The sequence below is a fragment of the Bradyrhizobium sp. Kon69 genome (genome assembly GCF_055807515.1).
The window spans coordinates 55,467-111,695 of the sequence record NZ_JBVVOS010000027.1 but is presented as its reverse complement, the minus strand read 5'-3'; the positions used below and the strand labels follow the sequence as shown (position 1 = coordinate 111,695).

At 63.8% G+C, this 56,229-nt stretch carries 50 protein-coding genes, 1 tRNA gene and 1 pseudogene (2 of these 52 running past the window's edge); 24 read left to right on the top strand and 28 right to left on the bottom strand.

Features of this window, described 5'->3' with window-relative positions:
• A protein-coding gene (locus AC0L3U_RS30375; protein WP_473364275.1) for an ABC transporter substrate-binding protein crosses the window boundary here: on the bottom strand, positions 1-1,209 show its 5' portion. The gene continues 387 nt to the left of window position 1, outside the view; 1,209 of the gene's 1,596 nt are visible here — the first part of the coding sequence; its start codon is at positions 1,207-1,209; its stop codon lies off the left edge, out of view.
• Between the two features lie 210 nt (positions 1,210-1,419).
• On the opposite strand from AC0L3U_RS30375, the gene AC0L3U_RS30370 reads away from it, so the two are divergent.
• The 12 genes from AC0L3U_RS30370 (at position 1,420) to AC0L3U_RS30315 (ending at position 14,480) form a co-directional block, all read left to right on the top strand.
• The gene (locus AC0L3U_RS30370; protein ID WP_473364274.1) at positions 1,420-3,078 is read left to right on the top strand and encodes an ABC transporter substrate-binding protein; all 1,659 of its coding nucleotides are present in this window, start codon (positions 1,420-1,422) and stop codon (positions 3,076-3,078) included.
• A 191-nt stretch (positions 3,079-3,269) separates the two neighbouring features.
• A complete protein-coding gene (locus AC0L3U_RS30365; RefSeq protein WP_007599552.1) occupies positions 3,270-4,223 on the top strand; it encodes an ABC transporter permease in 954 nt (317 codons plus the stop codon).
• Positions 4,224-4,226: 3 nt separating this feature from the next.
• Entirely contained in the window at positions 4,227-5,129 is a 903-nt protein-coding gene (locus tag AC0L3U_RS30360; protein WP_473364273.1) for an ABC transporter permease, read from the top strand.
• A 2-nt stretch (positions 5,130-5,131) separates the two neighbouring features.
• Complete coding sequence (locus AC0L3U_RS30355) at positions 5,132-6,193, top strand: ABC transporter ATP-binding protein (protein ID WP_473364272.1); 1,062 nt, start codon at positions 5,132-5,134, stop codon at positions 6,191-6,193.
• The gene (locus tag AC0L3U_RS30350; RefSeq protein WP_473290130.1) at positions 6,190-6,387 is read left to right on the top strand and encodes a hypothetical protein; all 198 of its coding nucleotides are present in this window, start codon (positions 6,190-6,192) and stop codon (positions 6,385-6,387) included. Before AC0L3U_RS30355 ends, AC0L3U_RS30350 begins: the two co-directional genes overlap by 4 nt.
• The gene (locus AC0L3U_RS30345) at positions 6,384-7,799 is read left to right on the top strand and encodes an amidase (protein ID WP_473364271.1); all 1,416 of its coding nucleotides are present in this window, start codon (positions 6,384-6,386) and stop codon (positions 7,797-7,799) included. The genes AC0L3U_RS30350 and AC0L3U_RS30345 overlap by 4 nt, the downstream gene beginning before the upstream one ends.
• On the top strand, positions 7,796-8,773 hold the full coding sequence (locus AC0L3U_RS30340; protein ID WP_456766420.1) for an ABC transporter ATP-binding protein: 978 nt from the start codon (positions 7,796-7,798) through the stop codon (positions 8,771-8,773). Before AC0L3U_RS30345 ends, AC0L3U_RS30340 begins: the two co-directional genes overlap by 4 nt.
• Before the next feature lie 93 nt (positions 8,774-8,866).
• Positions 8,867-9,136, top strand: coding sequence for a GlsB/YeaQ/YmgE family stress response membrane protein (locus tag AC0L3U_RS30335; RefSeq protein WP_007605178.1), 270 nt, complete (start codon positions 8,867-8,869; stop codon positions 9,134-9,136).
• A gap of 260 nt (positions 9,137-9,396) precedes the next feature.
• Positions 9,397-11,142 carry a type I secretion system permease/ATPase gene (locus AC0L3U_RS30330; protein ID WP_473364270.1) on the top strand — a complete coding sequence of 582 codons (1,746 nt, stop codon included), beginning with the start codon at positions 9,397-9,399 and terminating at the stop codon, positions 11,140-11,142.
• Positions 11,139-12,473: an HlyD family type I secretion periplasmic adaptor subunit gene (locus AC0L3U_RS30325; protein ID WP_473364269.1), complete on the top strand. Its 1,335-nt coding sequence runs from the start codon at positions 11,139-11,141 to the stop codon at positions 12,471-12,473. Before AC0L3U_RS30330 ends, AC0L3U_RS30325 begins: the two co-directional genes overlap by 4 nt.
• Before the next feature lie 178 nt (positions 12,474-12,651).
• The gene (locus AC0L3U_RS30320) at positions 12,652-14,130 is read left to right on the top strand and encodes an AMP nucleosidase (RefSeq protein WP_473364268.1); all 1,479 of its coding nucleotides are present in this window, start codon (positions 12,652-12,654) and stop codon (positions 14,128-14,130) included.
• Between the two features lie 77 nt (positions 14,131-14,207).
• Positions 14,208-14,480 carry a DUF1488 family protein gene (locus AC0L3U_RS30315; protein ID WP_456766416.1) on the top strand — a complete coding sequence of 91 codons (273 nt, stop codon included), beginning with the start codon at positions 14,208-14,210 and terminating at the stop codon, positions 14,478-14,480.
• Between the two features lie 31 nt (positions 14,481-14,511).
• On the opposite strand, the gene AC0L3U_RS30310 is transcribed toward AC0L3U_RS30315, so the two are convergent.
• The 5 genes and pseudogenes from AC0L3U_RS30310 to AC0L3U_RS30290 all read right to left on the bottom strand — a co-directional run bounded on the left by AC0L3U_RS30310 (position 14,512) and on the right by AC0L3U_RS30290 (position 20,421).
• Positions 14,512-15,627, bottom strand: coding sequence for an acyltransferase family protein (locus tag AC0L3U_RS30310; protein ID WP_473364267.1), 1,116 nt, complete (start codon positions 15,625-15,627; stop codon positions 14,512-14,514).
• Positions 15,628-15,747: 120 nt separating this feature from the next.
• Positions 15,748-16,881, bottom strand: a complete 1,134-nt coding sequence (locus AC0L3U_RS30305) for an acyltransferase family protein (RefSeq protein WP_473364266.1) — start codon at positions 16,879-16,881, stop codon at positions 15,748-15,750.
• 369 nt (positions 16,882-17,250) lie between these two features.
• Positions 17,251-17,336, bottom strand: a pseudogene (locus AC0L3U_RS30300) (IS5/IS1182 family transposase); the annotation flags it as partial.
• 167 nt (positions 17,337-17,503) lie between these two features.
• Positions 17,504-18,592 carry a Zn-dependent alcohol dehydrogenase gene (locus AC0L3U_RS30295; RefSeq protein WP_473364265.1) on the bottom strand — a complete coding sequence of 363 codons (1,089 nt, stop codon included), beginning with the start codon at positions 18,590-18,592 and terminating at the stop codon, positions 17,504-17,506.
• 44 nt (positions 18,593-18,636) lie between these two features.
• Positions 18,637-20,421 (bottom strand): acyl-CoA dehydrogenase family protein, encoded by a 1,785-nt coding sequence (locus tag AC0L3U_RS30290; RefSeq protein ID WP_473364264.1) that lies wholly within the window; start codon positions 20,419-20,421, stop codon positions 18,637-18,639.
• A gap of 241 nt (positions 20,422-20,662) precedes the next feature.
• Between AC0L3U_RS30290 and AC0L3U_RS30285 the strand changes: the two genes are divergently transcribed.
• Together AC0L3U_RS30285 and AC0L3U_RS30280 are read left to right on the top strand one after the other, a co-directional pair.
• Complete coding sequence (locus AC0L3U_RS30285; protein WP_473364263.1) at positions 20,663-21,364, top strand: SDR family NAD(P)-dependent oxidoreductase; 702 nt, start codon at positions 20,663-20,665, stop codon at positions 21,362-21,364.
• Between the two features lie 124 nt (positions 21,365-21,488).
• Complete coding sequence (locus tag AC0L3U_RS30280; RefSeq protein ID WP_473364262.1) at positions 21,489-22,319, top strand: enoyl-CoA hydratase; 831 nt, start codon at positions 21,489-21,491, stop codon at positions 22,317-22,319.
• Positions 22,320-22,371: 52 nt separating this feature from the next.
• Here AC0L3U_RS30280 and AC0L3U_RS30275 read toward each other — a convergent pair whose 3' ends face one another.
• Positions 22,372-22,995 carry a GNAT family N-acetyltransferase gene (locus AC0L3U_RS30275; RefSeq protein WP_473364261.1) on the bottom strand — a complete coding sequence of 208 codons (624 nt, stop codon included), beginning with the start codon at positions 22,993-22,995 and terminating at the stop codon, positions 22,372-22,374.
• 79 nt (positions 22,996-23,074) lie between these two features.
• Positions 23,075-23,278, bottom strand: coding sequence for a DUF1127 domain-containing protein (locus AC0L3U_RS30270; protein ID WP_106941732.1), 204 nt, complete (start codon positions 23,276-23,278; stop codon positions 23,075-23,077).
• Positions 23,279-23,388: 110 nt separating this feature from the next.
• On the opposite strand from AC0L3U_RS30270, the gene AC0L3U_RS30265 reads away from it, so the two are divergent.
• A complete protein-coding gene (locus tag AC0L3U_RS30265) occupies positions 23,389-24,288 on the top strand; it encodes a transcriptional regulator GcvA (protein WP_456766409.1) in 900 nt (299 codons plus the stop codon).
• Positions 24,289-24,323: 35 nt separating this feature from the next.
• Here AC0L3U_RS30265 and AC0L3U_RS30260 read toward each other — a convergent pair whose 3' ends face one another.
• Genes AC0L3U_RS30260 through AC0L3U_RS30250 form a run of 3 tightly spaced genes read right to left on the bottom strand, consistent with a single transcriptional unit; the run spans position 24,324 to position 26,928 of the window.
• The gene (locus AC0L3U_RS30260; protein ID WP_473349457.1) at positions 24,324-24,737 is read right to left on the bottom strand and encodes a Rieske (2Fe-2S) protein; all 414 of its coding nucleotides are present in this window, start codon (positions 24,735-24,737) and stop codon (positions 24,324-24,326) included.
• Positions 24,737-25,846, bottom strand: a complete 1,110-nt coding sequence (locus AC0L3U_RS30255; RefSeq protein WP_473364260.1) for an amidohydrolase family protein — start codon at positions 25,844-25,846, stop codon at positions 24,737-24,739. Before AC0L3U_RS30255 ends, AC0L3U_RS30260 begins: the two co-directional genes overlap by 1 nt.
• 23 nt (positions 25,847-25,869) lie before the next feature.
• Entirely contained in the window at positions 25,870-26,928 is a 1,059-nt protein-coding gene (locus AC0L3U_RS30250) for an amidohydrolase family protein (protein ID WP_473364259.1), read from the bottom strand.
• Between the two features lie 165 nt (positions 26,929-27,093).
• Here AC0L3U_RS30250 and AC0L3U_RS30245 point away from each other — a divergent pair, with 165 nt between their 5' ends.
• Complete coding sequence (locus AC0L3U_RS30245; protein WP_473364258.1) at positions 27,094-27,576, top strand: CinA family protein; 483 nt, start codon at positions 27,094-27,096, stop codon at positions 27,574-27,576.
• Positions 27,577-27,602: 26 nt separating this feature from the next.
• Here AC0L3U_RS30245 and AC0L3U_RS30240 read toward each other — a convergent pair whose 3' ends face one another.
• From AC0L3U_RS30240 to AC0L3U_RS30205, 8 genes are all read right to left on the bottom strand, one after another.
• On the bottom strand, positions 27,603-29,075 hold the full coding sequence (locus AC0L3U_RS30240) for an amidase (protein ID WP_473364257.1): 1,473 nt from the start codon (positions 29,073-29,075) through the stop codon (positions 27,603-27,605).
• Between the two features lie 230 nt (positions 29,076-29,305).
• Positions 29,306-30,277 carry an iron exporter MbfA gene (gene mbfA / locus AC0L3U_RS30235; RefSeq protein WP_275170822.1) on the bottom strand — a complete coding sequence of 324 codons (972 nt, stop codon included), beginning with the start codon at positions 30,275-30,277 and terminating at the stop codon, positions 29,306-29,308.
• Positions 30,278-30,339: 62 nt separating this feature from the next.
• Positions 30,340-31,491: an alpha/beta hydrolase gene (locus tag AC0L3U_RS30230; protein ID WP_473364256.1), complete on the bottom strand. Its 1,152-nt coding sequence runs from the start codon at positions 31,489-31,491 to the stop codon at positions 30,340-30,342.
• 116 nt (positions 31,492-31,607) lie between these two features.
• Positions 31,608-32,477 (bottom strand): MBL fold metallo-hydrolase, encoded by an 870-nt coding sequence (locus AC0L3U_RS30225; protein ID WP_473364255.1) that lies wholly within the window; start codon positions 32,475-32,477, stop codon positions 31,608-31,610.
• Between the two features lie 16 nt (positions 32,478-32,493).
• The gene (locus tag AC0L3U_RS30220; protein WP_473364254.1) at positions 32,494-33,687 is read right to left on the bottom strand and encodes a serine hydrolase domain-containing protein; all 1,194 of its coding nucleotides are present in this window, start codon (positions 33,685-33,687) and stop codon (positions 32,494-32,496) included.
• Between the two features lie 25 nt (positions 33,688-33,712).
• The gene (locus tag AC0L3U_RS30215) at positions 33,713-34,324 is read right to left on the bottom strand and encodes a glutathione S-transferase family protein (RefSeq protein ID WP_473364253.1); all 612 of its coding nucleotides are present in this window, start codon (positions 34,322-34,324) and stop codon (positions 33,713-33,715) included.
• Positions 34,325-34,467: 143 nt separating this feature from the next.
• Positions 34,468-35,310, bottom strand: coding sequence for a fumarylacetoacetate hydrolase family protein (locus AC0L3U_RS30210; protein ID WP_007599594.1), 843 nt, complete (start codon positions 35,308-35,310; stop codon positions 34,468-34,470).
• A gap of 130 nt (positions 35,311-35,440) precedes the next feature.
• Positions 35,441-36,289: an MBL fold metallo-hydrolase gene (locus AC0L3U_RS30205; RefSeq protein ID WP_473364252.1), complete on the bottom strand. Its 849-nt coding sequence runs from the start codon at positions 36,287-36,289 to the stop codon at positions 35,441-35,443.
• Positions 36,290-36,413: 124 nt separating this feature from the next.
• On the opposite strand from AC0L3U_RS30205, the gene AC0L3U_RS30200 reads away from it, so the two are divergent.
• Positions 36,414-36,893 carry a DUF3775 domain-containing protein gene (locus tag AC0L3U_RS30200; RefSeq protein WP_473364251.1) on the top strand — a complete coding sequence of 160 codons (480 nt, stop codon included), beginning with the start codon at positions 36,414-36,416 and terminating at the stop codon, positions 36,891-36,893.
• A 12-nt stretch (positions 36,894-36,905) separates the two neighbouring features.
• Here AC0L3U_RS30200 and AC0L3U_RS30195 read toward each other — a convergent pair whose 3' ends face one another.
• From AC0L3U_RS30195 to AC0L3U_RS30185, 3 genes are all read right to left on the bottom strand, one after another.
• Complete coding sequence (locus tag AC0L3U_RS30195; protein ID WP_473364250.1) at positions 36,906-37,895, bottom strand: NADPH:quinone reductase; 990 nt, start codon at positions 37,893-37,895, stop codon at positions 36,906-36,908.
• Entirely contained in the window at positions 37,892-38,674 is a 783-nt protein-coding gene (locus AC0L3U_RS30190; RefSeq protein ID WP_007605221.1) for an SDR family oxidoreductase, read from the bottom strand. Before AC0L3U_RS30190 ends, AC0L3U_RS30195 begins: the two co-directional genes overlap by 4 nt.
• A 129-nt stretch (positions 38,675-38,803) precedes the next feature.
• On the bottom strand, positions 38,804-39,316 hold the full coding sequence (locus AC0L3U_RS30185) for a CvpA family protein (RefSeq protein ID WP_473290199.1): 513 nt from the start codon (positions 39,314-39,316) through the stop codon (positions 38,804-38,806).
• Between the two features lie 115 nt (positions 39,317-39,431).
• Between AC0L3U_RS30185 and AC0L3U_RS30180 the strand changes: the two genes are divergently transcribed.
• Complete coding sequence (locus AC0L3U_RS30180) at positions 39,432-40,193, top strand: SDR family NAD(P)-dependent oxidoreductase (protein WP_473364249.1); 762 nt, start codon at positions 39,432-39,434, stop codon at positions 40,191-40,193.
• 159 nt (positions 40,194-40,352) lie between these two features.
• Here the strand turns inward: AC0L3U_RS30180 and AC0L3U_RS30175 are convergent, their stop codons facing one another.
• Positions 40,353-41,945: a GMC family oxidoreductase gene (locus tag AC0L3U_RS30175; protein ID WP_473364248.1), complete on the bottom strand. Its 1,593-nt coding sequence runs from the start codon at positions 41,943-41,945 to the stop codon at positions 40,353-40,355.
• A 115-nt stretch (positions 41,946-42,060) separates the two neighbouring features.
• Positions 42,061-43,518, bottom strand: coding sequence for a coniferyl aldehyde dehydrogenase (locus tag AC0L3U_RS30170; RefSeq protein WP_473364247.1), 1,458 nt, complete (start codon positions 43,516-43,518; stop codon positions 42,061-42,063).
• Between the two features lie 312 nt (positions 43,519-43,830).
• Here AC0L3U_RS30170 and AC0L3U_RS30165 point away from each other — a divergent pair.
• Positions 43,831-43,907: transfer RNA gene (locus AC0L3U_RS30165), tRNA-Met, on the top strand.
• Between the two features lie 405 nt (positions 43,908-44,312).
• Here the strand turns inward: AC0L3U_RS30165 and AC0L3U_RS30160 are convergent.
• The 3 genes from AC0L3U_RS30160 to AC0L3U_RS30150 form a co-directional block, all read right to left on the bottom strand.
• Positions 44,313-44,858, bottom strand: coding sequence for a hypothetical protein (locus AC0L3U_RS30160; protein WP_456766392.1), 546 nt, complete (start codon positions 44,856-44,858; stop codon positions 44,313-44,315).
• Positions 44,859-45,037: 179 nt separating this feature from the next.
• A complete protein-coding gene (locus AC0L3U_RS30155; protein ID WP_456766391.1) occupies positions 45,038-46,441 on the bottom strand; it encodes an MATE family efflux transporter in 1,404 nt (467 codons plus the stop codon).
• A 41-nt stretch (positions 46,442-46,482) separates the two neighbouring features.
• On the bottom strand, positions 46,483-46,983 hold the full coding sequence (locus tag AC0L3U_RS30150; RefSeq protein ID WP_456766390.1) for a hypothetical protein: 501 nt from the start codon (positions 46,981-46,983) through the stop codon (positions 46,483-46,485).
• A 291-nt stretch (positions 46,984-47,274) separates the two neighbouring features.
• On the opposite strand from AC0L3U_RS30150, the gene AC0L3U_RS30145 reads away from it, so the two are divergent.
• The 5 genes from AC0L3U_RS30145 (at position 47,275) to AC0L3U_RS30125 (ending at position 55,184) form a co-directional block, all read left to right on the top strand.
• A complete protein-coding gene (locus AC0L3U_RS30145) occupies positions 47,275-50,325 on the top strand; it encodes an ATP-binding protein (protein ID WP_473364246.1) in 3,051 nt (1,016 codons plus the stop codon).
• Positions 50,326-50,636: 311 nt separating this feature from the next.
• Entirely contained in the window at positions 50,637-51,854 is a 1,218-nt protein-coding gene (locus tag AC0L3U_RS30140) for an OpgC domain-containing protein (RefSeq protein WP_473364245.1), read from the top strand.
• A 46-nt stretch (positions 51,855-51,900) separates the two neighbouring features.
• On the top strand, positions 51,901-52,389 hold the full coding sequence (locus tag AC0L3U_RS30135) for a DUF2059 domain-containing protein (protein WP_473364244.1): 489 nt from the start codon (positions 51,901-51,903) through the stop codon (positions 52,387-52,389).
• Positions 52,390-52,546: 157 nt separating this feature from the next.
• A complete protein-coding gene (locus tag AC0L3U_RS30130; protein ID WP_473364243.1) occupies positions 52,547-54,160 on the top strand; it encodes an acyl-CoA synthetase in 1,614 nt (537 codons plus the stop codon).
• 16 nt (positions 54,161-54,176) lie between these two features.
• Positions 54,177-55,184, top strand: coding sequence for a zinc-dependent alcohol dehydrogenase family protein (locus AC0L3U_RS30125; RefSeq protein ID WP_473364242.1), 1,008 nt, complete (start codon positions 54,177-54,179; stop codon positions 55,182-55,184).
• 143 nt (positions 55,185-55,327) lie between these two features.
• Here the strand turns inward: AC0L3U_RS30125 and AC0L3U_RS30120 are convergent, their stop codons facing one another.
• Positions 55,328-56,229, bottom strand: partial view of an MFS transporter gene (locus tag AC0L3U_RS30120; RefSeq protein ID WP_473364241.1) — the 3' portion only. Its footprint extends 301 nt past the window's final position; only the last 902 of its 1,203 coding nucleotides appear in the window; its start codon lies off the right edge, out of view — the gene reads right to left on this strand; it ends in the stop codon at positions 55,328-55,330.

Genomic DNA, 56,229 nt, shown 5'->3' with positions numbered 1-56,229 from the left:
TTCGACGACCTTGAAATCAATGTCGATGCCGATCTCCTTGAAGCTCTGCTGCAAGAATTCGTTCATCGGCAACGACAGCATCTGGCCGGTGCCGCCCTGTGCGATGATGAAGGTCGCCTTCAGCGGCTTCGCCTTGGAGTAGCCGGCTTCCTCGACCAGCTTCTTCGCTGCGGCGACATCGTATTTCAGCTCGAAGCTCGGCTTGCCGAACCACGGGCTCGACGGATCGACCTGTCCCTTGGCGGGTTTCGCAAGGCCATTCATCAGGCCCACCACGGCTTCACGATCGATCGCGAGGTTGAGCGCCTTGCGCAGGCGGATGTCGGTCCAGGGCGAACCCGGCAGCACGCTCAGATGATAATTCCAGACATGCGGCGTGACGTTGTCGACGAGCTTCATGCCGGCGGCCTTGAGCTGCGGCACAGCATCCGGCGCCGGCGTCTCGATCAGATCGACTTGTCCGGCGAGCAGCGCATTGGTGCGCGTCAGCGCTTCCGGCATCGGCACCAGCACGAGCTTGTCGACCTTGGGAATACGCTTCTTGTTCCAGTAATCCGGATTCTTGGTCAGCTCGGCGAGCTCGCGCGGCACCAGTTTGGTCAATTTGAACGGACCGGTCCCCGAAGGCTGGCTCGCGAATTTGTCCCAGTCCTTGCCGAGCTTCTCGTATTGCGTCGGGCTCGACACCAGGAACCACAACATCTGATAGGGGAAGAAGGAATCGACCGTCTTGGTGGTGATCTCCACCGTGGAGTCGTCGATCTTGGCATAGCTCGCGACCGAAGGCAGGCGGGTCTTGACCTGGGCGCTCTGACGCTTGTCGAATTGCGGCGCCTTGTCGTTGAGCACCTTGTCCAGATTCCAGATCACGGCATCGGCGTCGAACTCGCTGCCGTCGTGAAACTTCACGCCCTTGCGCAAGGTGAAGCGCCATTTGGTCTTGTTCTCGTCATCGACTTTCCACTCGGTGGCCAGTCCCGGCACCAGCTTTCCCGGGCGGTCGGCGACGTCCATCTCCCACGCCACGAGCGGATCGTAGATGGTGTAGGCCGTGAACTGATAGGCGCCGGCGCCGCGATCGGGCTGACCGGTCGTCAGCGGGATGTCCGCCATCGAGATGCCGTAGCGCAGCACCGTCTCGGCGCCCGCGGGAATCGCGGACAACGCCAGTGCAAGCACGGCGAAACAGGTCGATAGTCGGATACGCATGGGCCAAAGCTCCAGGGAAGGCTTCAAGGACAATCGGAGCCAAACCTGCAATCTTGATGCCAGAATAGGCAGTGAGGTGCTTTCGCCGAGGCGTCATCACAAGGACTTGTCGTCGCAGGGGCAATTTGCAGAATAAGTTTCCCCATTGGCATAGGCATTGCATACGATTGCATCAAAATTAGTCATCGAAGCCGGAAAAGGATTGAGTCAATGCTTATCAATAAGAACAAGACCCGCGCGGCGCTGATCGCGTTGCTGGCGCTCAGTAGCGCGGCTGCGTGGCCGCGCGCGGCCAGTGCCGAAACCGTGCTGCGCATCGCCATGACGGCTGCCGATATTCCGCGCACGCTGGGCCAGCCCGATCAGGGCTTTGAGGGCAACCGCTTCACCGGCCTCACCATGTATGACGCGCTCACCGGCTGGGACCTGTCCTCGGCCGACAAGGCGAGCGTGGTGATCCCCGGCCTTGCCACCGAGTGGAAGGTCGATGACGCCGACAAGACCAAATGGACTTTCAAGCTGCGGCCGGGCGTCACCTTCCATGACGGCTCGCCGTTCAATGCAGACGCCGTGGTGTGGAATGTCGAGAAGGTGCTGAAGCAGGACGCGCCGCAATTCGACGCCAGCCAGGTCGGCGTCACGGCCTCGCGCATGCCGACGTTGGCGTCCGCGAAGAAGATCGACGACATGACGGTCGAACTCACCACCAAGGAGCCCGACAGCTTCCTGCCGATCAACCTCACCAATCTCTTCATGGCGAGCCCGGCGAAGTGGCAGCATTTCTACGACAAGGCGGAAGGCGCTGACGCCAAGGCGAAGTCGCAGGCGGCCTGGACCGCGTTCGCCAAGGATGCAGCCGGCACCGGTCCCTGGAAGATGGCCGCGTTCACGCCGCGCGAGCGGCTCGAGCTGGTCAAGAATGCGAGCTACTGGAACAAGGATCGCGTGCCCAAGGTCGACAAGATGGTGCTCTTGCCGATGCCGGAGGCGAACGCGCGCACCGCGGCGCTGCTCTCCGGGCAGGTCGATTGGGTCGAGGCGCCGGCGCCGGACGCTTTGCCCGAATTGAAGCAGCGCGGCTTCAAGCTCTACGCCAACGAGCAGCCGCATGTCTGGCCGTGGCAGTTCTCGCGTGTCGAGGGTTCGCCCTGGAACGACATCCGCGTCCGCAAGGCCGCGAACCTCTGCGTCGATCGCGAAGGCCTCAAGGACGGCCTGCTCGCGGGGCTGATGGTGCCGGCGACCGGCACGTTCGAGCCCGGCCATCCCTGGCGCGGCAAGCCGACCTTCGAGATCAAGTACGACAAGGCTGCTGCGCAGAAGCTGATGCAGGAGGCCGGATTCGGCCCGAACAAGAAGCTGACGGTGAAGACCCAGACCTCGGCGTCCGGCTCGGGCCAGATGCAGCCACTGCCGATGAACGAATATCTCCAGCAGGCGCTGGCCGAATGCTATTTCGACGTGCAGCTCGACGTCATCGAGTGGAATACGCTGTTCACCAATTGGCGCCGCGGCGCCAAGGATCCGAGCGCCAACGGCTCGAACGCGACCAACGTCACCTACGCGGCGATGGATCCGTTCTTCGCGCTGGTGCGCTTCCTGCAATCGGGCATGGCGCCGCCGGTCTCGAACAATTGGGGTTTCATCAACAACCCCAAATTCGACGAGCTGGTGAAGAAGGCGCGGCAGACCTTCGATCCCGCGGCGCGTGACGCCGCGCTCGCCGAACTGCACGCGGCCTCCGTCGACGACGCAGCCTTCCTCTACGTCGCCCACGACGTCGGCCCCCGTGCCATCAGCCCGAAGGTGACAGGCGTCGTGCAGCCGAAGAGCTGGTTCATCGACTTCTCGCTCGTGTCGATGCAGTAGTTCGCTCGGCTTGCTCAGTGCCCTCTCCCCTTGCGGGAGAGGGTGGCTTCGCGGATAGCGAAGCCGGGTGAGGGATCTCTCTCCGCGAATGCGGACCTCTCAACCGACGCAGTATCATCCGCGGAAACAACCCCTCATCCGGCGCTTCGCGCCACCTTCTCTCGCAAGGAGAGAAGGAAGAAAGAACTGCAGTGCTCGCCTATATCGCCAGACGCATCGTCTATGTCGTCCCGATCGTCATCAGCGTCGCGCTGGTGTGTTTTCTGCTCGTGCACATCACGCCGGGCGATCCGCTGGTCGCCGTGCTGCCGGCCGACGCCTCGCAGGAGCTCGCCGCGCAGCTTCGTACCGCCTACGGTTTCGACCGCCCGCTGCCGGTGCAGTTCGGGCTTTGGCTGCTCCGCGCGCTTCATGGCGATCTCGGCAATTCCATCGCCACGGGCCGCCCGGTGCTGGCCGAAGTCATGCGTGCGGTCAGCAACACCGTCACGCTGGCGATTGCGGCGGCCATCATCGGCTTCACCATGGGCATCCTGCTCGGCCTGATCGCCGGCTATTTCCGCGAAACCTGGATCGACAAGCTGGCGACGTCGTTTGCCATCGCCGGCGTTTCGGTGCCGCATTACTGGCTTGGCATGGTGCTCGTCATCATTTTCTCGGTCCAGCTGAACTGGCTGCCCGCCGTCGGCGCCGGACCCGGAGGTTCGGCCGCCTGGGCCTGGGACTGGGCGCATTTGCAATATCTCGTGCTGCCGGCGATCACGACCTCGGTGATCCCGATGGGCATCGTCACCCGCACGGTGCGGGCGCTGACCGGCGACATTCTCAGCCAGGACTTCGTCGAGGCGCTGCGTGCCAAAGGCCTGCATGAGCGCGGCGTGTTCCGCCACGTCATCAAGAACGCCGCGCCCACCGCGCTCGCGGTGATGGGACTTCAGCTCGGTTACATGCTCGGCGGCTCGATCCTGATCGAGACCGTGTTCTCCTGGCCGGGCTCGGGCTTCCTGCTCAACTCGGCGATCTTCCAGCGCGACCTGCCGCTGCTGCAGGGCACGATCCTGATCCTGGCGTTGTTCTTCGTCTTCCTCAATCTGCTGGTCGACATCGCGCAAGCCGCGATCGACCCGCGCATCAAGCGGGGTTAGCCGATGAGCGAGCTTCCGCTATCCGCCACCGCCGATGCCGCGCTTCAGTCCGCGCCCGCGACCAAGGCGGGCGGATATTGGGCGACCGTGGGCCGTCGTATCCGGCGCGACAAGGTCAGCATAGTCTGCGCGCTGGTGCTGCTGCTGATCTTCCTGTCCGCGATCGTTGCGCCGTGGCTCGGTCTGGAAGATCCCTACAAGGGCTCGATGATCCGCCGCCTGCGCCACATCGGCACATCAGGCTACCCGCTCGGCACCGACGAGCTCGGCCGCGACATGCTGGCGCGACTGATCTATGGCGGCCGGCTGTCGCTCCTCATCGGCATTTTGCCGGTGATCCTCGCCTTTTGCATCGGCACGTCGCTCGGCCTCGTTGCCGGCTATGTCGGCGGCAAGCTCAACACCGCGATCATGCGCACGATCGACGTGTTCTATGCCTTTCCGTCCGTGTTGCTGGCGATCGCGATCTCGGGCGCGCTGGGCGCGGGCATCCTCAATTCCATCGTGTCGTTGACCGTCGTGTTCGTGCCGCAGATCACCCGCGTCGCCGAAAGCGTGACGACGGGCGTGCGCAACATGGACTTCGTCGATGCCGCGCGCGCCTCGGGCGCGGGACCGTTCACCATCATGCGCGTTCATATCCTCGGCAATGTGCTCGGATCGATCTTCGTCTACGCGACCAGCCTGATCTCGGTCTCGATGATCCTCGCGGCAGGCCTGTCCTTCCTCGGTCTCGGCACCAAACCGCCGGAGCCGGAATGGGGCCTGATGTTGAATACCTTGCGCACCGCGATCTATGTCAATCCCTGGGTCGCCGCGCTCCCGGGCGCGATGATCTTCGCGGTCTCGATCTGCTTCAACCTGCTCTCGGACGGCCTGCGCAGCGCCATGGACATCAGGAACTAGCCATGAGCGAAACCAACGCCTCCGTCACGATGCTGGAGCCGATCGAAGACCTCGGCGGCGTCGCCCAACCGCTGCTTCAGGTCAACGGCCTGACCAAGCATTTCCCGGTTCGTGGCGGCCTGTTCGCCGCAAAGCGCACCGTGCGTGCGGTTGATAATGTCTCGTTCACCGTCGCCAAGGGCGAGACCGTCGGCATCGTCGGCGAGTCCGGTTGCGGCAAGTCGACCACCGCGCGGCTGCTGATGCATCTGATGCCGCGCGACACCGGTGACATCATCTATGACGGCATGAGCGTTGGCCAGTCGCTCTCCCTGCGAGAGCTGCGCCGCGGCATGCAGATGGTGTTCCAGGATTCCTACGCCTCGCTCAATCCGCGCCTGACCATCGAGGAATCGATCGCCTTTGGCCCAAAGGTGCACGGCATGGCCGACGGCGCCGCGCGCGCGCTGGCGCGCGAGCTGCTCGGCAAGGTGGGCCTGGTTCCTGCAAACTTCGCCAACCGCTACCCCCACGAGATCTCCGGCGGTCAGCGCCAGCGCGTCAACATCGCGCGCGCGCTGGCACTCTCGCCGCGGCTGGTGATCCTCGATGAAGCCGTCTCCGCGCTCGACAAATCTGTCGAGGCGCAAGTGCTCAATCTCCTGGCCGATCTCAAGAGCGAATTCGGCCTGACCTATCTCTTCATCAGCCACGATCTCAACGTCGTGCGCTACATCAGCGATCGCGTGCTGGTGATGTATCTCGGCGAGGTGGTCGAGCTCGGCCCGGTCGACCAAGTTTGGGACCAGCCGGCGCATCCCTATACGCGCGCACTTCTTGCTGCGATGCCGTCCTCGGATCCGGACCGCCGCACCGAGACGCCGCCGATCACGGGCGATCCGCCCAATCCGATCGATCCGCCGTCGGGCTGCCGCTTCCACATCCGTTGCCCGTTTGCGGAGCCGCTCTGTGCAAATGCGACACCAAAACTCACCGCGCTCGATAGAATGGGCCACGAGGCCGCGTGCTACATGGCGATCCCGGGTTCAGGCCATAGCCGCGCGCCGAAGGAGGAAACCGTATGACGAGACCGACGACAAAAGAGATCAAGGCGACCGCACAGATCGCCGGTGTTCCCGTTGACGACGAGATCGCGACGCGCATCTCCAATTCCATCGGACCGGCCTTCGAGGGCTTTGCGGCCATTGCCGGCACGCTGCCGTTCGATCTCGAGCCCGCGCTCTATCCGATCGCGCAGACTGCCAAGGTCTCGAAATGAGCACCGAACCCGCATTGATGACGCTTACCGAGGTCGCGCGCGCGATTGCGATGAAGCAGGTGTCCTCGCATGAGGTGACGCGGGCGCTACTGCATCGCATCGCGCAGTGGCAGCCGCATCTCAACGCCTTCATGTCGATCGAGTCGGAGAAGGCTATGAAGGCTGCCGATGCCGCCGACGCCGAACTCGCCAAGGGCGAAGTCCGCGGGCCGTTGCATGGCGTGCCGCTCGCGCACAAGGACATGTACTACGACGCCGGCCACGTCGCGACCTGCGGCTCGTTGATCCGCCGCGATTTCGTTCCGACCGTCACCTCGACTGCCTTGCAGCGGCTGAAGGACGCCGGCCAGATTCGGCTCGGCACGTTGCATCTGGCCGAATTCGCCTATGGCCCGACCGGCCACAACGCCCACTACGGCCCTGTTCGCAATCCCTGGAACGCCGCGCACATCACCGGCGGCTCGTCGTCGGGCTCGGGCTCGGCGGTCGCGGCGCGATTGACCTATGCCGCGCTCGGCTCCGACACCGGCGGCTCGATCCGCATGCCCGCGCATTTCTGCGGCGTCACGGGATTGAAGACCACGGTCGGCCGGGTCAGCCGCGCCGGCGCGATGCCGCTGTCGCAGTCGCTCGACACGGTCGGCCCACTCGCCCGCACCGCCGAGGATTGCGCGCTGCTGCTGGCGCTGATGGCCGGCCCTGATCCTGACGATTCGACCTGCAGTCATGAGCCGCTGTCTGACTATGTCGGCGCGACCAAGGGCTCGCTAAAAGGCCTCAAGGTCGGCGTCCCCTCGTCCTTCTATGTCGACGATCTCGACGGCGAGGTCGCGCGCGTGCTGGACGAGACCATCGCGGTCCTCAAGCGCGAGGGCGCCGACATCGTCACGGTCGATCTGCCCGACCAGCGACAATTGTCCTCGGCAAGCCAGCTCGTGCTTGCAGCCGAAGCCGCCGCCTTCCACAAGCGCTGGATGATCGAGCGGCCGCAGGATTACGGCCCACAGGTGTTGATGCGGCTTCAGAACGGGCTCGCGGTCCCCGCCATCACCTATCTCGAGGCGATGCGCTGGCGCGGACCTGCGCTCGCTGCGCACAACACTGCGACATCAGGTGTCGATGCGATCATCGCTCCGGCGTCTCCGGTGCCGGCGCCGACGATCGAGGAGAGCGACGTCGGCGGCGGGCCGAACGCGCCGGCGCTGTTACAGCGGCTGACGCTGTTCACCCGCCCGGTGAATTATCTCGGCCTGCCGTCGCTCACGGTGCCCTCTGGCTTCACCAGAAGCGGTCTTCCGATCGGCATGCAATTGATCGGCCGCTCTTTCGATGAAGCGACCTTGCTCACCATCGGCGCCGCATTCCAGCGCGCCACCGACTACCACGACAGGCTGCCGAAACTTCCGTCATGACAAAGCTCGTCGAGATCTCAGGCCTCAACATCCGCTTCACCGGCGAGCGTACGGTCTATGCCGTGAACGATCTCAGCCTCTCGCTCGGCGACGGCGAGGTGCTGGGCCTGCTCGGAGAGTCCGGTTCGGGCAAGAGCGTGACTTTGCGTGCACTGATGCGGCTGCTGCCGAAGAAGCGCACGCAGATCACGGGCAAGGTCAACGTGATGGGCCGCGACGTGCTCGCCATGAACGACGAGCAGCTGTCGTCGTTCCGCGGCCAGACCGTGTCGATGATCTTTCAGGAGCCGGCGCTCGCGCTCGATCCGGTCTACACCATCGGGGCGCAGATCGCCGAAAGCGTGGTGCGCCATGAAGGCAAGTCTTACGCGGAGGGCAGGGCGAGGGCGCTCGAAATGCTCGAGGTCGTGCGCATTCCCTCGGCCAAGCGGCGGCTCGATGCCTATCCGCACGAGATGTCTGGCGGCATGCGTCAGCGCGCGATGATCGCGCTGGCGCTCGCGTGTCGTCCCAAGATATTGCTCGCGGATGAGCCGACCACGGCGCTCGATGCCACCGTGCAGATTCAGATCCTGCTGCTGTTGCGCGAATTGCAGCGCGAGTTCGGCATGTCCGTCATCTTCGTCACCCATGACATCGGGGTCGCCATCGAGATCTGCGACCGGGTCGCGGTGATGTATGCCGGCCAGATCGTGGAGCAGGGCACGCTTCGCGACATCGTCCGCTCGCCGGTGCATCCCTACGCCAAGGGTCTGCTCGCCTCGACCGTCCACGGGGCCAAGCGGGGACAGCGGCTCGAGACCATCCCCGGCACCCCGCCGTCGCTCGGCGAGAGGCCGCACAACTGCTCCTTTGCGCCCCGCTGCGCCGTAGCCCAGCCGCGCTGCCTGGAACAACTGCCAGGGAATGTGGAGGTCGGCCCGGGCCGGGCGGCACGGTGCGTCCTGGCGGAGCCGGTCACCGCACTGTCCTGATCTTTGACCGCGACCGGGAAGCGGAAACAGCATTCACACCTCGTTCATCCCGGTTCCGCTTCCATGGAACCCTCACGGAGAGGGACCTCACTTATGTACATTTCCAATGAAGGCCTGCTTGTCATCCTGTTCGTCGGCCTGGTAGCTGGCTGGCTGGCCGGCAAGGTGGTGCGCGGAACCGGATTCGGCATTATCGGCGATATCGTGGTCGGCATCGCCGGCGCGCTGGTGGCAAGCTTCCTGTTTCCGAAGCTCGGCATTCACATCGGCACCGGGCTGATATCGGAGATCATCTATTCCGCGATCGGCGCGGTCATCCTGCTGCTGGTGGTGCGGTTGGTCCGCGGCGGCGGCCGGTTCTAATGGCGCCCGAGTTCAATTGATCGAACTTTTGACCTCTCCCCGCCCGGGGAGAGGTGACATGTCTGCAAGAAAAAGCCGCAAGATCGTGAGATTCCGGACTTGCGTGCAGGGCCGGTCGGGGGTGATGTGGGCCATAGGGGTCCCGGGTATTCGACTGCGTTGGGCGATGAGCGCAAAGGCGATGTTAATCCGGGTCAATTACTCCTGAATTTGCCTTTGAAATCAGGGACTTTGGCCCCTACCCGAAAGAGATCAGACTGATGGCAGCCGTTCCCGGCGTCCGCCGCTCAGAGCTCGGTGATGCGCTGCGCGCCTGTCGCACGGCGTTTGTCGGCGTCGGCTTGATGAGCTGCATGATTAACCTGCTCTATCTGACCGGGTCGATCTTCATGCTGGAGGTCTACGACCGGGTGCTGCCGAGCCGCAGCATTCCGACCCTGGTCGGCCTGATCGTCCTTGCCAGTTTCCTCTACATGGCGCAGGGCGTGCTGGACATGATCCGTAACCGGATTCTGGGCCGGGTCGGCACCGCGCTGGACGAAGCCCTGAACAAGCGGGTGTTCGACACCATCGTGCGCCTGCCGCTGCTGGTCGGCAGCCGCAACGAGGGGCTTCAGCCGCTGCGCGATCTCGACAATGTCCGCTCCTTCCTCGGCGGCATGGGCCCGAGCGCGTTCTTCGACCTGCCCTGGCTGCCGCTCTATCTCGCCATCTGCTTCGCCTTCCACGTCATGATCGGCGTCACCGCGCTGGTCGGCGCGGTCATCCTGGTCGGGTTGACGCTGGTCACCGAGTTCATGTCGCGCCAGCCGGCGAAGGAGGCGATGGGCCTTGCCGCCCAGCGCAACGATCTCGCCCAAGCCAGCCGCCGCAATGCCGAAGTCATGGTGTCGATGGGCATGGCCGGCCGGATGAACGCGCGCTGGAGCGAGGCCAACGAAAAATATCTCGACGGCAACCAGCGTGCGAGCGACGTCGCCGGCGGTCTCGGCGCGGTCGCAAAAGTGCTGCGCATGATGCTGCAATCGGCCGTGCTCGCGGTCGGCGCCTATCTCGTCATCCATCAGGAGGCGACCGCCGGCATCATCATCGCCGGCTCGATCCTCTCGGCACGAGCGCTCGCGCCGGTCGACCTCGCGATCGCGCACTGGAAATCCTTTGTCGCGGCACGTCAGAGCTGGCACCGCCTGACCCGCCTACTGGAGCAGATGCCGGCGCAGACGATGCCGACCCAGTTGCAGGCGCCCACCAGCCGCCTCTCGGTCGAAGGCATCGCCATGGTGCCGCCGGGCGACCAGCGCCTCATCGTGCAGGACGTCACCTTTGCGCTCGAAGCCGGCAACGGCCTTGGCGTGATCGGACCGAGCGGCTCCGGCAAGTCGTCGCTGATCCGCGCGCTGGTCGGCGTCTGGCAACCGGTCCGCGGCAAGGTGCGGCTCGACGGCGCGGCGCTCGACCAGTGGTCGTCGGACATGCTTGGCCGCCATATCGGCTATCTGCCGCAGGACGTCGAATTGTTCGGCGGCACCATCGCGCAGAACATCAGCCGCTTCGACCCCGAGGCCACGTCTGACGGCATCATCGCCGCCGCCAAGGAAGCCGGCGTGCACGAGATGATCATCAAGATGCGCGAGGGCTACAACACCCAGGTCGGCGAGCAGGGCACGGCGCTCTCCGCAGGCCAGGCGCAGCGCGTGGCGCTGGCGCGCGCGCTCTATGGCAATCCGTTCCTGATCGTGCTCGACGAACCCAATTCCAATCTCGATACCGAAGGCGACGAAGCGCTGACCCGCGCCATCCGCGCGGCGCGCGAGCGCGGCGCCATCGTCGTCGTGGTGGCGCACCGTCCGATCGGCGTGGAAGCGGTCGACCAGATCCTGGTGCTGCGCGACGGCCGCATGCAGGCCTTCGGGCCGAAGGAGCAGGTGCTCGCCCAGGTGCTCCAGCCGCGTGTGACGCCGCCGGCGCCGATCAAGATCGTCAGCGAAGGCGGAGCCAAGGCATGAGCACGATGGCGCTCGGCGGGGCGAAGCCCGCCGCGAAGCGAACCGTACGGCAGTCGATCCGGTTTCACCTGATGCTCGGGCTTGGGATCGTGCTGGTCCTCCTGGTCGGGCTCGGCGGCTGGGGATCGACCGTGCAGATCTCGGGCGCGCTGATCGCGCCGGGGCAGATCGTGGTCGAATCCAACGTCAAGAAGGTGCAGCATCCGACGGGTGGCGTGGTCGGCGAGCTGCGCGCCCGCGATGGCGACGTGGTCAAGGCCGGCGACATCGTGGTGCGGCTCGACGACACCGTCACCAAGGCCAACCTCGCCATCGTCACCAAGAATCTCGACGCGGCGCAGGCCCGTGCGGCGCGGCTCCAGGCCGAGCAGCGCGGGATCGACAGGATCGACTACCCGCAAGCGCTGCTCGATCGCGGCAACGATCCCGACGTCAAGGCGCTGCTCTCCGCCGAAACCAAGCTGTTCGACGTCCGCGTCAACGGACGCGCCGGCCAGAAGGCGCAGCTGCGCGAGCGCATCCAGCAGCTCAACGAGGAGATCGAGGGCCTCTCCGCGCAGGAGCGGGCCAAGGACAAGGAAATCTCGCTGGTGCAGCAGGAACTCGTCGGCGTCCGCGATCTCTATGACAAGCATCTGGTGCAGATCTCCCGCCTGACCACGCTCGAACGCGACAGCGCCCGCCTCAACGGCGAGCGTGCGCAATACATCGCCTCGCGCGCGCAGGCCAAGGGCAAGATCACCGAGACCGAGCTCCAGATCATCCAGGTCGACAAGGACATGGTCAGCGAGGTCTCCAAGGATCTGCGCGAGACCAATGACAAGATCGGCGAAATGATCGAGCGCAAGGTCGCCGCCGAGGACCAGCTTCGCCGCGTCGACATCCGCGCGCCGCAGGACGGCATGGTGCTGCAATCGACGGTGCATACCGTTGGTGGCGTCATCACCGCCGGCGACGCCCTCATGCTGATCGTGCCGCAGGCCGACGATCTCCAGGCCGAAGCCAAGGTCAATCCGGTCGATATCGACAAGCTGCAGATCGGTCAGAAGACGCTGCTGCGCCTGTCCGCCTTCAACCAGCGCACCACGCCCGAGCTCAACGGCGTCGTCAGCCGCGTCTCGCCCGACGTCACCACCGATCAGCGCACCGGCCAGAGCTACTACACCATCCGCGTCTCGCTGTCGGCAGAGGAGGTCGCCAAGCTCGGTGACTCCAGGCTGATCCCCGGCATGCCGGCGGAAGCCTTCGTCCAGACCGGCGACCGCACCATGCTGTCCTATCTGATGAAGCCGCTGCACGACCAGTTCATGCGCGCGTTCCGGGAGAAGTGACGCGCCAAAGCGCGTCATCACCTCTTTTCGTCATTGCGAGCGTAGCGAAGCAATCCAGGTTGCCTCCGCGGCGAGATTTCTGGATTGCTTCGCTACGCTCGCAATGACGGGCGGCTTCTTTCTTGCTTTAGTTTTCTTGCTATAGTTCGATTCAGCCCCAGCAACCCGGCGTCGAACAATGCAATCCATCCAATCCCCATCCTCCGTCGCCACCGAATCCTTCACCGACGCTGGCCTCGCCGTCGCCCGCCTCGAAGAGATCTATGAGCGCAACACGAAGTTCCTGCGGGACCGGTTCGAAGCTTACGTGAACGGGGAGGCGATCACGACGCGGGTGCGGGCCTTCTATCCCTTCGTCCGTGTCACGACCGCGACGCATGCGCGGCTGGATTCGCGTCTTGCCTACGGCTTCGTCGCCCGGCCCGGTGTGCACGAGACCAGCGTCACGCGACCGGATCTGTTCCGGACCTATCTCACCGAGCAGATCGGACTGTTGATCCAGAACCACGGCGTCCCGGTCGAGATCGGCGAGTCCAGCGAACCGATCCCCGTTCACTTCGCCTACCGCCGCGACATCAACATCGAAGCCGCCATCACCACCAGCGAGAACTCGCCCGTGACGCGGTCGCTGCGCGACGCGTTCGACGTGCCTGATCTGGCCACCATGGACGATGCCATCGCCGACGGCACTTTCGAGCTCCAGCCTGGCGCGCCCGAGCCGCTATCCCTGTTTCGGGCGGCCCGCGTCGATTACTCGCTGCGCCGGCTCTATCATTACACGGGCACGGATCCAGAGCATTTCCAGAACTTCGTGATCTTCACCAACTACCAGTTCTACGTCGACGCCTTCGCGCAACTCTGCCAGCAGCGGCTTCAGGCTGGCGAGGCCGGCTTCGATGCCTTCGTTGCTCCAGGCAATGTGATCACGCGCAGCGGCGGCGCGACGACGGGCGTTGCGCCCCCGCGTGCGCCGCAGATGCCGGCCTTCCATCTGGTCGCGCCCGGCTATCGCGGCATCACCCTGATCAATATCGGCACGGGTCCGTCCAACGCGCGCAACGTCACCGACCATGTTGCCGTGCTGCGGCCCCATGCCTGGCTGATGCTCGGCCATTGCGCGGGCCTGCGCAACACGCAGCGGCTCGGCGACTACGTGCTCGCCCATGGCTATGTGCGCGAGGACCATGTGCTGGATCGTGAGTTGCCGCTGTGGGTGCCGATCCCGGCGCTGGCGGAGATGCAGGTGGCGCTCGAGGAGGCGGTCGAGGACGTCACCGGGCTCGAGGGTTTCGAGCTCAAGCGCCTGATGCGGACCGGCACCGTCGCCAGCGTCGACAACCGCAATTGGGAGATCAGCGGGCCCGATGTCATTCGCCGCTTGTCGCAGTCGCGCGCGGTTGCGCTCGACATGGAATCGGCCGCGATTGCCGCCAACGGCTACCGCTTTCGCGTCCCCTACGGCACCCTGCTGTGCGTCTCCGACAAGCCTCTGCACGGCGAGATCAAGCTCGCAGGCATGGCCAGCGAATTCTACCGCCGCCGCGTCGGCCAGCATCTCGAGATCGGCTTGAAGGCGCTGGAACGGCTCAAGCAGCAGGAATCCGAGCGGCTGCATTCGCGAAAGCTCCGCAGTTTCGCCGAAGTTGCGTTCCAGTAGGCGATGGATTGCCTTTGCTGCTGACAAACAGCGGGATTTTCGGCATTTTCGGCGCGGGGGTCGACCGGGACGACTTGATGCCACTCATGCGCGACAGGATCATTGGCCATGATCTCGAACGGCTCGCCTTTCGCTTCACCATGCTGAACGACGGCGAGGTCGTGCAGTGCCAGATCAGCGACGCTGCGATGGACGAGCTTGCGGGCATGCAGGGCACCGAAAGCAGCGCGCGGCAGGCCCAGTTCCTGTCGCTGCGCGAGACCATCGAGCGGCTCGCCTCAGACCTCTACGACGAGGCGCCGCGGGTCAGGGGTCACGTGGTGCGGATCTTTACGCGACATTTGCTTTGAGCGATCGACGCCAAAGCGATAGCCGAGCGAATCAAACGGGGCCTAATCCCGATGCGGCGACGCTGCTGCCGTACTGAGAGATTCGTACAATTGGCTTTGTATAGACGCGACGAAGCCGGAGAAAAGGCGCTTCCACGTAAACGAAACTGATGATCCCGATCGGAATCATCAGGGTGAAGCAGGCGAATGACCACGCCAATGCGACGTAGAAGTTCGAAATGTCCATGACGTGGCGTTGAACGAACTCCGCTAGCTCGACCACGAAGAACGTATGCAGCAGGTAGATTGAATAGCTATATTCGCCAACCTTCGAGAACGCCCATGAAATGCCCGCGTTTCTCAGCCTGAAACTGGTGTCATAGTAGGCGACAAGCGACGAGTAAGCGACGGCTTCCGCGGTCGGGAGGATTATCCATAGTGGATTGCGCTCTGTTCCGTAGTAGCCGCCGGCAATGTCGAACATCCAGAACCCCACAGTGAACGCTGTGAGTATTCCGATGGCCGAAAGGTGTCTTCCGGTGAAAATGTGTCGATAGCTGAACGCGATGATGCCCAAAGCGAACTGATCTATGCGGCCAATGATCGTGTAGTACGCGTAATATTCTACTTCGCCGACCGTTAGGAAGATGATGGAGCGTAGGGCAATTGCTGCTCCCACGAAGATGAGTGGTGTCCACTTATGGCGCCTGCTCGCGTAGATCAGAAAGGGCAGTGCGATATAGAAATGCATTTCGATGGTGATGGACCACGCGCCATTCGGCCAAGCTGGGACCACGAATCCCTTCGCTAGATTTGCGACGTATCCACCGAGCCCCTCGTCCTCCGCATGCCTGATGATCCCGACCAGGATGAAGACGAGGACCAGGAGCGGGGCGAGCCGGATCAAACGGTTCCAGAAAAATGCAAGGTAGTTTATCGTCTTGCCGTCAAGCAACTTCGCGAACAGATATCCGCTGAGCGTCATGAAAAGCGCCACTCCGGTGTGACCTTCGTCAAACAAGGCCAGCGGAAACACAGCCGGGGCGCCCTCGAAAGTCTCAGGATAAGCACCAACGGCATGCGTGAAGTGCCAAGCGAAAACCATGAGCACCGCGACTGCCCGAACGTGGTCAAGCCCGATGAAGTGCAAACCGGCTGATGACTTCAATTGTATCCCTCAAGTCTCGAAAGACTTAGACCGTGCGAGGGCCAAATCGCGCCTTTGATAGAGATAGAATGAGCAAAGCAACGACTGGTTAAAACTCGGTTGCTCACGGAGAGGAGTTGTTCAGTTTTCAGCAATCGGTCGGCTATGCGATTGCACGCGGCGCCTCCTCCTATGGGCAATCCACGATCGAAACGCCGAAAGAACTGCCGTCTCAAATCGTTCGAGCTGGCCTTTCAGCCGAAGAGCGTGTTTCTCGAGGAGGTGCCAGGAGGCGACAGCGACGCCAAAGGCAATCGGCAGGCTGATCAGGACGTTCAGATACCAGTACTGAAGCGACGGGCCCAGCGCTGCAACGCACTGCTGGATGACGAATCCATAGAGGTACATCCCGTAGGAATAGTCGCCGGACGACACGATCCAGATTCGCCGCGGGTTCGTGAGGCCCAGATAACACGCGAGATAGGCGGCCGGCACGGCAAAAATCGCATCGCTGCGTCCGCCGGCCATACCAATCATGCAAAGTACAAGCGCGAACAGGCCCGTGGCCCGGTTGAACGGTACCTTGTCGCGCCAGAGGTAGAAGCCGACGCCCAATAGGAAGCAGAACACCAGAATGTGCGGGCGAAGGTGAATGAACAGTTCGTCTGAATGGTAGATATCGTACCAGACCAGGCCGATCTGGGCGAACACCAGGAACCCAAGGTATAGTGCCCTGTTGAAGCAAATCGTGGTCGCGGCAAGAAGCGCCAGGATAGCGTAACACCACAGCTCATACGGCACCGTCCAGAGCTGAGCATTCACCAGATCAGGCACCGGATTGTAAAGAAATACACCCGGGAGTTCGAAGTGGACGTCGCCGAGCATGTTGAGGAAATAGACATGGAATCTCGGATCCGCGAAGTACTCGGTCAAAGGCATCGCGGTGAAGATCGGGCCGATGATGATGGCTGAAAGCGTCGTCTCAACCGCGAGAGCGGGCGCAATGCGAAGCACGCGCAGGCCGATAAACGAAATCAGGCTCTTGCACCTCAACAAGCTGCCCGTCACCAAGAACCCGCTCAAGGCGAAGAAGAGCGCAAGAACCGTTGCGTTCACCATGCGAAAATGGCCTGCTACCTCCATTGCCCGATCGAGCCCAAGTGTGACGTTCGCGCTGTGGAGGCAGATGATCGCGGCCGCCAGCGCAATTCGCATGTAATCGAAACCTGCAGGCCGATTGCGCGAAAGAGCCAGCTGATCAGCCAGACTGAACATGCTTGTGCTCTTAGCGGAACGCCACAAAACCGCACGCCGAAGCGGCGATCAACCAGCAGCACGTCTCGATCCGCCGACGCGTGGCGTGCTCCCAGCGCACTTGAACCCGCGATCCGCACGCCTTTCGACGTCCCAATGCGGGGGCGCGCCCCCATGCGGAGTAAGTCAACCCGCTAAACATTCCAGATTCCCAATTGCGACGGCAGACGTGCAAGTTCGCGCTGCTTCTTGGGGTTCTAGCACGCGCGTCGTCCGGTTGTGTTTACAATGAGTACTATCGTTTGTGTGTTGGTGAAGAATTTGTTCCTAATGTTGACGGCGGCCTTCCAAATATGGAACCGACGGGCGGCCGGTTAAGCCGGAAAGAGAAGCTCCGGATCGCAAGACCCAGAAGATGCCATTGAGGACACGACGGTCATTCACCCGTGGCACGCCGCGCGACTTATCGGCAGCATCGGCTTAATGGCAGACCTCGTGCTCAATCTTTGGCGCGGACCCGGCTACCTGTTCGCCACGGGCCTCGTCACAGCTGCGGCGCGGCTGCTCCTGAAGCAGTCGCGTTGCGACTTGGCCGGGTCCGGACCAGTTGCCTCAATCCTGAGCGTTCCGCCTCATCCGGCCATCAGCTGTCAAACATGATCACGCTGCGCAGCGTCTTGCCGGCTTTCATGTTGGCAAAACCCTCGTTGATCTCGGAGAGCTTCAGCTTGGCCGAGATCCAGTCTTCCAGGTGCAGTCGGCCGCGCAGGTAGAAATCCACCAGCCGCGGCATGTCGACGCGAAAATGGTTCGAACCCATCGATGAGCCCTGGATCCTGCGCTCGCGCAGGAAGTCGAAGCCATGCAGCTCGATCTTCTGGCCGAACGGAATCATGCCGACGATGGTGGCCGTGCCGCCCGAGGCGAGCATGCCGAAGGCCTGCTCGGCGGTCTCCTTGCGGCCGAGCACCTCGAAGGAATGATGCACGCCGCCATTGGTGAGATCGCGCACCTGCTTCACGACGTCGCCGTCTGCCGGGTTGATGATGTCGGTGGCGCCAAGCTTGGTCGCAAGCTGGAGCTTGGCCGGATTGGTGTCGATGGCGATGATGCGGCCGGCGCCCGCGATCTGCGCGCCGTTGATCGCAGCCATGCCGACACCGCCGCAGCCGATCACGGCCACGGTCTCGCCGGCCGTCACCTTCGCCGTGTTCACGACCGCGCCGTAGCCGGTAATGACGCCGCAGCCGATCAGTGCCGCAAGATCGAGCGGCATCTCCTTGCGGATTTTGACGATCGCGTTCTCGTGCACCAGCATCTGCTCGGCGAAAGAAGAGAGGTTGAGAAACTGATGCAGCTTCTCCGAGCGGGCCCATTGCATCCGATTAGAGGCGCCCGGCAGCAATTTCACCGTGGTGTCGGTGCAGAGTACCGTGCGGCCCGTGGTGCAATTGTCGCAGGTGCCGCAGAACACGGACAGGCAAGTGACGACATGGTCGCCCGGTTTCACATAGGTGACGTCGGAGCCCACCTGTTCGACGACGCCGGCGGACTCGTGCCCGAGTACCGCGGGCAGCGGATGCGGATAAAGGCCTTCCATGAAGTGCAGATCGGAGTGGCAGAGACCTGCGACCGAGGTCCGGATCAGAACCTCGCGCGGGCCGGGTTTCGGCAGGCTGACATCCTCGATGACCAGAGGCTTGTTGACTTCACGGAGGACGGCGGCCTTCATCGAGCACTCCCTATCGCTTTTTTTGCTTTGAACGTGGGTGCAGCCTACGCCGCCAGGACCAGTTCGCCAACCTCGCTCATATCAACTGCGCGGTCGCCGAGCAGCAGCGTGGCGATCTTCTGCTGCACGGCATTTTCCGTCAGCCGGAACGGATCGCTCGGCAACACCCGGTGATCGATCACCAGCCGCGACAACAACAGCCTTCGCGCATCGCCGCGCATGTCGTGAATACGATGGGCCTCCCAGGCGAGCGCCACGGCACTGGCGACATGATAGAGCAGGCTGGTGGCGCGGCGCGCATCGGCTTCGTTTTCGGATTTCGCCGCGACCTCGCGCGCAAAACCGACCGCGCGATCGGTGAGGGTGCGGAGCCGGTCGCGCCAGGCCTGCGGCACCGAGGGGCTGTCATCGAGGCGGGCGTGCAAATCGGCGGCGAGCGCGGATTCGGCGCCGTGGCGGCCGACCGCACGCCTCAGCGCATCAATCGCGACGATGTTGCCGGTGCCTTCCCAGACCGAACCGAGATGCGCGTCGCGCAGCAGGCGGGCGGTCGCGAATTCCTCGATATAGCCGATGCCGCCGCGCATCTCGAGCGCGTCGCCACAGACCTTTCGCGCATCGCGCGTCGCGCGGAATTTCAAGGTCGGCGTCAGGATGCGCAGCAGTGCGGCCGCATCCTGGCTGCCGGCCTCGGCGCGGTCGAGCGCGTCCGCAGTGAGAAAGCTCATCGACAACGCCTGTTCGACCGGCAGCATGATCTTCAGCATCTGGCGCCGGCCCAGCGGCAGGTCGATGATGCGGTTGCCGAACACCACGCGGTTCTTCGCGACCGTCATCGCGTCATGGTAGGCCCGCCGCATCAGCGCGGTGGATTTGACGCCGTTTGACAGCCGCGACGAGTTCACCATCTCGGCCATCTGCACGAAGCCGCGGTCGAGCTTGCCGACCGCGTAGGCGATCGCGCCTTCGAGCTTGATCTCACCCGAAGCCATCGAGCGCGTACCGAGCTTGTCCTTCAGACGCACGATCCGGTAGTCGTTCTGCGAACCGTCGTCCAGGAAGCGCGGCATCAGGAACAGGCCGACGCCGCGCGTGCCGGGGCCGGCGCCTTCGGGGCGCGCCAGCAGCATCACGACCTTCGCGTCGGCGTTCGAGCAGAACCATTTTTCGCCGGTGAGGCGCCAATGGTCGCCTTCCTGCACCGCCGTCGTGGTCAGCGTCCCGACGTCGGAGCCGCCTTCCTTCTCGGTCATGAACTGGCCGCCCTGGGTCAGCGTGCTCATGTCGGTCTGGGTCAGGCCGTCGAGATATTTCGCCTTCAGCGCCTCGCTGCCGAAATTCGCGAGCAGCTTGGCGCAGCCGTCGGTGACGTTGATCGGGCAACCCATGCCGAATTCGGTCTGGTTGAACAGGAAGGTGAAGGCGTGCTTGGCGACGACGGGATATTTGTCCGGCCAGCCCATGATGCCCTTGCGGATCGAAAGCGCGTGGATGCCGAACTCGCCGAAGGCTGCCTTCTCCAGCTCGCGATAGGCGGGGTGGTATTCGATCCACTGCATGTCGCGACCGAACTTGTCGCGCTGGTGCAGCACCGGCGCGTGCCGGTCGGCGAGCCGCGCGCAATCGTCGAGATGGCCGCCGGCCAGTTCACCAAGACGATCGAGATGCGGCTCGATGTGGCGGAATAGCGTCTCCGGCAGATGAATGCGCAGGAGATCGGTGAGGGCCTGATCGGCGCGGTAGAAATTCATGCCGGTGGTGTCGGGAGCCAGCAGTCCGGATGGTGCGGCCGCGACCTGTTTTGCCTGCGCGGGGGCCGGCTTGTGCATGATCGTCCTCTTCGTTTCCGCCTTGCGGCCATTTTGCGCTGATTTGGCTTGCCGCTTGGGATGATGTCGATCATGCTCCAGTCGCGAAAGCGGATAAAGCCGCAAATTGTCAGGGAGGCATGATCGCCGTGTGGGAGCAACTCGTCCTGCGGAATTGTGATCGGCTTGCCCAAAGCTCTGGCTGGTTGTCCGCGCGGACCGTGCATAGATCAGCGGCTTCCCGTCTTCGAGAGATCACGTCATGGAACACCCGAAATACAAGAACGCCCTCATCGTCGGTGCCGGCGAAGGCCTGAGCGCTTCGCTGGCGCGGCAGTTGTCCGCCCAGGGCATCCGCGTCGCACTGGCCGCGCGAAAAATCGAGAAGCTCGGCGCGCTCTGCAGTGAGACCGGTGCCAAGGCCTATGCCTGCAACGCCACAGACCCTGATGAGGTCGAACGCCTGTTCGGCCTGGTCGAACGCGAGATCGGCACGCCCGATTTGGTCGTCTACAACGCCAGCGGCCGGGCGCGCGGGCCGTTCGTCGATCTCGTTCCGGCCGACGTGGCGAACGCCATTGCGGTCAGTGCCTATGGCGGCTTCCTCGTGGCGCAGCAGGCGGCCAGGCGCATGCTGCCGAACCAGCACGGCGCGATCCTGTTCACCGGCGCCTCGGCCAGCGTCAAGGGCTATGCGCAGTCCGCACCGTTCGCGATGGGCAAGTTCGCGCTGCGCGGGCTCGCGCAGAGCATGGCACGCGAATTGTCGCCGCAAGGCATCCATGTCGCGCATTTCGTGATCGATGGCGGCATCAGGAGCGCAACGCGCACGGAAGCGCCGGACAAGCCGGATTCGATGCTCGATCCCGATGCCATCGCGGCGAGCTACTGGAACGTGTTGCAGCAGCCGCGCAGCGCCTGGAGCTGGGAGCTGGAGCTGCGACCCTGGGTGGAGAAGTTTTGAGACGATAGATTCACAACGACCGTCATTGCGAGCGAAGCGAAGCAATCCAGAAATGCCTCCACTGAAAAAAGGCTGGATTGCTTCGTCGCTTCGCTCCTCGCAATGACGAAAGAGAGGGAGCGGCATGACCACGGAAACCACCATCGACACCGGCACCAATGAACTGCTCTGCGTGATCCGCGATCGCGTCGCCGTCATCACGCTGAACCGGCCCGAGGCGCGAAACTCGCTGTCGGACGCGCTGACCCCGGCGCTGCGCACGATGATCCGCTCCTGCGGCGAGAACCCCGATGTCGGCGCGCTGCTGATCACCGGCGCGGGCGAAGCGTTCTGCGCCGGCGGCAACGTCAAGGGCATGGGCGCGCATCGCGACCCGAAGAAGCTGGAGATGTCCTTTGACGACAAGGTCGCCGATCTCCAGGAGCGGCAGCGCCTGCTCACCGGTGCGCTGGTGTCGGTGCGCAAGCCGACGATCGCGGCGCTGCCAGGGCCGGCGGTCGGCGCGGGGCTCGCCATCGCCATGGCCTGCGACATCCGCATTGCCGCGCAATCGGCCTTCGTGGCCACCGGCTATGCGCGCATTGCGCTCAGCGGCGATTATGGCATCGCGTGGCTGTTGACGCGCCTCGTCGGCACCGCGCGGGCGCGCGAGCTGCTGTTCACCGGCGATCGGGTCGATGCCGCCAAGTGCGAGGCCATCGGCCTCGTCAACCGCGTGGTACCCGACGACAAATTGCAGGCGGAGGCCTTTGCATTGGCAAAATCCCTCGCCGGAGGTCCGCGCCTCGCGCTGCGCTACATGAAGGACAATCTTGACGAGGCCCTGCTGTTCGACTTCGAAACCGCGCGCGACCACGAGGCCGAACGTCTGGTCCGCCTGACCAGGACCGCCGATCACAAGGAAGCGGTGCAGGCCTTCATCGAGAAACGCAAGGCGGTGTTCGCGGGGAAGTAGGGGCGAAAAAAATGCCCGGCTCTGGTTTTCGCCAGGCCGGGCTCGAGTGGTGTCAGGCCGAGGCTGAGGGGCTATCGGCCTGACGGGAAAGAGCGACGAGACGCCAGCTCGCACAGGGAATGTCTTTCGGTGCGACGGAGAGCTCCTTGTCGAAGCGCACCAGCTTCCAGTCGTCAGGATGTTTGACGAAGGTGAAGTCCGATTTGCGTGCGAGCGAGATCATGGCCGCGTTGGAGCGCAGCGTGTCGCCGAAGATGTGGTCGGCGCCGAGCGCCGCGGCGCGGCATTCAAGATTCTTCATCAGCACGGTGGCGATGCCGTGGCCCTGCCAGCGGTCGGAAACTGACAGGCCGAATTCAAGCGTCGCGGTTTCGGCATGCAGCGCGTAGCGGGCTTCGGCGACGATGGTCTCGAAGCCGTCGACCATCATTGTCGCGGCCGCGGTGAAACGTTCGCGCTCGCCGATTTGAAGGAATTCGTGCAGCAGGCCCTGCGGCAGTTCGCTGATCGCGCCGAAGAAGCGGTTGTAGCGGGACCGCGTCGAGAGCGAGCGAAAATAGTGCTGGAGCTCCTCGGTGTCGCGCGGCTCGACGAAGCGAACGCGCAGCGCCTCGCCGTGTCGCGTGCGCAGCGTGTCCGAATATTGCTTCAGATCTTCCGGGCGAAGGATGCTCATGACACGCCCCCAAGGGGACCAAAGGGAAAAAGGACCGCCGGCGCCCCCACAGTCAGGCGGCGCCGGGCCTGGCGGCCAATCAGGCCCGCCAGAAGGGTTTGTCGGCCTCATAGGCCACATCGCTCCAGGACAGCCCGACGTCCTGGAGGTCACGCGCCGACCAGTTGGTGAGCTCCCGCCGGGTCCGGTAGCGCTCGTGCCAGACATGAAGGGTCTCGCCGATCTGGTTGATCAGGCCGGGCGCATGATGATTTGTCATCGAATTCTGGGTCAAAGTAGACATTGTCAGCTCCTGGAGCTAAGTTGACCGCTAATATCTGCTTGCTGGTGCACTGCGACAAACGACAATTTGTACTCTTTCGCATGAAATAAACTCATGTATCCTGCTGCCATATGACTGCCAGATTGCCCTCCCTGAACGGATTGCGGGCCTTTGAGGCCGCCGCGCGCCATCTCAGCTTCACGCTGGCGGCGTCCGAGCTGAACGTGACCCAGACCGCGATCAGCCATCAGATCCGCAGGCTCGAGGAGGAGCTTGGCATCCGCCTGTTCGTCCGGCAGAACCGCGCGCTGACGCTGACGCCGGAGGCGCGCGACTATCTGCCGGGCGTCCGCGCCGCCTTCAATGACCTTCGGCTGGCCACCGACCGGCTGCTGCGCAAGGACGACGACAAGGTGCTGACGGTCTCGACACTGGCCTCGCTTGCCGCAAAATGGCTGCTGCCGCGGCTGACCGATTTCCAGGAGCACCATCCGGGCATCGACGTCCGCATCACCACATCCACCAGCCTCGTCGACTTCCAGCGCGACAATGTCGATGCCGCGATCCGCTACGGGCGCGGCCAATGGCCGGGCTTGCGCGCCGACTGGCTGATGGCGGACGAGCTGTTTCCGGTCTGCAGCCCGTCTCTGCTGCGCGGTGACAAGCCGCTGCGCTGTCCCGAGGACCTCAAGAGCCACATGCTGCTGCACACCTCCAATGCCAACAGCGACGACTGGCGGCTGTGGTTGACGGCGGCGGGTCAGCCGGCCGACATTGCCAGGCAGCCCGGCATCACCTTCGACATGATCTTCATGACCATCCAGGCCGCGATCGACGGCATCGGCGTCGCGATGGGGCGGACCTCCTACGTCCAGGACGACATTGCCAAGGGGCGACTAGTGGTCCCGTTCAAGATCGCGCTGCCCGCCGATGCCGGCTTCTACCTGGTCGCGCCGGAGGGCCGCCGCGAGGCGCCGAAGCTCGCCGCATTCCGCGACTGGATGATCGCTGCAACGCAGAATAAAGCCTGAGATCGTACCGGCGCATGTCCGAGCCATCTGCTTCGCTACAGGTCCACCACGACGTAATCGCTCTCGACTTTCACCGGTATCGTCTCAGCGACATACGGCCCCTTCACCACGCTCGCACCCGGCTCGACACGCGCGGGATAGGCCTTCACCCGGAAGCGGCGGGGGTCGCAATAGGACTGGCCGGTGCGGATGTCGAACTCCCAGCCGTGCCAGGGGCAGCGGATGATCTCGCCGAGCTTGGTGTATTCGATCTCACCGGGGTCGCTGGATTGCGCCAGCCCGATCAGCGGCCCCTCGCACAGTGCCGCGCCCTGATGCGGGCAGCGGTTCATCAGGCCGAAATATTCACCCTTGATGTTGAAGACCGCGATCGGCCGTCCGTCGATCTCCAGAAATTTTCGCGTGCCGGGCGGCAGCTCATCGACCGCGGCAATCACATGCCGCGCCATCAAGCGATCCCGTACAGCTTCTTCGCATTGCCGAGATAGAAGGCCTCGCGGTCATCGTCGCTGACGCCCGCGGGTAGCACGCGCGACGGCTCGTCATAATCCCAATGCGGATAGTCGGTGGCGAACAGCAGCCGATCCCAGCCGATCCACTTGATGACGTCGAACAGATCCTCGCGCCGCTCCGGATCCTCCATCGGCTGCGTCGTCCACCACACCTGCTCGCGGATATATTCGGACGGCGGCCGTTTGACATGCGGCACCTCGCTGCGCAGCCGCTGCCAGACCTTGTCGAGCCGCCACGCCAGCGACGGCGCCCAGCCGAAGCCGGCCTCGATCATCACCATCTTCAATTTCGGGAAACGCTCGAACACGCCCTCCAAAACAAGACTCGCCAGCGCCGATTGCTGGCACTGCGAGTGGCCGACCATTTCCTCGATGTAATAGGAAGGCCAGCCCGACGGCGTGATCGGGTTGCCGCCGAAGCCGAAGGCGTGCACGCCGACGGGAAGGCCGGCCTCTTCGGCGGCCTGGTAGATCGGCCAGTAGCGGCGCTGGCCGAGCGGCTCGACGTTGCGGCTGAGCAGCAGCACCTGCACGAAATTCTTGTCGCCGGCGCGCTCGCGGATTTCCGCGGCGGCCGACAGCCCGTCCTCATTGCCGACGACGATGGACGCCTTCAGCCGCTTGTCCTTGCTGGTCCATTTGTCGATCTGCCAGTCGTTGATCGCCGAGCACAAAGCGGCCGAGAGCTCGTGATTGCGGATGCCCTGGCCGGTGTTGAGCGGATTGAGCACGCCGAGCTGCACGTTGTTGGGGTCGAGCAGCTGCTTCTGCATGAAGGACAGCGAGGAGCCCTGTGGCCCGCCTTCCGGCGGATAGGCGTCGCGGCGCGAGGCGTTGGGCTGGGCCTTCGGATAGGGCGGACCTTCTATCATGCCCTGATAGGCATGGACGCCGTAGACTTCGAGATGATGCTGCCAGCGTTTGGCCAGGTAAGGATAGAGCTCAGCGCGGGTCGCGCGTGCCGGATGGATGTCGCAGTCCGCGATCGCGGTTTTGACGGCCAGTGGGGAAGCGGCTTCGGAGCTTTCGCGGAACTGAATATTCATCGCCTTGCCTCCTTTGGCAGCGGCTAAGTCAGGCGGGGATAGGTCGCATGCGGATTATCGATCATGATCTTGCGCACGAGATCGGGGGTGAGACCTGCGGGCAGCGCCTCCTGGCCGTCGAACTGCCAGTGCGGATAGTCGGTGGAGAATACGACCAATTCGTCCGACTGCATATGATCAAACAGGCGAATTAATGTCGCCTCATCCGGCGGCGCATCGAATGGCTGTAACGAGAAGCGGATGTTGCTTCGCACAATCTCCAGCGGCGCGCGATCGACCCACGGCGTCTCCATCCGCACGCCGCGCCAGAACTTGTGCAGGCGCCAGAGAAAGGGCGAGATCCAGGACACCCCGGATTCCAGCATCACCATCTTCAGCCGCGGATATTTGGCGAACACGCCCTCGACGATCAGGCTGGTGAGTTGGGTCTGGAACGCCTGGGCCTGACCGGCATAATCCTCGATGTGGTAGGACCCCCAGCCCACGGCGGTCGGCGGATTGTGATAGGCGGAACCGGCATGAATGCCGATCGGGAGTTCCAGCCGTTCTGCCGCCTCGTAGATCGGCCAGAGCGCGCGCTTGCCGAGCGGCGTGTCGCCCATCACCAGCATCATCACCTGCACGAAGCGGCGATCCGTCGCACAGCGCTCGATCTCGGCGACCGCCTTCTCGACGCTTTGGGTGGGAATCACGATGGAGCCGCGCAACCGCGTATCGCGATCGAGCCATTCTTTCGCGAGCCAGTCGTTCAGTGCGCGGCAGAAGGCGGCCTGCAGATCCTCTGAAAACACCATCTGCACGCCATAAAGCGGATTGCAGATGGCATACGAGAGCTGAAAGGGATCGAGCACATGGCGCTGCATGTCCGCCAGGCTCTCGCCCGGCTTGCCGCTTTCGGGGCGCCAGTCGGGCCGCGCCGTGATCGGCGAGTTTTGCGGGTAGGATTGCGAGATGAGGTCGACCATGCCGCGCGTCGTCACCTGATCGCGCCAATAGTCGTTCAGGTAGGGCAGCAGACTGGTCAGATGCGGCACGGCCGGATGCACATCGCAATCCACTCCGCCGGCGATCAGGGACGCCATGACCTGTCCTTCACGTTTCCTCGTCGCGTCGTCTCGCGGGCGGCGTTTGACCGCCGCCTTTGGCCGCCATTCAAGCAGGCCTGCCCGTCGGCTGCAACTCGGCCAACGGCGCTGTCATATGCTAGAAGGGCCGGGCTCGGTTGCGAAGGCATAAGGGGTCAAGGAATGAAAGAGCTCGTCGGCATTGCGGAACAGGTCGCGGCGAAACTGATCGCGCGCAAACAGACCATTGCCGTGGCGGAATCCTCGACCGGCGGCCTGATCTCGGCCAGCCTTCTCGCGGTCCCCGGCGCGTCCGCCTATTTCCTCGGCGGCGCCGTGGTCTACACCCGCGATGCCAGGCGTGTGCTGATGGATATTTCAGACGAAGGAATGAAGGGCTTTCGTTCCTCGTCGGAGCCCTATGCGCAGTTGCTGGCCGAGCGGATGCGCAGCCGCTTCAACTGCGATTGGGGCCTGTCCGAAACCGGCGCAGCCGGTCCCACCGGCAATCGGTACGGCGATGCGGCGGGCCACAGCTGTATGGCGGTCGCCGGGCCCGCGTTCGAGGTGATGACACTGGAGACGGGCGGCAACGACCGCTTGGCCAATATGCAGACCTTTGCGGCGACAGCCCTGAAATTGCTGTTGAAGAATCTGGAGCGCTGACCTCGCGGCGCCGTCGCAACGACAGATCAATCGTCGAACATCTTCGGCGGCACGAACCCGCCGAACTCGCGTTCGATCAGCTCGGCGAGCTTGAGCGGAGTGCGGTCCTCGAGGAAGGGCCCGATAATCTGCACGCCGACCGGCAGTCCGTCCTTCGACAGGCCGAGCGGAACGGCCGTTGCCGGCAGGCCCGTCAGCGTGGCGATGCCGGGCCACGCAAGCTGGTCCGGATAGGCGTGGTCCTTGCCATCGATATTGATCCGGCGTTTTTCCTGCTCCGGCGAATGATCATGCGGATAGGCCGGGGTCGGCATGATCGGGCAGATCACCGCATCGAATGTCCTGAACAATTGCCGCCACTGCGCGCGCAGGCCGGCGCGAGCGCCTTCGTCGAACACCCAAGCCTGATGTGTACTGGTCATGCCGCGCAGCCGTTCGGCAGCGAGGCTCTTGTCCTCGGGCGAGAGCTGCGCCGCTCCGGCACGCGCTCCGGCGAGAATGTCCGGCGGAGAGAAGGCGCCGAGAAAACCCATCAGCATGCGCATGTAGAGGCGAGAGGCTTCCGTGAAGTCCGGAAACAGCGGACTTTCGCGCGCGACGCGCGCGCCCGTGCCCGTCAATTGGTCCGCCAGCTTCTCGATCGCGCCGCGAATATCTGCATTGGCAGGCAGCAGCGGATGGCTGTCGATCACCAGCACGCGGAAATCCTTCAGCGCGCGGTGTCGCGCCTCCGGCAGCGCGAGCTTGTATCCGATGCCCAGGTCCAGAGGATCGGGGCCTGCCATCACATCCAGGAGCAGGGGCAGGTCGACTGCGCTCCGCGCCATCGGACCGATCACCGCCATATCGCGCTCCATCGGAATGGCTGGAAATGGCGGCGGCGTGTGGCCACGCGTTGGACAGAGATTGTAGGTCGGCTTGTGCGCATAGACCCCGCAATGAAAGGCGGGCACGCGCAGCGAGCCGCCGATGTCGGACCCGAGCGAAAGCGGTCCGTAGCCTGCCGCCAGCGCCGCAGACGAGCCGCCCGACGAGCCACCCGGCGTGCGACCGAGATCGAATGGATTGTTCGTCGTGCCGTAGATCTCGTTGTAGCTCTGCCAATCCGCCAACCCGACGGGCACGTTGGTCTTGCCGAGGATGACGCCGCCGGCACCCTTCACCCGCGTGATCGAGAGCGCATCCTCGGGCGGCTTGAAATCTTTCTGCGGCGTCCAGCCCCAGGTCGTCGGCAGGCCGACGATGTTGAAGGATTCCTTGATCGTCATCGGCAGGCCGAGCAGCGGCTTGCGCTCGCCGCGTGCCAATGCGGCGTCCGCCTCGCGTGCGGCGTCCAGCGCACGGTCGAAATCCCGCACGCAGATCGCGTTGACCTTGCCGTCGTGCCGTTCGATGCGGTCGATCGCATCCTGCGTGAGCTCGACCGACGAGACCTTCTTCGAAGTCAGTGCGGCCGACAGCGCGACCGCGCTTTTGAAGCTCCATTCGGATTTGGCCATGGCGCATCTCCTGTTCTTATTGTCGAACGATGATGCGCAGTTTGGCCCAGCACCGCAACCGCCGTTTGATCGCGATTGACATCTGAGCAAGACGGAACGCGGTGAGCCAAGTAACCACTCGCAGTCATCGCCCGGCTTGACCGGGCGATCAGTATTCCTCCGGCGCCGATCGGCCACGGAGAGGTCGCGGCGTACTGGATGCCCCAATCAAGCCGGGGCATGACAGCGTCCTACGCCGCTCCGATCAGTATCCCCACCGCCAGCACGATCGCGCCGCCGAGCACGATCTGGAACACGGCCTGGAGGAACGGCGTGTCCATGTAGCGCGCGCGGATGAAGGCAATCGCCCACAACTCGAAGAACACCACGATTCCGGCGATTCCGGTCGCGATCCAGAATGCGTTGGCCCAGCTATCGGGCACGAGATAGGGCAGCGTGTGTCCAAGCCCGCCGAGCGTCGTCATCAAGCCGCAGGTGAGACCGCGCAGCCAGGGCGAACCGCGCCCGGTCAGCGAGCCGTCGTCGGACAGCGCTTCCGCAAAACCCATGCTGATGCCGGCGCCGATCGAGGCGGCGAGGCCGACCAGAAATGTTTGCCAGTTCTGATGCGTGGCGAACGCAGCCGCAAACAGCGGCGCCAGCGTCGAGACGGAGCCGTCCATCAGGCCGGCGAGACCTGGCTGCACATATTGCAGCACGAACATGCGGCGGTTAGTGCGGTCTTCTTCGGCGCGCACGTCTGAGCTCAGGATCTGGTCCGTCAGCTTGGCGGCCACCTCTTCGTGGCCTTTCTCGGCTTCGGCCAGATCGCCGAGCAGGCGGCGCACGCCGACATCCTGCGCCTGTTCGGCCGCCTTCACGTAAAAGCGCTCGGCCTGCAATTCCATTGTCTCGACTTCCCTGCGGACGGTGTCGAGCGGCAGGTTTTTGGTGAGCCAGACCGGACGACGGCGCAGGAAGCCTTTGACATCCTCGCGGCGGATCGGGGGCAAATGCGGACCGAAGCGCTGCTCGTACATTTCCAGTAGCATGTGGCGATGGCCGCGCTCTTCCTCGGCCATCTGCTCGAAGATCTTGGCGGAGTCCGGATAGCGCTCCTTCAGGTCTTCGGCGAAGCTCATGTAGATGCGGCTGTCCTCCTCCTCGGAGGAGATCGCGACCGCAAGCACCTCGCGTTCGGTGAGATCGGCAAAATTCTTCACGGTGGCCCTGTCTGGTCAGTTTAGAACAATTCTAAACTATATAGGGCGCTTGGGTTCCCGGGTCAAACCACGCCGCGGCTCTTCGCCAGGAAATCGAGCAGCAGACGGCTCACCTCGGCCGGTTGCTCTTGCTGCACCCAGTGACCGGCGCCGTCGACGAGGTGGCAGCCGAGCAGCTTCGTGCAGGCCCGCGCCTGCATCGCCTCGAACACGCCGGGACGCTGATAGGTGCCCCAATCCTGCTTGCCCGAGATGAAGCAGGAGGGGACGTCGATGGTGCGGCCGGCCAACAATTGGAGCTGGCTGTTGAATGCCCCCGATGTGCCGCAGCGATACCATTGCAGGCCGCCCTGGAATCCGGTGCGGCCATATTCGGCGCTGTAGTAGGCAAGCTCGCGGTCGGGCAGCCATTGATTGGCGGCGATCGCGGCCGGCGAGGGCATCTCTTTTGCGACCGTCTCGGCCATGGTCTCGTTCAGGTCCATCACATAATAGGTCGGCAGCTTCGCAAGCTCGTTCGCCGACCAGGACTTCAGCGGATACGGCTTGTTGTCGGTCCAGTCCGCGCTCTTGTGATGATAGTAGGCGCGCAGGAAATCATGCACGCCCTGCGGCGCACGGTGGATGTCGGCGTTGGCCGGGCGTGTCGCATAGTACCATTGATAATGCTTGCGCGGACGCGGCAAGGCGGCGAGCTCGCGATGCACGGGGTCTTCGGCCGGTGGCTTTGCCGGCGCGTCGACCGTGTTGAACGGCAGCGGCGGCGCTCCGCCGAACGGCGCGCTCATCATCGCCACCGAACGAAACACGTCGGGCCGCATCAGCGCGCACCAGGCCGCGACCGGGCTGCCGAAATCATGTCCCACCACATCGACCTGCCTGTAGCCAAACGCCGACACCAGCCCGAGCGCATCCCGCACCAGGTTGAAGAGCGAAAACGGCGCGAGATCGCCGTCGTATTCCGCGCTCCATCCCGTCGTGCGGCCATAGCCGCGCTGGTCCGGTGCGATCACGTGATAGCCCGCCGCGCTCAGCGCCGGCATCACCTTGCGCCAGGAGAAGGCGAGCTCCGGAAAGCCGTGCAGTAGCAGGATGCAGGGCCGCCCCTTGGTCTCGAAGCCGGCCTCCAGCACATGCATGCGCAGGCCGTTGATATCGTCGACATAGCGTGAGCGGATGCCGGCGGTGAGCGGGATCTCGGGGAGCGTTGTCATTGGTGTTTCCTCGTCATGGCCGGGCTTGTCCCGGCCATCCACGTTCTTCGTTACGGTTGATTGTAAGAACGTGGATGCCCGGGACAAGCCCGGGCATGACGGAGAGGAAGGCCGCGTTAAACCGCCGCGCAGACGAAGCCGCTGCCCTTGCGCCGGATCTTTCCCACCGACGGCGAGGGGAAATGCGCGGTGCAGCACAGCGTGTCGGTGTCGCAATAGCGTTCCAGGAAGCTGCGGCGCGTCGTTGCCGCCCTGGCTTGATCGAGGTCAAACTTGACCGACAGCTCCGGATAGAGCGTCTGCAACGGCGAGTGCATGAGGTCGCCGGAGAACACGGCGTCATCCTTGCCGTGGCCCATCGCGATGGCGATATGGCCCGGCGTGTGGCCCGGCGTCGGCAGGATGCGGACGTGATCGCCGATCTCGTGATCGTTGCCGACGAGCTCGTGGCGTTTGGCCTCGACCACCGGCAGCACGCTGTCGGCGAAGGGCGGCACCTCCGCCTTCGCGTTCTGCTCGCTCCAGTGATCGAACTCCTGCTTGGCGAAGACGTAACGCGCCTTCGGGAAGGTCGGCACCCAGCGGCCATTCTCCAGCCGCGTGTTCCAGCCGACGTGATCGACGTGCAGATGCGTGCACATCACGAAGTCGATGTCGCCGACCGAGAAGCCTGCGGCGGCGAGACCGCGCAGATAGGTGTCGTCGGTCTTCATGTTCCATTTCGGCCGCTGCGGCCGGGGCTTGTCGTTGCCGATGCAGCTGTCGACCAGAATGGTGTGGTGCGGCGTCTTGATCACATAGGACTGGAAGCACAGCATCAATGTGTCGCTGTCATCCAGGGCTTTCGCCTCCCTCATCCACGCCCGGTTCTCGGCCAGCAGCTCCGGCGTCAGCCCCGGCAACATCTCCAGTGCCGGCACGAATGAGGTTTCCTGCTCGATGATGCGATGGATGGTGAGATCGCCGACCGCGTATTTCAGGCTCATGCTCGCTTCCTTGCACTCAGCGTGCGTCACGCACAGACGGAATGACGATGTTGGAGAGGACGTCGATCGCGGCCAGCCCTTCCTTCGGCTGGCCGTATTGGGCAGCGGTGGTCATCATGACAAGATCAAGCTCGGGCACGATGAATAGGCGCTGGCCGCCCCAGCCGAAGGCGCCAATCCATTTGACTTCCCTCCCGCTGGCCAGCGAGCGGCCCATCCACCATTGATAGCCATAGAACAGCGTGCCGCCGAAAAAGCCGATCGCCTGGAAGCGCGGTACGATCGATTGTGCAATCCAATCGGCCGAGACGATCTGCTGGCCGTTCCATTGCCCGTGGCTGAGCACGAGCTGGCCGAGCTTGGCGGCATCTCGCGGACGCAAACGCAGGCCGGCGGCCGCAGCGATCTTGCCGTTCTTCGGGTAGGCCTTCCACTCGAAATCGGTGATTCCGAGCGGCTGGAACAGCACCTCGCGCGCAAACGCCTCCAACGGCTTGCCCGAGACGCGTTCAAGGATGTTGCCGAGCAGTTCAGTCCCGCCGCCATTATAGGTCCAGAGCACATCCGGCGGCGCGGCGACCGGCCTTGCGAGCACATAGCCGATCGGATCGACCTCAAAGCCGAGATGCGGCTCGTCGTTGTTCGGATCGGTCCAGGCCCGCGCCTCGTCCCATTTCATTCCCGAGGACATCGTCAGCAGATGGCGCAGCGTAATAGCCTCCCAGCCCGCCTGCTTCACAGCCTGATGGTCGGGGAAGAATCTGAGCACAGGCTCGTCGACGCCTTCGATCAGCTTCCGATCGATCGCGATGCCGACGAGCAGCGAAACGACGCTCTTCGATGCCGAACGCATGTCGTGCTTCGTCGTCGCGGTGAATTCGCGCTGGCCTTCCGGTTGTCCCCAGGGCTGGTCGTAGCCGGCGAAGTATTGCTCGAAGACGAGCTTGCCGTGGCGCGCGACGACAACCGAATGGACCGAAGTCGCGCGTTGCCCGAGTCGTGCGGCGATGCCGCAGAGTTGCGCGCCGTCCATGCCGACGCTGTCGGGCGACGCAGTTGTCCAGCCGTCGTCGGTTGACGATGGCGGTTCGCAGGCGAGGGTTCGCTGTCCAGGCACCATGCCGTCGGCTTGCACGGAAGTGGTTGAGACGGTCAAGGCAAGCACGAGGCTCGCGCCGAGAATGCTGAGGCGGGGGAAGCGATCGCGCATCATCCTTCTCCCCGCCGTCGCGATACTACGCCGATGGCGGCACCGAGATCTTCACGGAGGGCCGCTCCAGCATCTTCTGGTGGAAGGCGTCGAGCTTCGGATAGGCCTTGCGCCAGCCGCAATCGGCGAAGCGGAAGTCGGCATAGCCGAGCACGCAGACGAGGCCGATCTGCGAGATGTCGAACGGGCCGTTCAGCACTTCGGGCATGTTCTCGAAGCGCGCCATGCCGGTCCAGGCCCGATTCCAATGGTCGTCCGACCACGCCTGCCATTGGAGGCCCTGCGGCCGCACCATCTTCTCGTAGCGGCACAGCAGCATGGAATCGAGCATGCCGTTGATCAGGGCATGATTGGTCTTGGCCTTCCAGCGCCGCGGACCGTAATCGGGGATCAGGCTGCCGCCGGCCATCTCGTTGAGATATTCGACGATGACGTAGGAGTCCAAAATAACATCGCCGTCATTGGTGATCAGCACCGGCAGCTTTTTCAGCGGCGTGATCTTCGAATAGTCCTCGTTGGCCGTGCCCGGCGCGACGGCTGCCGGCGTGAACTCGATCTTGTCGATCAGCCCAAGCTCGATCGCGGCGATGCGCACCTTGCGGGCGAAGGGCGAGGCGGGAGAGAAGGTGAGCTTCATGGCGAGTATCCAAAAAATGAAAGTTTTGCTTCGTCATTGCGAGGAGCGAAGCGACGAAGCAATCCAGGCTGTCTCCGCCGGACGATCTCTGGATTGCTTCGCTTCGCTCGGAATGACGATGTGGCAGTAGTAAGGGCGGCGGCTTACGCCGCGACGATCTCCTGGCGCTGTTCGCCGAGACCCTCGATGCCGAGCGTGATGACGTCGCCGACATTGAGGAAGGTCGGCGGCTTCATGCCGAGGCCGACGCCGGGCGGGGTGCCTGTCGTGATGATGTCGCCCGGCAGCAGCGTCATGAACTGCGAGACATAGGAGATGCACTTGGCCATCGAGAAGATCATGGTCTTGGTCGAGCCGGTCTGGCGGCGCTGACCGTTGACGTCGAGCCACATCGGCAGGTTCTGCACGTCCTTGATCTCGTCCTTGGTGGCGAGCCAGGGGCCGAGCGGGCCGAACGTGTCGTGCGACTTGCCCTTGGTCCACTGACCCAGGCGCTCGATCTGGAAGGCGCGCTCGGAGACGTCGTTGCAGACGCAGTAGCCCGCGACGTGGTTGAGCGCGTCGGCTTCCGAGACGTATTTTGCGCGCGTGCCGATGATCGCGGCGATCTCGACCTCCCAGTCGAGCTTGGTCGAGCCGCGCGGCTTCTCGACGGCGTCGTTCGGGCCGGACAGCGAGGTGTTGGCCTTCATGAAAATGATCGGCTCGCTCGGAATCTCCGCGCCGGTCTCCTTGGCGTGGTCGCTGTAGTTGAGGCCGATCGCGACGAATTTCGACATGCCGGTGACGGGGGCGCCGAACCGTGGCTTGCCGGAGACGGCGGGTAGCGAGGCGGGATCGAGCGCCGCCAGCTTCTTCAGGCTCTCGGGCGAATAGGCCTCGCCGGTCAGGTCCTTCACATGCGCCGACAGGTCCCGCAACTGGCCGGATTTGTCGATCAGGCCGGGCTTCTCCGCACCCTTCTCGCCATAACGAACAAGCTTCATTCTCGTTTCTCCCTGGACTGGACCGATCGGTTGAACAGCTTCATGGAACAGGGCGGCGGGAAATTCAACCGCTCAAAGAGGGGCGCATTGCAGCCTCTCGATTCGGGAGGTTCGTCCCGGGGCACGAGGCCTAGGCCAGCGCCTCGAACCTGAACGCGTCCCCGTCCCGCCTGATGTGCCCGGCCGAAAAATGCCCGCCGATCACCAGCGTCGGGGTATCGGCAAACCGGCCGAACAATTCGCGCCGCGTCGCGGCAGATTGGCTCTGATCGGAATCCGCGGTCGAGGACCAGCCGAGATGCGCCATCTGGCAGGGATGATGGGCGACGTCGCCCGTCAGCAGTCCCTGCTCGCCGTCCGACTGGATCAGAATGCTCATATGCCCGGGGCTGTGGCCGGGGGTCGGGATCATGCTGATCTCCTCGCTGAGCCGGTGGTCGCTCGGGATCAACTCGGCCCGCTCGGCATCGACGATCGGCTTCACGGAATCGCCAAACACGGCCTGCTTGTCCGGCTCGGTGGAATGGTCGCGCCAATGCTCATATTCGGTCTTGCCGAAGACGTAGCGCGCGTTGGGGAAGGTCGGCACCCATTTGCCGTCGACCCATTTCGTGTTCCAGCCGACATGATCGACATGCAGATGCGTGCACAGCACGGTATCGATGCTGTCAGGCGGAAAGCCCGCCGCAATCATCGTCTCCAGGAACGGCGTGGTGCGGTTGTTCCAGGTCGGGACGTTGCGGCCCTGCTTGTCATTGCCAAGCCCGGTATCGACCACGATGCGGCGCGAAGGCGTCTCCACCACCAGCGAATGGATCGACATTTTCAGCCGGCCTTCTTCCGTGGCGAAATGCGGGATCAGCCAAGGCAGCTTCTGGATTTCTGCATTGCTCGCCAAGGGCAGAATGAAGCGGGTCGAGCCGACCGTCTCCAATTCCACGATCTTGCTGATTTTGACCCTGCCGACCTTCCACTGCATCCGGCGCATCCTCATGTTCTTGCTTTGGCGGGGAACATGCGCAGTTTCGCCGTCAGGCGCAATGGATCATCTGACGCGGTGCGGCGTTATCGCGGGAACCCAAGGGAAAGACAAAGGGCCAGCCATGCCAGAGCTTGCGATTTCCGCGGAGAAGGTCGCCTTCATCATCGAAAGGGCGCGTGAATTCGACGTCAAGCAGGCGGATTCCGATCCGGATTCCGGCTCGAATGCGACGGATGACGATGCGGTCGACGTCCTCGAGGATGACGGCTCCGATCCGGTGGTCAACGAACTCGGAAGTTTCATCGTGGCCATGAACGAGGACGAGCAGATCGATCTCGTCGCGCTGACCTGGCTCGGCCGCGGCGATGGCACGATCGACGATTGGGACGATTTGCGCGCACGCGCGGTGGAGGCGCGCGCCGAGTATCGCAGTCCCCGGCGCGAAACGGCGCATTATCTGCTCGGTGAGCCGATGCTGGGCGATCTGCTCGCCGACGGGCTCGACGAATTCGGCGTCGACTGGACCGATGGAAACCCAGTCGCCGATTCATCCAGTCCGAGCCAGCGGGACGAAGACGAGCCCACCAAGCAACAGCGGTAATCCTGGCCGATATCAGCGCGCGCAGTCGACGACCACGGTGCCGAGCTTGTCGCCTCTCTCGACCGCGACATGGGCCTGCGCCGTCTCCGACAGCGCAAACTGCGCCGCGACATTGTGGATTCGCGGCCCCGCTGCCAGCCATTTCGAGATGTCGGCCTGCGCCGCCGCCAGCAGCGCGGGCGGTAGTGCGAACAAGACGAGCGAGCGGAGCGTGATGCACTTCTCCATCAGCTCGCGCATCGGCACGGTCGGCGTGCGGTTGCCGTTCGTGGCGTAGACCGCGATGGTCGAATTTATGGCCATCAACTTCAGGGTCGTCGCGATGTTGCCGCCGAAATCGACATCGACCAATCGGTCGACCCCGCGTCCGCCGGTGAAGGTCATGGCCTTGGCAACGACATCTTCGTCCCTGTAATTGACCACGAGATCGGCACCAGCCTGTCGCGCCTGCTCGCCTTTCATCGCCGAGCTCACGGTCGCGATCACCTGCGCGCCGCCCCATTTCGCGAGTTGCACGGCGTAATGCCCGACTGCACCCGCGCCGCCGGTGACCAGCACGGATTTGCCGACGACCGGACCGTCCGCGAACAGGGAGCACCACGCCGTCATTGCGGGAATGCCCAGCGTCGCGCCTTCCGCAAAAGAGAGATTGTCCGGCAGCGGCGTCACCAGATGCTCGGCAAGCGCGATATGTTCGGCCGCGGTGCCAAAGGCGCGGCCGTTGCGCTGGCCGTTGAACAGCCAGACCCTGTCGCCGATCTTGAACCGCGTCGCGCCATCGCCGATCTGGTCGATAAAGCCCGCGCCATCGCTGTTCGGAATCACGCGCGAAAATTCCTTCGCGCGATAGCTGCCCCCGCGCCGGCCGACATCGGCCGGATTGACGCCGGAGGCTTCCAAGCGAATGCGAACTTCGCCTGGACCTGCGACCGGCGTCGCCATCTCACCATAGGTGAGGACGTCCGCCGCCGGTCCTGTCTCCTCGTACCAGACTGCTCTCACAGCGTTCCCGGGAAGGCACCGCCATCGAGCAGAAGGTTCTGCCCGGTGATGAAGCCGGCCTTGGCGCCGCACAGGAATGCGCAGGCATAGCCGAATTCCTCGGGATCGCCGAAGCGGCCCGCGGGATTGAGCTTGGCGCGCTCGGCCAGAACCTGGTCCGGCGTGATGCCGCGCTTCTCGGATTCCCCCTTCGCGGTGCTGCGCAGGCGGTCGGTCTCGAACGGGCCCGGCAACAGGCCGTTGATGGTGACGTTGTTGATCACGGTCTTGCGCGACAGGCCGGCGATGAAGCCGGTGAGGCCGGCGCGCGCGCCGTTGGAGAGACCGAGAATGTCGATCGGCGCCTTCACCGCGGCCGAGGTGATGTTGACGATGCGGCCGAATTTGCGCGCCATCATGCCGTCCACGGTCGATTTGATCAGCTCGATCGGCGTCAGCATGTTGGCGTCGATCGCCTTGATCCAGTCGTCGCGGGTCCAGTTGCGGAAATCGCCGGGCGGAGGTCCGCCGGCATTGTTGATCAGGATATCCGGCTCGGGGCAGGCCTTCAGCACGGCCTCGCGGCCCGCCGGCGTCGTGATGTCGCCGACGATCTCGGTGACGGTCACATCAGGATAGGCCTTGCGGATGTCGTCGGCCGTCTTCTTCAGGGCCTCGGCGCCGCGCGCGGTCAGCGTGACGTGTACGCCGGCCTCGGCCAGCGAGATGGCGCAGGCGCGTCCGAGGCCTTTGCTGGATGCGCAGACGATGGCGCGGCGACCTTTGATCCCAAGATCCACTGTTTCACTCCCGTAATGTCTGGCAGGTTTTTAAGAAGCCGCTATTCTAGCCAACCTTGGCGCCGCTGATAAGGGATTGGCTCGCATCAAAATGCATGCGCACTTGCCCGGCGATGCAAATGCGCCTCATCAGATGCGCCGCTCCTGCTTGAGACGGTCGATCGCGGAGGCCGCCTCCGGCGGCAGCGACTTGAAGCCCATCTGGCCCACCATCGAGAACAGCGGCCGCAAATGCGAGCCGGCGAGAAACGGCGGCTGGCGGTTGGCCGGCACGATCTGGTCGAACACCAGCACCAGCGTGGTGGCGACGAGGCCGACCCTGATGGCGCCGAGGGCTGCGCCCCCGAGCCGGTCGCCGATGCCGGCCTGCCGTATCGTATCGCTCAGCGCCAGCCGGCCGAGATATCCAAACAGCATGCCGACCACCACGAAGATGCCGAAGAACCAGATCCAGTTCTGCAGCAGCGGCGCGTTCGGATTGCCCGCGATTTGCGGGACGATCAGCGGCATCAGCGCGACGGCGATGGGGGCGGCGAGGAGATAGGCCAGGATCGTCATGGCGCTGCCGAGCAGGCCGGTCCTGAAACCGAAGCCGATCGCGATGGCGAACGCCGCATAGACGGCGAGATCGAAACTGTTCATGCGCGGGAGCCTGCCATGGAACGAGTGAACGCAGAACCGATCATTCCGGTTTCAGATCGTTAAAATCGTCTGTATTGATGGCCCCAAAGCCCAATAAAGCGTCAAGGAAAGCGTCATGTCAGACCTATTCGATGTCAGTCAGGAAACCATCCTCGTCACAGGCGCGAGCCAGGGGCTGGGGCGGCAATTTGCCCGGGTGCTGGCGGCGCATGGCGCGGCCGTTGCGCTCGCGGCGCGGCAGACCGACAAGCTGAAGAGCCTGGAAGACGAGATCCGCGGCAAAGGCGGCCGTGCCGCCGCCGTCGCGCTCGACGTCACCGACACTGCCTCGATCGCGAGGGCCGTCGATGCCGCGGAAGCCGCGCTCGGCCCGGTCACGGTGCTGATCAACAATGCCGGCATCGCCATCGAAAAGCTCGCGACCGAGCAGACCGAGGCCGATTGGGACGCGGTGATCGGCGCCAATCTCAAGGGCGCCTATTTCCTCGCCACCGAGATCGCGCGCCGCATGATCGCGCGCAAGCAGGCAGGCAACATCGTCAACATCGCCTCCGTGCTCGGCACCGGCGTGCTGAAGGCGTTGTCGCCTTACGCGATCTCCAAGGCCGGCATCATCCAGGCGACCAAAGCGATGGCGCTGGAGCTTGCGGGGCAGAATATCCGCATCAACGCGCTGGCGCCCGGCTACATCGACACCGAGATGAACCACGCGTTCTGGTCGACGCCGCCGGGCGAGCGCCTGACCAAGCGCATTCCCCAGCGCCGCATCGGCGCCGAATCCGATCTCGACGGCGCGATCCTGCTGCTGGCCTCGAAGGCCTCGCGGTACATGACGGGCAGCGTGGTGACGGTCGACGGCGGGTTCTTGTTGAATTGAGCTCTTTCTTCACCTCGCCCCGCTTGCGGGGAGAGGTCGCATCGCATCGAAGATGCGATGCGGGTGAGGGGGAGTCTCTGCATATTCGACTGCTTCCGTCCTCGCGGAGGCTCCCCCTCACCCCAACCCTCTCCCCGCAAGCGGGGAGAGGGAGAAGAGCTACCGCACCTCGCCCCTGATCATATCCGCCGCCTTCTCCCCGATCATGATGGTCGGCGCATTGGTGTTGCCGCCGATCAGTGTCGGCATGATCGCGGCGTCGACGACGCGCAGGCCTTCGACGCCGTGCACCTTCAGCGCCGGATCGACCACGGCCATCGCATCGGTGCCCATCTTGCAGGTGCCGACGGGGTGATAGACGGTGTCGACACGCGCGCGCAGGATGGCGCGGATGTCGTCGTCCGTTCTCACATCGGACGTGAACATGTCCTTCTTCTGCAACGCGCGCATCGCGGGCGTCTCCATCAGCCGCCGCGTGGTCTTGAAGCCCGCGACCATCGTCTCGAGATCCTCCGCCTCGCCCAAGAAATTCGGATCGATCATCGGTGCTGCCAGCGGATCGGCGCTTTTCAGCCAGACGCTGCCACGGCTCTTCGGTCGCAACAGGCAGACATGGCATGAGAAGCCCGCCTCCTTGTGCTTCTTGCGGCCGTGATCGTCGAGCATCGCGATGATGAAGTGCAGCTGGATGTCGGGCACATCGAGATCGGCCCGGGTCTTCAGGAAGCCGCCACACTCGGCGAAGTTGGTGGTCATCAGTCCGCGCCGCTCCCGGCGGTACCGTTGGATGGCGCGGAGCAGGGATGGCAGCCGGCCGATCGAGGAATGGACGAAGTGCGGGTAGTCGGAGGCGTAGACGAACACGAAATCCGGATGATCCTGCAGATTGCGTCCGACGCCCGGCAAATGACGCACGACGTCGATCCCGTGCGCGGCGAGCGCCTCGCCGTCGCCGATGCCCGACAGCATCAGCAATTGCGGTGACTGGAAGGCACCGGAGGCGAGGATCACCTCGCGCCGCGCGCGCAGCTGCTTCGTCTGCTTGCCCTGGACATATTCGATGCCGACCGGGCGCCCACCTTCGAACAGGATGCGCGTGGCATGCGCCTGCGTCTCGACACGCAGATTGGCGCGCTTGCCCATATGCGGATTCACATAGGCGCGCGCCGCGCTCCAGCGCTCGCCATTGTGCTGCGTCACCTGGTAGCTGCCAAGCCCTTCGTGGTCCTCCGCATTGAAGTCCTCGCGGATGCGGAACTGCGCCTCGCGGGCCGCCTGATGGAAGACGTCATGGATCGGATTGTCCGCGCGCAGCCTGTTGACATGCAGCGGGCCGCCCTTGCCATGATACGCGCCGTCGAAATCGGCGTTGTTCTCCGAGCGCTTGAAATAGGGCAGCACGTCCGCGTACGACCAACCGGCATTGCCGAGCGAGGCCCAGTGGTCGTAGTCCCATTTGTTGCCGCGGATGTAGACCATGGCATTGATCGCCGAGGACCCGCCGAGCCCCTTGCCGCGCGGTTGATAGCCGATACGGCTGTTCAATCCCTTCTGCGGCACGGTATCGAAGCCCCAGTTCGCGGCCTTGTATGGCAAAGCCAGCCCGAACGGCGTGGTGATCCGCCAATTGTCGTTCCGTCCGCCGGCATCGAGCAGCGCCACGGATGTCCCCGCATCCTCCGACAGCCGCCCCGCCACCGCGCAGCCGCCGGAGCCCGCGCCCACGACGACGAAATCGAATGTGTCAGTCACTGATGTTTCCCCCTCTTGCATTTTTCTTCTCGTCATTGCGAGCGCAGCGAAGCAATCCAGAATCCCACGGCGGAGACAGTCTGGATTGCTTCGCTGCGCTCGCAATGACGGGCAATTACGACATGAACCGCATCATCTTCTCCAGCCGCGCGATCTTGCCGCCATAGGGCGGATAGAGGTCGGCGAGGCGGTTGAATTTCGAACGATAGAACACCGGCTTCAGCTTGCTGAACGTGCGAAAGCCCCATTCGCCGTGATAGGCGCCGGTGCCGGACGCGCCGACGCCGCCCATCGGCTGGTTGATTTGCGCGAAGTGGAACAGGCAGTCGTTGATGGTGACGCCGCCGGAGACGGTGCGCGCCAACACCTCGTCGCGCGCATCGCTGTCCTTGCCGAACCAGTACAGCGCCAGCGGCCGGTCGCGGGCGTTGACGAAGGCGATGGCGTCGGCCGGTTCGCGATAGCCGAGCACCGGCAGCACCGGTCCGAAAATCTCCTCCTGCATCACCGTCATCGCCTCGGTCGCGCCCATGATCAGCGTCGGCGGGAATTTGCGGTGCGCCTTCCAGTTCGGATCGTCCGCCTTCGCCGGCTGCAGGATCTTGGCGCCGCGGCGTACCGCATCCGCGACGAGATTCTCCAGCCGGGCATAATGCCGGTCGGAGATCACGGAGGTGTAGTCCTTGTTGGCGGGGTCGGTGCCGAACATGCGCCGCATCTGCGCGCGCACTTTTTCGGCGAAGGCCTGCAGCGAGCGCTCGGGCACCAGCACATAGTCCGGCGCGATGCAGGTCTGCCCGGCATTGAGCAGCTTGCCGTAGGCGATGCGTTCGGCGGCCTCTTCGAGGTCGGCCGAGGCGTCGATGATAACAGGCGACTTGCCCCCGAGTTCGAGCGTGACCGGCGTCAGATTGCGCCCCGCGGCCTCCGCCACCAGCCGCCCGACCCGGGTCGAGCCGGTGAACACCAGATGATCGAACGGCAGGTGTGCGAAGGCCTTCGCGACCTCGTCCTCGACCCCGGTGACGAGCAACTCCGCAGCATCGAACCGCGCGGCGACCGCCTCCTTCAGCAGCGCTGAGAAATGGGCGACGTGTTCGCTCGGCTTAATGATGACACGGTTGCCGGCGGCGAGCGCGCCGATCGCGGGCGCGAGCGTCAGCTGCAGCGGATAATTCCAGGGCGCGATGATGCCGACGACGCCGAGCGGCTGCGACATCAGCCGATTGCGCGCGGGCAAAAATTGCAGCGCCGTCGAAACGCGCTGCGGCGCCATCCAGCTCTTGAGGTGCTTGGTCGCATGACGGATCTCGGAGAACACCATCATGGTCTCGGCGATATTGGTCTCGACCGCGCAGCGGTGGCCGAAATCCGCCGAGATCGCCTGCCGGAAGCGCTCCTCGTTGTCGGCGACGACAGTGCGCAGCCGCGCCAGCCGGTCGAGCCGCTCGGCAAGGCCAGGCGCCGGCTCGGCCCGCGACCGCGCGACCATGGCATGGCAGGCGTCTTCGAGAGCCCGAAGCGGGGCGCTCGTCGGGGGGCGATCGGAGGGGCGGTCCAAGGCGTGGTCCATGGCGTTCTCCCCCTCGAAGTGGCGTTTCCGCCTGGTTTTGTTGCCGCAAGCTGGCCCCTTGTGGAACTTCTGGCAAGGGCGGGCCAAACAGGCCGCAAATTCGTCCACCGCGCTGTCATAAAGTCGAAAAAAACGTCCCCGCAGCCCTTTCCAAAGCCACCCCGGGTTGGTACATACCGCCCGCACCCAACGGGCTTTGCCCGGGGTTGCCTTCCAAGGAAGCCTTCGGGACGGACGAAGCAAGCCACGCGAACAGCGCCGGCCCTTCATTCACCGTCCCCGGCACTTTCACGAAGGCAAAGCAACGGTTAACGCGGGGTGGAGCAGCCCGGTAGCTCGTCAGGCTCATAACCTGAAGGTCATAGGTTCAAATCCTATCCCCGCAACCAAGTTCGGACCTTACCGGTCCCGATCCGAAAATGGCCCGCTTGAAGCGGGCCATTTTTGTTTTGGGGGAGCCGTGCGTGAGTGTCACGGGCTCCGGCGAATCCCTTGCGGCTGCCTCAGGTGGTTGAGCGTTGCGCCGACAGCGCCGAACTCGGACGTGGCAGCCATTGCGATTTCGACAACCGCTATTGAGTGCACTGTCCCCGTAGTCGCCGGCAGGCGAGCGTCGTTTCGCCGGCACTGCCGAGGAAATCATGCCGCGCCTTGCTCGACGTCGCGCCGAGCATTTGCTGGTGGGGAGGCGTGGTCTCGTGATTCAGCGTCCTTCGAAAGCACGCACAAAAAAAGCACGGGCCGCAAAGTGCCAGCCCGCGCCAGATCGGATGGCATTGCCGCCAGAGTGCGTCTTACTTTTCGGAGAGCTCCTGCCGGGCCTCGGCTGAGGCATCCGCCTGTCGCGGCTTGGCTGCATGGGGGCAGACCATGGTCAGATTGAGCAATGTCGGCGCGTGGTCCTCGCCATTGCCGTACTCCCAGATCAGACGAATCTCGTGTTGGTCGGAATTGGCGTCGTCCTTCTGGTGTTGCCGGATGTCGGCCTTCATCGGGATCGGCGGCTCCGAGTTGAAGCACTTGCGGATGGACGCATCCAGCAATGCGCATTTCGTCGGCGGGACCACGACGCGCTCGTCGTTTGACAGCGGCGTTGTGTTGGGCTGGGCGGTGAGCTGAAGGCGGGCATGGCCGAGTGCCTTGAACCACACCTTGCCGCTGCCGTTCGGCCATGTCTCCAGCGGCGACAGGATCGGCTGATACTGGCCGTATTCCATCGTCTCGATGTCGATCTGCTTGGAGGCCTTAAGCCTGGCAACGCTCCGCTTCATGTTCTCGAGCGGATAGTAGTTGCCGTTCATCAGGTCTTTGTACTTTTGATCGTCGTAGATTGCGCCCATTGATCGCTCTCGATTTTTCGCCGCGTACTGGCACAGATACTGGCAAGTATTCCACGGCAGCGAGCTCAACGACGAGCCACGCTTGTGCCCCCAAGCTTACCTGCGAACGCTATCATTCGCGAAGATGTGGCGTCAACGAAAGCAATCTGAGAGCGTCTCACTGTGCATGTCTTGCGCTCTTATTTGTCGGCCGCACCGGCCAAGGTCAGCGGGCCTTTCGCATCGGCGTTGCGAGGCCCCCAGCGTGTAAACGCAACTGCGGCGGAGGAAAGGAGGCCCAGCAACATCATTGAAGCAGCCGTGAGCGAGAAAAAGCTCTCGGTCGTTGCCGTCTGCGAGACCAGATACCAGCCGCCAAGCACGATGAAGAGCAGCCGTGCGGTCTGCGCGAGCACTGGACCGAGCACATTCCCGGCACCCTGCGACGAGAAATACATCGCCGAGGCAAGCCCGATGAAGGCATAGAACGGAGCGACGGTGCGGAGAAATTGCCGGCTGGCGGTGCCCGCCTCGGCGTCGTCCGTGAAGAGACTAACCCACGGTCCGGGGAAGAGAGCAACCGCGCACGCTAGCGTCCCGATAACAACCAGTGCCACGAGGCCGGTCGTCCAGGCGATCCGGCGGGCACGCGCGATGCGTCCCGCGCCGATTGCAACGCCAATCATCGGCACCGAGCCGATGCCAACAGAGAAGGCGATGGTCGCCAGCACGTATTCCAGGCGCGCGCCGATGCCATAAGCCGCGAGGACCGCGGTGCCGAACACGGCAAGCATGTGAGTCAAGACGAGGTTCGTCAGCGTATTTTGCAGTGGGGAGAAGCAGCCGACCACGCCGACCTTGAGGATGTCGGCAAACAACGGCCACCGCATACGAAACCCATTCAGCCGGGGAATGATGCGACCCCGGCCGGAGAACAGGTACCAGCTCATAATCGCAATATTGATCGAATACGCGATCAACGACCCTGTCGCGACCCCCGGCATCCCGAATTGGGGTACGGGTCCGAGACCAAGACCTAGCGTTCCGCCAAGGATGATCTGCAAGATCGCAGAGTTGACGATCATCAGCGACGGCAATTTCATGTTGCCGGTGCCGCGCAGGACGCCGGCTAGAATATTGACCAGCCAAGTGAGCACGGCTCCGCCGAAGTACACTTGGCTGTAGGCGACTGCCAGCGCCAGCACATCCCCCTTGCCGCCGAGCAACTCCAGCAGTTGCCGGCCACCGATGAGCATGCCAAGCGTGAAAACCAGGCCGAAGAAGACGGCGATCAGCAGTGCGTGCGTGGCCAGGCTCTCCGCCCGGTCGCGGTCACCCGCGCCGAGCGCGCGGGAAATGGCCGACGCCACACCGCCGCCCATCGCCGCGCCCGACATGCTCATGGTCAGCATCACGCAGGGAAACACCAGCGCCATTGCTGCCAGCGCTTCGATCCCGAGTTTCCCAATATAGGAGGTTTCCGCGATCGCAACCAAGGTGCCGGCCGAAAACGCGAGCGCGTTCGGCCAGGCGAGCGAGAGCAGCGTCCGCAGGATCGGTCCGTCGAGCAGCGTATTCGCGACTGGGCGAGGGGGCGGCGACAACGGACCTTCCTTGTTGTCGAACTGTCGGGTCCGACCAGAGGTCAGGACTTGGGTGGCTTGTGCGGACAGACCATCGTCAAATTGAGCAGTTTGGGCGTCTTGCTGTCGGCCTCGTACTCCCACTCCAGCCGGATCTCGTGCCGATCGGCGTTACGATCCGTCGACGCATGCGTGATGATGTTGGTCTTCATCGGAATCGGAGGCTCCGAGTTGAAGCACTTCCGGACACAGGCATCGAGCAAGGCACATCGCGTCAGCGGAATCACGTCCGGCTCGTCCTTCGACAGCGGCGTGGTATTCGGTTGGAAGGTGAGGTCGACGCGCGCACGGCCCTTCTCCTTGTGCCAGTGCTTCGCGCTGCCCTGCGGCCACTTGCTCTTCGGCGTCAAAATCAGGTGATACTGGCCGTATTCCAATGTCGGGAGATGGATATTTTCCGAGGCTTTGAGCTTCTTTACGCTCTTCTTCATGTTCTCCAATGGATAGTAATTACCATTCATCAGGTCCTTAAATGGCTTACCCGTGTAAACTCTCATGCCCATGTATTTTGTCCCTCAATCAATGCTTGGCTTCCCTGGGAAATATGCAGCTCTGCGAAGCTTGACGGTTAGAACACGAGCCTGTGCCCGTTACTCGTAGCATCTTCTTCGCGCGGCTTTTGGCAAGCTACCACCCAGGACTGTGAATCGTCCAGATCAGCAACCGTTTCTGGGGGCGCTTTGTCTGGGATGCATCGCATGCCCCGTTGCTAAGCGGGTTTTCATAGGCGATCCTGTCGCCATCGTTCGCAGTGGCCTACCGACCGTCCCGCTGCAAGGTCTTGAGAGCACGGAATGCTTTGCACGGCATGTCAGTCGACGATCGAACCAAGCGACAGCCGCTGCCCCAATTGCGGTGCAGGCGTGCGCCGCTCCGATCCCGACAGTGAACGACGGTTTGTCACAATTCTCCGGGCCGATGTCGTCGATTCCACCGGGCTTGTTGCAGAGCTCGATCCGGAGGAGGCGGTCTCGCGCCTGGAGCCAGCTTTGGCCGCTATGAGGGGGGCGGTTCGGCAGTTCGGCGGTATCGTCAGCAAGGAATTGGGCGACGGCCTTGCCGCCGTGTTCGGTGCCCCCATTGCGGACGACAATCATGCGCCCTTGGCCTGCCACGCTGCGATAGAATTGGTTCGGCGCGTCGCGAGCCTTGGTGATCCCGGGCTTCAGGTCCGGGTTGGTCTCCACTCCGGCCATGTCGTTGCCTACATGGTCGCCAGCGAGTTCTCCAAGGTCTACGAGATCGGCGGCGCGGCCCAGCATTTGGCCGCTCGGCTGGAGGCGACGGCTGAGGCGAACCAGATCTGCGTCTCCGAGGCCTGCCAGAAGCTCGCCGACGGGCATGTCCGCTTTGAATCCCTGGGAGGAAAATCACTGCGCGGCTTCAGCCAACCCGTGCCGGTCTATCGGATCGTGGGCGCGAGCGACCTGTCAAGCTGGCGGGTGCGAAGGGCTCGCAGCGTCTCCCGTTTCGTCGATCGCACGACCGAGCGCGCGCTGCTGGAGCGCAGCGCGGCAAGCGCCGCGACAAGCCGGCAGACAGTGCTGCTGCTGGGTGATGCTGGTATCGGCAAGTCGCGGCTGGCGCACGAGTTTGCCCAGCAGCTCAAGGCCGATGGCTGGCGGTTGATCGATGCTGAGTGCAGCCCGAATCTCCAGGGTGCCCCCTTCAGCACCCTCAAGCGGATTTTGCTGTCGGCCATGGACGCGGCAAGGGAGCCGGACAGCCCGGGAGATATTCGACAGGGGCTGCCATCGATTCAGCAAAGTGCGCTCGATGCAGTGCTCGATCTCCCTATATCGAATTCGCATTGGGATGAACTGGAGCCTCATGCACGGGGACGAGCCATCTCCGATGCAAGCTGTGCCATCGCCGGAAGCCTGGCAAATCGCGGGCGAACGGTGCTCCTGCTGGAGGATCTGCACTGGATCGACCGGGCGAGCGACGGCGTCGTGGCTGCCATCGCGTCGTTGCAGGCGGCCGGCCTTCTCGTGCTTTTCACCTCCCGGCCAAATGGCATGCCGGTCTGGATTGCGCGCTGTCAGGCCGAGATCGTCGCAATGCGGCCCCTCGACGACGATTCGGGGCTCGCCATGCTGGCAGACATGCTCGGCTCCTCCGAAACCAACGCGGATTTGAAGAGCCGGATCATTTCTCATACCGCCAACGTTCCTCTGTTCATTGAGGAGGTCTGCCGCGGATTGAAGGACAGCGGCACGCTACGTGGCCAATGGGGCGACCTCGCACTCGTGCGTCCGATCGACGAACTCGGCATTCCCACAAGTATCCAAGGCGTGATTGCAGCACGCCTCGATCGGGTGTCGAAGCAGGAACGGTCCGTTTTGCAGATCGCCGCCAGTCTGGGGCCGAGATCGAGCGAAGTCATGCTGCGGAAGATCGCGGCCCTGCCCGAGGATGTTTTGCAGGGATGCCTCGTCGCACTCGATCGCGCCGAGCTACTGGTCAGGATCGACAGCGAATTGGAAGATGCGCTGGAATTCCGGCATGAAATGGTCCGGCAGGTGACCTACGACTCCATGGTCGAAAGGGCGCGCGAAGACATTCATGCGCGCATTCTTTCGGCCTTGGAAGACGGCGAGATTGGAGCCGACGATCCCGACAAGCTCTGCTATCATGCCACGCGAGCGAAGGATTGGACCAAGTCGTTCAGCTACGGCAGAGCCTCGGCGCGAAAATGTCTTGCGCGGTCGGCGTTTGTCGATGCGGCTGACTATTTCGAGATCGCGATGAAATCGCTGGATCAGACCCCGATCTCTCCTTCGAGAGAAGCGAACGCCGTGGATGTTCGCATCGAGGCGCGTGCGGCGTTTATCGCCTCCGGTCAGATCGCCGACTGGTTGAATCTTGGCAAGGAGGCTGAGCGCCGCGCCGACGCGATCAACGACCTTGGACGGAAGGTAGCAGCCATGACCGTAATGGCTGCCGCACAGAACTTCTACGGCACCCCGCTCGAAGCAGTTACGATTGGTGAGGAAGTCGTGCGCCTCGCGGAGGGGGCGGGCAATCCGGGTTGGCTCAATGCGGCGCAATACGGTCTGGGCCAAGTGTACTTCCTTGCCGCACGCTATCGTGAAGCTGACGGATTGTTCGCGCGAGCCTGTGCCCAACTGGCGGGGCCGGAGCCGAGTGCTCCTTTCGGCACGACACCGAAGCCTGCCCTGTTACTCTGCTGCATGATGAACAGCATCACACACACCGTGATGGGTGAGTTCGACGCCGCCGAACAGCTCCAGCAGCAGGCCGCCGCAATCGCGGAGGAAACGGGTCGCCCCTACGACCGCGTCGCGGCTGCCTATAGCGGCGGCTGGCTGATGCTCGGCCGCGGCGAGCCGGCGGCGGCCGCGGCCATTCTCGAAGACGGTTTTGTCCTGGCGCAGAAGCACGGCATCCGGCTGTTCGTGCCGGTGCTCGCCTGCCACCTCGGCATGGCCTATCTGGAGCAGGGGCTGTTCGACCGCGCGCGCGGCATGCTGACGGAGGCGCGTGAGGAGGCCAAGGCGGTCGGCTATACCTCGGCGGTGCTGCGCAGCTCGATCTATTTGGCGCTCGCCACCCACCGTCTCGGCGACGTCCAGGCGGCGCAGAACATGCTGCGCGAGGCGCGCAACACCGCGCGGCAACAGGGGTTCTCCGGGCTGGAGGCGGAGGCGCTGTTCGGCGAGGCCGTGGTGACGCCGCCGTCGGATGCGGAGGCCAAGGCGGCGATCCTTGGCGCCCTGCGCGCGACTATCGCGATCGCCACCGAGAGCGGCGCGCTGCCGCTGCGGCACAAGGCCGAGGCGATGCTCAACGAGATGCAGGCGGCGGGTGACGAGCTAAGCTGACGGTAGCGGCGGCCGGGCGGCCAGCGCGGACGAAATCTGCCCGACGCGTCAAATAAATCCAGCAGGCGCCGCAATGGGTTAGCTACTGTGCATGGGGTTGTTTTCGACGGTTATTTGAAAGACTCCCCATGGTGCAGCGCGGAGGACGGCCCGCTGGTGCGGTCCGCTCCGATGACTAGGCCCTTGCACGCGCAGCAAGGTCGGCTACCGTCGGCCCTGGCCGCACGGTCAGGTGACTTTTGATTTCAATTTTTTAGCATCCGATTTTCCGGCGCCGCGACGGCGCGACGCCCACCGAACGAGGCGGGGCCATGATCATACGGGACCAGTCAGCGCTGCTCGCGCCGGTCGAGCGGGATTTGCGGCTCGATCTCTTCCGCGGCATCGGTCTGTGGATGATCTTCCTCGACCACATCCCGCACGACATCGTGGCCTGGCTGACCTTGCGCAATTACGGCTTCAGCGACGCCGCCGAATTCTTCGTCTTCATCTCCGGCTATCTGGTCGGCTGGATCTACGGGCCGATCGTAGCCGGCGGCTGGTTTCTCGCCGCGCTGAAGCGGCTGTGGCGGCGCGCGGCCGAGATGTATGTTGCCCACATCATGCTGTTCCTGCTGTTCACGGCGCAGATCGCCCGCACCGTGCGCCGCTTCGACAATCCCATGTACGAGCACGAGTTCAACGTTCACAATTTCCTCGAGCATCCGGACGTTCTGATCGGGCAGGCGCTCTCACTGCGCTACAAGCCGGTCAATCTCGACGTGCTGCCGCTTTACATCACGCTGGTGTTCGCCTCGCCTTTCATCGTGTGGTGCCTGGTGCGGCGGCCGAACCTGACGCTTGCCGGCTCCGTGGTGCTCTATGTGCTGGCGCGCTGGTTCGACTGGAACGTCGCGTCCTATCCGCCCGGCACGCACTGGTACTTCAACCCGTTCTGCTGGCAGCTGATGTTCGTATTCGCGGCCTGGTGCGGCATCGGCCAGATCGACAAGATCGCGAGATGGGTGTGGTCGAAGGCGGCGATGGCGCTGGCCGCGGCCTGGCTCGCCTTCGCGCTGCTGATCGTGATGACCTGGCACGTCCCCGTGCTCGAAGCCCTGATTCCGAAATGGATGATCAAGGCGATCTACCCGATCGACAAGACCGACCTCGACATGCTGCGCTTCACGCATTTCCTGGCGCTGGCGATCTGGGTGACGCATCTCATCTCGCGTAAATGGCGGACCCTGCACGGGGCCTGGCTGCGCCCTGTGATCCTCTGCGGCCAGCATTCGCTGCCGATCTTCTGCCTCGGCGTCTTCCTGTCGTTCTCGGCGCACTGGATCCTGACGCAATACACCAAGGGCGTCTGGGAGCAACTCGCGGTCTCCCTCGTCGGCATCGTCATCATGATCGCAGCCGCCTGGCTGCTTGACCGCGCCGAACGGGTGCCGAACCTGTTCGTGAAGGTGACGGAGATCGAGGAGGCCGACACCGTCCTGGAAAGCGCGCCTGCGGACAGGTCTGCCGTGGCGCCCGCGGGTCGTTGAGGTTCGCCGGCCTGCATTTTCGCGGAGAGGTCCAACGGAGAGGTTCATGTCCAGACTTGTGTTGACGATCGCCGGCACCCTCCTGCTCCTGATTTGTGGTGCATCGGCGCAAGCACCCTCGCCGGAGGCGATGAGCGCGGCGCGCAAGCTGGTGGTCACCTTGAAGATCGCGGATCAGTATCGCGCGCTGTTGCCGCAGCTCCTGCTCAAGCTGAGGCCCGTGGTCGCGCAGGACAGGCCGGAGATCGAGCGCGACTATGATGCGGTGACGGCACCCGGCTCCGAGATCTACACCCCGGCCCTCACCTCGATGGTCGACCAGGTCGCCGCCCTCTATGCCCAGAGCTTCAGCATCGACGAACTGCGCCAGATCGAGGCCTTCTATGTCCAGCCGGCCGGGAAGAAGCTTCTGGAGAAGTCGGATGCGCTGGCCCAGGCAAGCGCGCAGATCGGCCAGGACGTCGGCCAGAAGACGGCCGACGAGTTGAAGCAGCGCCTCATCGAGGCGCTGCGCCAGAAGGGGCACAAGCTCTGAGCTCAACTCTTGCGTAACGGCGCCGCGCTCGCTGGCTGATTTGACGCGGCCGGGTGCCCCGACTACGCTTTTGCAAAGACAAGAAGCGCGTGAATGCCATGGCCTGACCTGTGCTCAGGGCGGCCCTCACGCAATGAGAAAATTCAGGGGAACGGAAATGACGAGCGACATCGCAGCGACGATCACGAAGGCCCGCGAGCATTCCATCGGCGACCTCCTGCGCCGCGCGGCGGGCCGCGATCCGGGCAAGCTCGCGGTGAGCTGTGGCAATGTCAGCTGGACTTTTGCCGAGATGGACGCGATCTGCAATCGGCTCGGCCGCGGCTTGCTTGGCCTCGGCGTGAAAAAGGGTGACCGTCTCGCCGTGCTCTCGCGCAATTCGCACGCCTTTGCGGCGCTCCGGTTCGCACTGGCCCGGATCGGTGCGGTGCTGGTGCCGATCAACTTCATGCTCAATCCGGACGAGATCAATTTCATCCTGAAGAGCTCCGGCGCAAAGCTGCTCGCGGCCGGCCCTGATTTCGTCGAGCCCGCGCGCGCCGCCAGCGCCAGGGATTGTGCGGTCGAGAAGATGATCTGGCTGCCGGGCGAGGATCCCGCCACCGCGCCCGCGGGCCTCACCACCTTCGACGATCTCCACAGCCCCGATGGCTCGTACCTCGAGGCGTCGGTCGACAGCCGCGATCTCGCCCAGATCGTCTACACCAGCGGCACGGAGTCGCTGCCCAAGGGCGCGATGCTGACCCACGAAGCGGTGATGTGGCAGTATGTCAGCTGCATCATCGACGGCGGCATGAGCGTGGACGACAAATTCCTGCACGCGCTTCCGCTCTATCATTGCGCGCAGCTCGACGTGTTCCTGGGGCCGCAGATCTATCTCGGCGCCTCCGGTGTGATCACGGGCAAGCCGACCGCCGATAACATTCTGTCATTGATCCAGGCGCACAGGATCACGTCGTTCTTCGCGCCGCCGACGATCTGGATCGCGATGCTGCGCTCGCCCAATTTCGACAGGACGGATTTGTCGACCTTGCAGAAGGGCTATTACGGCGCCTCGATCATGCCGGTGGAGGTGCTGCTCGAGCTCCAGCGCCGCCTGCCCAGCGTGAAGTTCTGGAATTTCTACGGCCAGACCGAGATCGCGCCGCTCGCGACCGTGCTGGGTCCCGCGGACCAGCTGCGCAAGGCCGGCTCTGCCGGCAAGCCCGTGCTCAATGTCGAGACCCGCGTGGTCAATACTTCAATGGAGGATGTGAAGGTCGGCGAAGTCGGCGAGATCGTGCACCGCTCGCCGCATCTGCTCTCCGGCTATTACAACGATCCGGTCAAGACGGCGGCGGCGTTCTCCGGCGGCTGGTTTCACTCCGGAGATCTCGCCACAGTCGATGAAGAGGGCCACATCACCGTGGTCGATCGCGTCAAGGACATGATCAAGACCGGTGGCGAGAACGTCGCGAGCCGCGAGGTCGAGGAGATGGTCTACCGCATCCCCGCCGTGTCCGAGGTTGCGGTGGTAGGCCTACCCGATCCGCGCTGGATCGAGGCGGTGACTGCGATCGTCGTGGTCAAGAGCGGCGAGAAGCTCGACGAGGAGGCCGTCATCAAGCATTGCGCCGGCCAGATGGCGCATTTCAAGGTGCCCAAGCGCGTCATCTTCGTCGATGCCCTGCCCAAGAACCCGAGCGGCAAGCTGCTCAAGCGCGAGCTGCGCCAGCGCTTCGTCGGCGGCGAAACGCTCGACAAGGCGATCCAGAAGAATTTTGGGACCTGAAGCGGAGCGCCCGACCATGAAAGTCTGGCAAATCGCGCGGGACTGGTCGATCGAGGGAATGGAGCTCGCCGATCTACCCGAGCCCAAGCCCGGTCCGGGGCAGGTCGCGGTACGCATGCAGGCGGCATCGCTGAATTATCGCGATCTGCTCACGGTGCAGGGCAAGGGTGGCGTCACCAGATTGCCGCTGATCCCGTTCTCCGATGGCGCCGGCGAGGTGATCGCCGCCGGCGACGGCGTTTCCCGCGTAGCAGTCGGGGACCGCGTCTGCCCGATGTTCTTCCAATCGTGGATCGACGGAGCGGTTTCAGCCGCGAGCCGGCGCTACGCGCTCGGTGGCACACGTCCGGGTGTGTTGCAGGAGGTCATGTTGCTGGACGCGGAGGGTGTCAGCCGCATTCCGTCGCATCTCTCTTTCCAGGAAGCGGCGACGCTGCCTTGCGCCGGGCTAACCGCCTGGCGCGCGCTGTTCGTGGAAGCCAAGGTGAAGCCCGGCGACACCGTTCTGGTGCAGGGTACCGGCGGTGTGTCGATCTTCGCATTGCAATTTGCCAAACTTGCAGGCGTGAGCGTGATCGTAACGTCATCGAGTGACGAGAAGCTCGAACGCGCTCGTGCGCTCGGCGCCGACCACACGATCAACTATCGCTCGGTTCCTGAGTGGGGCAAGGCCGCGGCAGAGTGGACCGGCGGCGGCGTCGACCACGTCGTCGAGGTCGGCGGCAAGGATACGTTCTCGCAGTCACTCGAGGCGGCGCGGATCGGCGGTACCATTCTGGTGATTGGCGTGCTCTCCGGCTTCTCGCAGCAGATCGCGATTCCAAGCCTGTTCTCCAAGAATTTGCACGTCATCGGCCTCTCCGTTGGGAGCCGCCGCATGTTCGAAGGCATGACAGCCGCGATCGGGCGAAATGGAATGAAACCCGTGATCGACCGCGTGTTCGCCTTCGATGCTGTGCCAGATGCGCTGCGCCTGATGCAGCGGGGCGGTCATTTCGGGAAGATCGTGGTGGAGTTCGTTTGAGTGGAATTTGGTGAGAATTGCAGCGCGCAACTCGCGCCCCTCGTCATTGCGAGCGTAGCGAAGCAATCCAGAACCCATCCGCAGAGACAGCCTGGATTGCTTCGTCGCTTCGCTCCTCGCAATGACGGCTGAGAGGGTGGGCCTCAATACTTCTTTACAGCCGCGCCGAACGCGAACCACAGCGCCATGGACGCGAGGCCAAAACCGCCGAGCAGCAGGAAAGTCGGGCCGTAGCCGATCCATTGCGCGATCCAGCCGCCCAGCGCGGGGCTGAGGCTCGCGCCGATGCCCTGCACGGTGATGACGGCACCCTGGCCGAGATTGATGCGGCCGGTGCCGTTGAGCGAGCGCGCGACCATGCCGGGGACGGCAACCGTCTGGAGTCCGGTGCCGAGGCCGTCGAGCACCTGCATCGGTACGACACCCCACCATCCCGTGACGAAGAAGGCGAGCACGCCGCGGATGGGCAGGAACATGAAAGAGACGAGGATGATGGGCCAGTAGTTGCGCTTGCTGGCCGCCTTCATTGCGATCAGCGACGTGATGATCATGATGCCTTGTGCGATCACGACGGTGGTTGCGACGAAGCTCGGGCCGTTGGCCTGGCCTTCGGCGACCGCCGCCAGGCCGTAGAGCGGTACGATGGCGGCATTGCCGAGATGAAACAGCGCGAGCGCCATTGCCAGCACCAGCAGCGCGCGGTGCTTGAGCAGCATCGTGAACGCGTCCGGCGCGCTGTCGGGATCGTCCTCCTTGCTGCCGCGCGCGGCGCGATCGTCGATCGCCTTGGCCGGGATCATCATCACGCATGCGATCGCGATGGCGCCGAACGCCGCCGCCAGCACGAAGACCGAGACATAGCCGAACTTGTAACCGAGATAGCCCGACAGCGCGGCGCCGACCATGTTGCCGGCATGGTTGAACGCCTGGTTGCGGCCGTTGAGCGCGTTGAAGCCCTTCTGCTTGGCGATGCCGAGCGTGATGCCGGTGACCGCCGGAACGATCGCGGCGCTCGCCAGCGATTGTGCGACTTGCGAGAATGTCA

What these genes read in the sequence shown, in the direction of transcription:
- AC0L3U_RS30355 (WP_473364272.1), top strand. Translation starts at nt 5,132, where the DNA reads ATGAGCGAAACCAACGCCTCCGTCACGATGCTGGAGCCGATCGAAGAC.
- AC0L3U_RS30255 (WP_473364260.1), bottom strand. Translation starts at nt 25,846, where the DNA reads ATGAATATTCAGTTCCGCGAAAGCTCCGAAGCCGCTTCCCCACTGGCC.
- AC0L3U_RS30260 (WP_473349457.1), bottom strand. Translation starts at nt 24,737, where the DNA reads ATGGCGCGGCATGTGATTGCCGCGGTCGATGAGCTGCCGCCCGGCACG.
- AC0L3U_RS30140 (WP_473364245.1), top strand. Translation starts at nt 50,637, where the DNA reads ATGATCATACGGGACCAGTCAGCGCTGCTCGCGCCGGTCGAGCGGGAT.
- AC0L3U_RS30320 (WP_473364268.1), top strand. Translation starts at nt 12,652, where the DNA reads ATGCAATCCATCCAATCCCCATCCTCCGTCGCCACCGAATCCTTCACC.
- AC0L3U_RS30370 (WP_473364274.1), top strand. Translation starts at nt 1,420, where the DNA reads ATGCTTATCAATAAGAACAAGACCCGCGCGGCGCTGATCGCGTTGCTG.
- AC0L3U_RS30225 (WP_473364255.1), bottom strand. Translation starts at nt 32,477, where the DNA reads ATGAGCCTGAAATACGCGGTCGGCGATCTCACCATCCATCGCATCATC.
- AC0L3U_RS30270 (WP_106941732.1), bottom strand. Translation starts at nt 23,278, where the DNA reads ATGTCTACTTTGACCCAGAATTCGATGACAAATCATCATGCGCCCGGC.
- AC0L3U_RS30170 (WP_473364247.1), bottom strand. Translation starts at nt 43,518, where the DNA reads ATGGACCACGCCTTGGACCGCCCCTCCGATCGCCCCCCGACGAGCGCC.
- AC0L3U_RS30315 (WP_456766416.1), top strand. Translation starts at nt 14,208, where the DNA reads ATGCCACTCATGCGCGACAGGATCATTGGCCATGATCTCGAACGGCTC.
- AC0L3U_RS30180 (WP_473364249.1), top strand. Translation starts at nt 39,432, where the DNA reads ATGTCAGACCTATTCGATGTCAGTCAGGAAACCATCCTCGTCACAGGC.
- AC0L3U_RS30280 (WP_473364262.1), top strand. Translation starts at nt 21,489, where the DNA reads ATGACCACGGAAACCACCATCGACACCGGCACCAATGAACTGCTCTGC.
- AC0L3U_RS30215 (WP_473364253.1), bottom strand. Translation starts at nt 34,324, where the DNA reads ATGAAGCTCACCTTCTCTCCCGCCTCGCCCTTCGCCCGCAAGGTGCGC.
- AC0L3U_RS30185 (WP_473290199.1), bottom strand. Translation starts at nt 39,316, where the DNA reads ATGAACAGTTTCGATCTCGCCGTCTATGCGGCGTTCGCCATCGCGATC.
- AC0L3U_RS30305 (WP_473364266.1), bottom strand. Translation starts at nt 16,881, where the DNA reads ATGTTCAGTCTGGCTGATCAGCTGGCTCTTTCGCGCAATCGGCCTGCA.
- AC0L3U_RS30240 (WP_473364257.1), bottom strand. Translation starts at nt 29,075, where the DNA reads ATGGCCAAATCCGAATGGAGCTTCAAAAGCGCGGTCGCGCTGTCGGCC.
- AC0L3U_RS30160 (WP_456766392.1), bottom strand. Translation starts at nt 44,858, where the DNA reads ATGGGCGCAATCTACGACGATCAAAAGTACAAAGACCTGATGAACGGC.
- AC0L3U_RS30135 (WP_473364244.1), top strand. Translation starts at nt 51,901, where the DNA reads ATGTCCAGACTTGTGTTGACGATCGCCGGCACCCTCCTGCTCCTGATT.
- AC0L3U_RS30275 (WP_473364261.1), bottom strand. Translation starts at nt 22,995, where the DNA reads ATGAGCATCCTTCGCCCGGAAGATCTGAAGCAATATTCGGACACGCTG.
- AC0L3U_RS30325 (WP_473364269.1), top strand. Translation starts at nt 11,139, where the DNA reads ATGAGCACGATGGCGCTCGGCGGGGCGAAGCCCGCCGCGAAGCGAACC.
- AC0L3U_RS30335 (WP_007605178.1), top strand. Translation starts at nt 8,867, where the DNA reads ATGTACATTTCCAATGAAGGCCTGCTTGTCATCCTGTTCGTCGGCCTG.
- AC0L3U_RS30230 (WP_473364256.1), bottom strand. Translation starts at nt 31,491, where the DNA reads ATGACAACGCTCCCCGAGATCCCGCTCACCGCCGGCATCCGCTCACGC.
- AC0L3U_RS30295 (WP_473364265.1), bottom strand. Translation starts at nt 18,592, where the DNA reads ATGAAGGCCGCCGTCCTCCGTGAAGTCAACAAGCCTCTGGTCATCGAG.
- AC0L3U_RS30250 (WP_473364259.1), bottom strand. Translation starts at nt 26,928, where the DNA reads ATGGCGTCCCTGATCGCCGGCGGAGTGGATTGCGATGTGCATCCGGCC.
- AC0L3U_RS30200 (WP_473364251.1), top strand. Translation starts at nt 36,414, where the DNA reads ATGCCAGAGCTTGCGATTTCCGCGGAGAAGGTCGCCTTCATCATCGAA.
- AC0L3U_RS30150 (WP_456766390.1), bottom strand. Translation starts at nt 46,983, where the DNA reads ATGGGCATGAGAGTTTACACGGGTAAGCCATTTAAGGACCTGATGAAT.
- AC0L3U_RS30285 (WP_473364263.1), top strand. Translation starts at nt 20,663, where the DNA reads ATGGAACACCCGAAATACAAGAACGCCCTCATCGTCGGTGCCGGCGAA.
- AC0L3U_RS30245 (WP_473364258.1), top strand. Translation starts at nt 27,094, where the DNA reads ATGAAAGAGCTCGTCGGCATTGCGGAACAGGTCGCGGCGAAACTGATC.
- AC0L3U_RS30345 (WP_473364271.1), top strand. Translation starts at nt 6,384, where the DNA reads ATGAGCACCGAACCCGCATTGATGACGCTTACCGAGGTCGCGCGCGCG.
- AC0L3U_RS30210 (WP_007599594.1), bottom strand. Translation starts at nt 35,310, where the DNA reads ATGAAGCTTGTTCGTTATGGCGAGAAGGGTGCGGAGAAGCCCGGCCTG.
- AC0L3U_RS30340 (WP_456766420.1), top strand. Translation starts at nt 7,796, where the DNA reads ATGACAAAGCTCGTCGAGATCTCAGGCCTCAACATCCGCTTCACCGGC.
- AC0L3U_RS30350 (WP_473290130.1), top strand. Translation starts at nt 6,190, where the DNA reads ATGACGAGACCGACGACAAAAGAGATCAAGGCGACCGCACAGATCGCC.
- AC0L3U_RS30265 (WP_456766409.1), top strand. Translation starts at nt 23,389, where the DNA reads ATGACTGCCAGATTGCCCTCCCTGAACGGATTGCGGGCCTTTGAGGCC.
- AC0L3U_RS30130 (WP_473364243.1), top strand. Translation starts at nt 52,547, where the DNA reads ATGACGAGCGACATCGCAGCGACGATCACGAAGGCCCGCGAGCATTCC.
- AC0L3U_RS30145 (WP_473364246.1), top strand. Translation starts at nt 47,275, where the DNA reads ATGCTTTGCACGGCATGTCAGTCGACGATCGAACCAAGCGACAGCCGC.
- AC0L3U_RS30205 (WP_473364252.1), bottom strand. Translation starts at nt 36,289, where the DNA reads ATGCAGTGGAAGGTCGGCAGGGTCAAAATCAGCAAGATCGTGGAATTG.
- AC0L3U_RS30330 (WP_473364270.1), top strand. Translation starts at nt 9,397, where the DNA reads ATGGCAGCCGTTCCCGGCGTCCGCCGCTCAGAGCTCGGTGATGCGCTG.
- AC0L3U_RS30220 (WP_473364254.1), bottom strand. Translation starts at nt 33,687, where the DNA reads ATGCGCGATCGCTTCCCCCGCCTCAGCATTCTCGGCGCGAGCCTCGTG.
- AC0L3U_RS30290 (WP_473364264.1), bottom strand. Translation starts at nt 20,421, where the DNA reads ATGCACAAGCCGGCCCCCGCGCAGGCAAAACAGGTCGCGGCCGCACCA.
- AC0L3U_RS30360 (WP_473364273.1), top strand. Translation starts at nt 4,227, where the DNA reads ATGAGCGAGCTTCCGCTATCCGCCACCGCCGATGCCGCGCTTCAGTCC.
- AC0L3U_RS30125 (WP_473364242.1), top strand. Translation starts at nt 54,177, where the DNA reads ATGAAAGTCTGGCAAATCGCGCGGGACTGGTCGATCGAGGGAATGGAG.